The 57,671-nt window shown below is 49.6% G+C and carries 42 protein-coding genes and 1 pseudogene (1 of these 43 running past the window's edge); 11 read left to right on the top strand and 32 right to left on the bottom strand.

Features of this window, described 5'->3' with window-relative positions; genetic code table 11:
- The 3 genes from GmarT_RS09800 to GmarT_RS09790 form a co-directional block, all read right to left on the bottom strand.
- A protein-coding gene (locus tag GmarT_RS09800) for an alkaline phosphatase (protein ID WP_002648759.1) crosses the window boundary here: on the bottom strand, positions 1-964 show its 5' portion. It extends 713 nt beyond the left edge of the window; the window shows 964 of its 1,677 coding nt (coding positions 1-964); its start codon is at positions 962-964; its stop codon lies off the left edge, out of view.
- Between the two features lie 829 nt (positions 965-1,793).
- Positions 1,794-3,212, bottom strand: a complete 1,419-nt coding sequence (locus GmarT_RS09795; protein WP_002648760.1) for an ATP-binding protein — start codon at positions 3,210-3,212, stop codon at positions 1,794-1,796.
- Positions 3,209-3,904, bottom strand: a complete 696-nt coding sequence (locus GmarT_RS09790) for a response regulator transcription factor (protein WP_002648761.1) — start codon at positions 3,902-3,904, stop codon at positions 3,209-3,211. The genes GmarT_RS09795 and GmarT_RS09790 overlap by 4 nt, the downstream gene beginning before the upstream one ends.
- A gap of 475 nt (positions 3,905-4,379) precedes the next feature.
- Here GmarT_RS09790 and GmarT_RS09785 point away from each other — a divergent pair, with 475 nt between their 5' ends.
- From GmarT_RS09785 to GmarT_RS09770, 4 genes are all read left to right on the top strand, one after another.
- Entirely contained in the window at positions 4,380-4,934 is a 555-nt protein-coding gene (locus GmarT_RS09785) for a hypothetical protein (RefSeq protein ID WP_002648763.1), read from the top strand.
- 568 nt (positions 4,935-5,502) lie between these two features.
- Positions 5,503-5,955: a PepSY domain-containing protein gene (locus GmarT_RS09780; RefSeq protein WP_002648764.1), complete on the top strand. Its 453-nt coding sequence runs from the start codon at positions 5,503-5,505 to the stop codon at positions 5,953-5,955.
- A gap of 369 nt (positions 5,956-6,324) precedes the next feature.
- Positions 6,325-7,956, top strand: coding sequence for a calcineurin-like phosphoesterase C-terminal domain-containing protein (locus GmarT_RS09775; RefSeq protein WP_002648765.1), 1,632 nt, complete (start codon positions 6,325-6,327; stop codon positions 7,954-7,956).
- Between the two features lie 566 nt (positions 7,957-8,522).
- On the top strand, positions 8,523-8,879 hold the full coding sequence (locus tag GmarT_RS09770; protein WP_002648767.1) for a hypothetical protein: 357 nt from the start codon (positions 8,523-8,525) through the stop codon (positions 8,877-8,879).
- Between the two features lie 136 nt (positions 8,880-9,015).
- Here the strand turns inward: GmarT_RS09770 and GmarT_RS09765 are convergent, their stop codons facing one another.
- The 26 genes and pseudogenes from GmarT_RS09765 to GmarT_RS09645 form a co-directional block, all read right to left on the bottom strand.
- Positions 9,016-9,585, bottom strand: coding sequence for a thioredoxin family protein (locus GmarT_RS09765; protein ID WP_157158992.1), 570 nt, complete (start codon positions 9,583-9,585; stop codon positions 9,016-9,018).
- Positions 9,554-9,961, bottom strand: coding sequence for a hypothetical protein (locus GmarT_RS29465; RefSeq protein ID WP_044239903.1), 408 nt, complete (start codon positions 9,959-9,961; stop codon positions 9,554-9,556). Before GmarT_RS29465 ends, GmarT_RS09765 begins: the two co-directional genes overlap by 32 nt.
- 34 nt (positions 9,962-9,995) lie before the next feature.
- Entirely contained in the window at positions 9,996-13,190 is a 3,195-nt protein-coding gene (locus GmarT_RS09760) for an efflux RND transporter permease subunit (RefSeq protein WP_002648770.1), read from the bottom strand.
- A 17-nt stretch (positions 13,191-13,207) separates the two neighbouring features.
- Complete coding sequence (locus GmarT_RS09755) at positions 13,208-14,851, bottom strand: efflux RND transporter periplasmic adaptor subunit (protein WP_002648771.1); 1,644 nt, start codon at positions 14,849-14,851, stop codon at positions 13,208-13,210.
- Between the two features lie 845 nt (positions 14,852-15,696).
- Entirely contained in the window at positions 15,697-17,370 is a 1,674-nt protein-coding gene (locus tag GmarT_RS09750; RefSeq protein WP_044239889.1) for a TolC family protein, read from the bottom strand.
- A gap of 140 nt (positions 17,371-17,510) precedes the next feature.
- Positions 17,511-18,203: an ABC transporter ATP-binding protein gene (locus tag GmarT_RS09745; RefSeq protein ID WP_002648774.1), complete on the bottom strand. Its 693-nt coding sequence runs from the start codon at positions 18,201-18,203 to the stop codon at positions 17,511-17,513.
- A gap of 4 nt (positions 18,204-18,207) precedes the next feature.
- A complete protein-coding gene (locus tag GmarT_RS09740; RefSeq protein ID WP_230682342.1) occupies positions 18,208-19,422 on the bottom strand; it encodes an ABC transporter permease in 1,215 nt (404 codons plus the stop codon).
- 39 nt (positions 19,423-19,461) lie between these two features.
- Complete coding sequence (locus tag GmarT_RS09735) at positions 19,462-20,247, bottom strand: hypothetical protein (protein WP_002648776.1); 786 nt, start codon at positions 20,245-20,247, stop codon at positions 19,462-19,464.
- Between the two features lie 238 nt (positions 20,248-20,485).
- The gene (locus tag GmarT_RS09730; protein ID WP_002648777.1) at positions 20,486-20,878 is read right to left on the bottom strand and encodes a hypothetical protein; all 393 of its coding nucleotides are present in this window, start codon (positions 20,876-20,878) and stop codon (positions 20,486-20,488) included.
- 583 nt (positions 20,879-21,461) lie between these two features.
- Positions 21,462-22,241 (bottom strand): annotated as a pseudogene (locus GmarT_RS09725) (Hint domain-containing protein); the annotation flags it as partial.
- 298 nt (positions 22,242-22,539) lie between these two features.
- Positions 22,540-22,995 carry an SMI1/KNR4 family protein gene (locus tag GmarT_RS09720; RefSeq protein ID WP_002648779.1) on the bottom strand — a complete coding sequence of 152 codons (456 nt, stop codon included), beginning with the start codon at positions 22,993-22,995 and terminating at the stop codon, positions 22,540-22,542.
- A gap of 5 nt (positions 22,996-23,000) precedes the next feature.
- A complete protein-coding gene (locus tag GmarT_RS29920) occupies positions 23,001-24,056 on the bottom strand; it encodes an HNH/ENDO VII family nuclease (protein ID WP_230682557.1) in 1,056 nt (351 codons plus the stop codon).
- A gap of 650 nt (positions 24,057-24,706) precedes the next feature.
- The gene (locus tag GmarT_RS09710; RefSeq protein ID WP_230682343.1) at positions 24,707-25,861 is read right to left on the bottom strand and encodes a polymorphic toxin-type HINT domain-containing protein; all 1,155 of its coding nucleotides are present in this window, start codon (positions 25,859-25,861) and stop codon (positions 24,707-24,709) included.
- A gap of 699 nt (positions 25,862-26,560) precedes the next feature.
- Complete coding sequence (locus GmarT_RS29915; RefSeq protein WP_002648357.1) at positions 26,561-27,790, bottom strand: Hint domain-containing protein; 1,230 nt, start codon at positions 27,788-27,790, stop codon at positions 26,561-26,563.
- 159 nt (positions 27,791-27,949) lie between these two features.
- A complete protein-coding gene (locus GmarT_RS09700; RefSeq protein ID WP_002648358.1) occupies positions 27,950-28,447 on the bottom strand; it encodes a hypothetical protein in 498 nt (165 codons plus the stop codon).
- On the bottom strand, positions 28,447-29,592 hold the full coding sequence (locus tag GmarT_RS09695; RefSeq protein ID WP_230682344.1) for a polymorphic toxin-type HINT domain-containing protein: 1,146 nt from the start codon (positions 29,590-29,592) through the stop codon (positions 28,447-28,449). The genes GmarT_RS09700 and GmarT_RS09695 overlap by 1 nt, the downstream gene beginning before the upstream one ends.
- 786 nt (positions 29,593-30,378) lie before the next feature.
- On the bottom strand, positions 30,379-30,870 hold the full coding sequence (locus tag GmarT_RS09690) for an ankyrin repeat domain-containing protein (protein ID WP_369010748.1): 492 nt from the start codon (positions 30,868-30,870) through the stop codon (positions 30,379-30,381).
- Positions 30,871-30,899: 29 nt separating this feature from the next.
- The gene (locus tag GmarT_RS30340; RefSeq protein ID WP_002648362.1) at positions 30,900-31,139 is read right to left on the bottom strand and encodes a GH-E family nuclease; all 240 of its coding nucleotides are present in this window, start codon (positions 31,137-31,139) and stop codon (positions 30,900-30,902) included.
- A complete protein-coding gene (locus tag GmarT_RS09680) occupies positions 31,129-32,238 on the bottom strand; it encodes a polymorphic toxin-type HINT domain-containing protein (protein ID WP_002648363.1) in 1,110 nt (369 codons plus the stop codon). The genes GmarT_RS30340 and GmarT_RS09680 overlap by 11 nt, the downstream gene beginning before the upstream one ends.
- A 203-nt stretch (positions 32,239-32,441) precedes the next feature.
- Complete coding sequence (locus GmarT_RS09675) at positions 32,442-32,993, bottom strand: SMI1/KNR4 family protein (RefSeq protein ID WP_157158984.1); 552 nt, start codon at positions 32,991-32,993, stop codon at positions 32,442-32,444.
- Positions 32,959-34,287: an HNH endonuclease gene (locus tag GmarT_RS09670; RefSeq protein WP_002648365.1), complete on the bottom strand. Its 1,329-nt coding sequence runs from the start codon at positions 34,285-34,287 to the stop codon at positions 32,959-32,961. Before GmarT_RS09670 ends, GmarT_RS09675 begins: the two co-directional genes overlap by 35 nt.
- A gap of 43 nt (positions 34,288-34,330) precedes the next feature.
- The gene (locus GmarT_RS09665; protein ID WP_044239559.1) at positions 34,331-34,711 is read right to left on the bottom strand and encodes an ankyrin repeat domain-containing protein; all 381 of its coding nucleotides are present in this window, start codon (positions 34,709-34,711) and stop codon (positions 34,331-34,333) included.
- Between the two features lie 133 nt (positions 34,712-34,844).
- Entirely contained in the window at positions 34,845-35,978 is a 1,134-nt protein-coding gene (locus tag GmarT_RS09660) for a polymorphic toxin-type HINT domain-containing protein (RefSeq protein WP_230682345.1), read from the bottom strand.
- 182 nt (positions 35,979-36,160) lie between these two features.
- The gene (locus GmarT_RS09655; RefSeq protein WP_002648368.1) at positions 36,161-36,580 is read right to left on the bottom strand and encodes an SMI1/KNR4 family protein; all 420 of its coding nucleotides are present in this window, start codon (positions 36,578-36,580) and stop codon (positions 36,161-36,163) included.
- Positions 36,564-37,754 carry a polymorphic toxin-type HINT domain-containing protein gene (locus GmarT_RS09650; RefSeq protein WP_002648369.1) on the bottom strand — a complete coding sequence of 397 codons (1,191 nt, stop codon included), beginning with the start codon at positions 37,752-37,754 and terminating at the stop codon, positions 36,564-36,566. The genes GmarT_RS09655 and GmarT_RS09650 overlap by 17 nt, the downstream gene beginning before the upstream one ends.
- 798 nt (positions 37,755-38,552) lie before the next feature.
- Positions 38,553-38,765: a hypothetical protein gene (locus GmarT_RS09645; protein ID WP_002648372.1), complete on the bottom strand. Its 213-nt coding sequence runs from the start codon at positions 38,763-38,765 to the stop codon at positions 38,553-38,555.
- A gap of 221 nt (positions 38,766-38,986) precedes the next feature.
- Between GmarT_RS09645 and GmarT_RS09640 the strand changes: the two genes are divergently transcribed.
- A complete protein-coding gene (locus tag GmarT_RS09640; RefSeq protein WP_002648373.1) occupies positions 38,987-39,214 on the top strand; it encodes a hypothetical protein in 228 nt (75 codons plus the stop codon).
- A gap of 639 nt (positions 39,215-39,853) precedes the next feature.
- On the opposite strand, the gene GmarT_RS09635 is transcribed toward GmarT_RS09640, so the two are convergent.
- Positions 39,854-41,041 carry an AraC family transcriptional regulator gene (locus tag GmarT_RS09635; protein WP_002648374.1) on the bottom strand — a complete coding sequence of 396 codons (1,188 nt, stop codon included), beginning with the start codon at positions 41,039-41,041 and terminating at the stop codon, positions 39,854-39,856.
- A gap of 245 nt (positions 41,042-41,286) precedes the next feature.
- Here GmarT_RS09635 and GmarT_RS09630 point away from each other — a divergent pair, with 245 nt between their 5' ends.
- The 6 genes from GmarT_RS09630 (at position 41,287) to GmarT_RS09605 (ending at position 52,319) form a co-directional block, all read left to right on the top strand.
- Positions 41,287-42,453, top strand: coding sequence for a TIGR03364 family FAD-dependent oxidoreductase (locus tag GmarT_RS09630; protein WP_002648375.1), 1,167 nt, complete (start codon positions 41,287-41,289; stop codon positions 42,451-42,453).
- A 159-nt stretch (positions 42,454-42,612) separates the two neighbouring features.
- A complete protein-coding gene (locus GmarT_RS09625; protein WP_002648376.1) occupies positions 42,613-45,597 on the top strand; it encodes a LamG-like jellyroll fold domain-containing protein in 2,985 nt (994 codons plus the stop codon).
- A 19-nt stretch (positions 45,598-45,616) separates the two neighbouring features.
- Entirely contained in the window at positions 45,617-47,101 is a 1,485-nt protein-coding gene (locus GmarT_RS09620) for an outer membrane protein assembly factor BamB family protein (RefSeq protein WP_002648377.1), read from the top strand.
- A 175-nt stretch (positions 47,102-47,276) separates the two neighbouring features.
- Positions 47,277-48,434, top strand: a complete 1,158-nt coding sequence (locus GmarT_RS09615; protein ID WP_315851992.1) for a DUF1559 domain-containing protein — start codon at positions 47,277-47,279, stop codon at positions 48,432-48,434.
- A gap of 75 nt (positions 48,435-48,509) precedes the next feature.
- A complete protein-coding gene (locus GmarT_RS09610) occupies positions 48,510-48,974 on the top strand; it encodes a DUF4198 domain-containing protein (RefSeq protein WP_149302592.1) in 465 nt (154 codons plus the stop codon).
- 807 nt (positions 48,975-49,781) lie between these two features.
- A complete protein-coding gene (locus tag GmarT_RS09605) occupies positions 49,782-52,319 on the top strand; it encodes a hypothetical protein (protein ID WP_002648381.1) in 2,538 nt (845 codons plus the stop codon).
- Positions 52,320-52,731: 412 nt separating this feature from the next.
- Here GmarT_RS09605 and GmarT_RS09600 read toward each other — a convergent pair whose 3' ends face one another.
- Positions 52,732-54,129, bottom strand: a complete 1,398-nt coding sequence (locus GmarT_RS09600) for a sulfatase family protein (RefSeq protein ID WP_044239566.1) — start codon at positions 54,127-54,129, stop codon at positions 52,732-52,734.
- Between the two features lie 90 nt (positions 54,130-54,219).
- On the bottom strand, positions 54,220-57,141 hold the full coding sequence (locus tag GmarT_RS09595; RefSeq protein WP_002648383.1) for a tripartite tricarboxylate transporter substrate-binding protein: 2,922 nt from the start codon (positions 57,139-57,141) through the stop codon (positions 54,220-54,222).
- Between the last annotated feature and the right edge of the window lie 530 nt (positions 57,142-57,671).

The following is a 57,671-nucleotide window of genomic DNA, read 5'->3' as shown; positions in this document are numbered from 1 at the left end:
GATCCTGATAGTCATTGCGGCTGACATTATGTGCGTAAGCGGCGGCAGGTGTGGCATGTGTGATCGGAACGCTGGTGACGACACCAACAGAGTATCCTTTATCCTGTGCCTCGTGTGCAATCGTCGCGACAGGAGCGCCGTTTGGATCCACATTGATCGCGTTGTTGTATGATTTGATACCGGTCGTCATGGAAGAAGCTGTATTAGCAGAATCGGGGTAAGCGTGTTCGCCATATTTATTACTGGAACTGCCAATCAGGTATTTTTTATCTTCGCCTGCTTTCCAGGGTGTGGGCCCTCCTTTTTTCGCATTGTATCCGCCACGCATTTTCCCACCTGGATTTAGTACTTTCTGAGTGTTGACGTCCACATTGGAGCCATCGTTGTGAGGCGCTGTCACCATGAAACCAAACTGGGAAGTTCCATCAGCCGTGTAATCCTGAAAATGCAAACCGGTTCCGCGTCCACTTTTGTATTTGTCAGCCCCATTGTAATACAGGGCCGCGGCTCGGGTCGTATCCCAATCCATGCCATCGAACACAACCAGGATGATATTCTTTTTACCTGCTTTGAGGGCTGCCTTCTGGATATCGTAGAGATTGGTTTGATCCAGATATTTGGCTTTTAGATTCAGCGTATTCTCAGGCAGAAAACCATAAATAGCTTCGAGTTTTTTCTCATCGCGATACGGGCTGTTCTTGCCGATATAAGAATCCAAATTGCAACCGTGAACGCCGTTTTGGGTTCCGAAAGTGTAAACCGGAATCAGTCGCAGAGAATGGCTGGACCACTGGGTATAGTTATTCGGATCAAAGCCCCAGTGTGCGGCCGGGCTCTTTTTATTCTTAATGGCTGTGGTCTGAAGTTCTCGAATATGATCGGCCTGTGGTTTTTTCGCAGCGAGTGGAGAGTTACTGACCAGTAGTATCAGTACCAGCAGTATGGAAGAAACAGCGAGTTTCATGAGGACCTCTATGATTGAAATCGTTATTGGTTTTCTGGTGAGTTTTAGGAAGGTCAATTCAACATTATAGTTTAGGGCTATCAGGGTTTGTAAAGTGTGATACTATGAAGCCTGTATGAGTTTTGAGAATTAGTAGACCCCTTTGCCTTGAGTAGTGTCACTACCAGACATTTCCTAGACGGTTTGAACTTGGAAGCGATCCAAGCTTGAAATGAATTCCTATTTTACATTTTATAGCATGAATTTCTGCCATATATATATATATATCACTACGATTCCCTATTGCACAGATTGTTCCTGTGTCCCACATACCGCAGAACCGTCGTCGTTCTACGTCACACTACATGGAAATATTTGCATTCGAAGAGCTTTATGACGACTGCGAATTAATAATGTCACGACACAGCTTTGTGGTCGAACGGCTATCAGCAGATGGTCGAAATGAGCCCCCCGCCAAAGTTTTCTTTTGTTCGGACCTGTACCTTACAGCTCCAACGATGCACGTTGACATTAGTAAGAAAGCGGTAACGACTGCCGTTAATTGAACAAGTAATACAATTTTTGTCATTTTATTATCTCCAGCGAATCCCAATGGAATGTAAGTCTTTATCAGCAGTATCGCAGCGCAGCGTAAACGCACCCTGAAGGGAAGATAAAATTTTCTTCATCTCAACAAAAACATGAAGTGGTGCGATGGGGAGCAAGAAGAAAATCGTACTTCTCACGAGAGAAGACCCTGAAGCAAAAGGTGGCAGGGGCAAGCCTTACTTCAGGCAACGCGCTCGCTGCCGTGATTTAATTAGATACTGTAAGCTGTGATAAAAAGTCTTCAGCTTGTGGAAAGGATACCCTCAGCGGGTAGTGAAAGTTGAAACCGCGTTTCCATTCCCGGACCATCGACACAAACCAGACGCCCCTCCAGCGCCGTCGCAATGTGCCGGGCCAAAGCCAGTCCCAGCCCCGTACCCGGCGATGCCTGCTGCCGCGCCTGGCGGGTGCGAAAGAATGGTTCAAAAATCGCTTCCCGGTCTTCCGCTGCAATTCCCATTCCCTGGTCTCTGGCTTCCAGAACAATCAAAGCAGCTTCCCGTCGCACCAGAATTTCTACAGCCGTTCCCGACTCACTGTATTTCAACGCATTGGAAATCAGTATCTCCATGATCTGCGCCAACAGTGTCGGTGAGGTTTCACACACCAGACTCGCTGCCGTTTTCAGATGGATATCATTCCACCGCGGTGAGTTCTTCCAGCGTTCCAGATACTCCGGCAACCAGAGGCTGAGATCGGTCCGTTGATAATCGGGAATCGGCTGATCCTCCGCCGGACGTGCCAGGAAGAGTAAAGCTTCCACTGTCTGGCTTAACGAAGTAGTCGCCTGGCTGACCGTCGTCAGTGTCTCCTGGTATTCTTCTGCGCTCCTTGGCCGTCTGAGTGCCACATCAACCTGTCCCTGCATCACAGTTAAGGGAGTTCTCAACTGATGCGCTGTGTTTCCCGCAAATCGCCGTTGATGTTCGTATTCCTGAAACAGCTGATCGAGCAGTTCGTTGAACGTCACACCCAGCTCTTCCAATTCATCCCGGGTAGGCTGCACGTCCAGTCGCGCGCGAGTGTCGTGGACGTCAATTATGCGGACTTCATCTGCCATCTGCCGGATCGGTTTCAGTGCCCGCTCGCAGAACCGGCGTCCCAGCAGCGCCGCAATTAACCAGCAGATTAAGGGGAGCACAATCAACGCCACCGCCAGCCAGAACAGGGCTCGACGCAACGGTTCCAGGTTCCGCGCTACCACAATGGTTAACGCGGCGTGTTCCAAATCCGAACGTTCAGATGCTGGCTTAGGTTCGGGCGCGGCCAGATGATGTCGAACTAATCGCCAGCCCAGTTTTGTGATTTCACTCGCATTCACCAGAGAGCTGACATTCTCTGTTACAGTTTTTCCCGAAGCAGTGTGGTAATTATCCGAGTGCGCGACAACCTGACCCTCTTCGGAGAGAACCAGCCAGAAAATATCATCCGGATCTCCATAGGCATCCTGAATCACAAAATGATCCGTGGATTCGAATTTGACGTCGTCGATCTCCACTTCCGCAGCGGCCACCAGTATATGCAGCAGCGAATCGAGCTGTTCATCGAAGTGATGTTTCAGATATGACCGCGCCACCCCGTATAGCAACAGAGAATTACCGATCAGAATCACCGCGAGTGCAGACAGGAAAAACGCTGAAACACGCGTCGTCAGTTTCATAAGGCTCCCTCATCATCCGAGGTCGTTTCCAGCACATAACCGCGTCCTCTTAATGTCTGAATCACGCGGGGGCCGCAGGCTTCCAGTTTATGACGCAGTTCCTTGACATGTACTTCCAGCGTATTGGAAAGCCCGTCGTACGAATCGTCCCAGACAGTATCGTAGATCCGCGTCCGTGAGAGTACCTTGCCCGGATTCCTCAGAAAAAACAGCAGCAGGGAAAACTCTTTCGCCGTCAGATCTAGCGGCGTTCCGCCGCGCGTGACCCGCTGTGTTTCCAGATCCGCGCGGATGTCGGCATATTCCAGCACCACGCCGCTCGCCTGGCCGGGTCGTCGTAACAGCGCCCGCACCCGGGCCAGCAGTTCATCAAACGCGAATGGCTTGGTCAGGTAATCGTCAGCTCCCGCATCCAGTCCAGTTACTCGTTCGGTAACCGCATCGCGCGCGGTCAAAAACAAAACCGGAGTCGTGCGGTTCTTTTGTCGAAACCGACGGAGTAACTGGATGCCGTCTTCAACCGGTAGCCACCAGTCCAGAATCACCAGGTCCCATGTCTCCGAATTCAACAGCAGCCAGCCGATTCGACCATCTTCCGCGTGTTCGACTCCATATCCCTCTTCTGATAACCCCCGCACCAGAAAATCGGCAATGCGGGCTTCATCTTCCACAACCAAAATCCGACTGCTCATCGTGGATGCTTTCTCAACTTAAAACTGTAGTAATTCGTTCGGTCTTTTCATCTCGCATCAACATTATACGCCACCAAAGTGTATCGCCATAAAAGATGAAGCGGATTTTATCTTCACTTCAGCGTGGCTTTAAATCTACTCTCTATAGTGCTTTGGATTCGAATAACTCCCACCGGCAAATTTCATAGTCTACTGATCAAAGGAAATCTAGATGATCCCTTACCTTCAACGCTTCAGAATAATCAGGCCCGAGTATCACACCTGTCTGACAATTCAAGACGCCATTCCGTATCTGGTGCAGCGAATTGAACAGAAAACAAACAATAAAAAGGGTTTCGTGGAACAGCAGCAAACTAAGTCTTGTGACCGAATCACAGCATCCTCTTCATCGTGACGAGTTCCAGACTCCACTTACCAGATTAATCACTCATTTAATCAATAATATGAATAGCCATCCAGAAAAAGGAAATTTATCATGGTAACTCTTACCAGTTTTATCAATGATCTGATCTCGATCACAAAGCGATCCGATATAAGAGACACTCGAACCCGATTTAAAAAACAGCATAGCGGCTCATCCGCCAATATGCAGGACCTGAATGATACGATCAAGCAATGGTCATCTTGGGGTGCCTCACATGTGGAAATTCATCGCTATGCCTCTACGGCCGAACTGGGAGTAGTGTTGTCTCGTTTCGATAAGCCAAACGGGCAGGGGATTTCCGATGTTGTTCTGCTGCTTGACGAATCCTTGCCACTCCAGTTCGATCAATTACTCCGCCGCGAGAACCTGGGCCGCCGACTGACACTGATCTCTCGCCAAAAATCCACAATCGATGTCTGTAATTCACTGGGAATAACCGACTCCATCTTTCGCATGGATTGGGAAGCGGTCGAGGTCAGTTACTATCTGAAAGATATACTGACCAGTAGCGTGATTCGCCTTAACAGAAGTGAGAAGCTCGCCGTCCTTTTACCGGAAACCGAAGACTTTAACGAACTCAAACGCAACGATGACCGGCTGATGTAATCAGTCGTGTTTCACCGTTCTGACGGATAGTCATCATGGTAAGCCCGCGTGTCAACCTGTTCCAGGCCGGGAATGAGCTTTGGTTCTGATTAATTCTGTGTCAGAAAATAGAGTGATCTTCCCACCCCGTTTCTTGATCCATGTGAAATGTGAGAGGTTTTGTTAGCTTATATTTTGAGAAAGGAGCGGGAAATGAAACGAACACGATACACTGAAGAACAATTCGACTTCACCTTACATCAGATAGAATCAAGGACTCCGGTGGCTGATGTCACCGGGAAGATAAGAATCAATCGGACACAAAGTCGTGTGACTGGTGTCATAGTTGACTTCACATCCAGACATACGATATGTGACATATTATGGCTGTCAAATATTTTTTCCGTTTCCCGGTCTATTTCATATTAGGTGGCAGCTTTGATAAAGCCCGGTAATGCAAGCTGATTTATTTTTCAAACATGAAGTGGATTTTATCTTTGGTTCATCCTGATTTCAGGCACGCTTGATAGTATCTGACTGTAAGAACGGAAATCCTTTTCCAAAATATTTACTGACTAAGGAGTCAATCATGCGTACCGTATTATTATTGGGAAGTCTTGTGAGCGTAGTAGTAACCGTAGCAGAAGCTGATGTCCCGCCGAGCCAGGCCAGTCCGCTTTCACAGGTTTTATCAAAGCTGGAACAACAGGGGCTGACACCTATTGTGGAAGCTGCGTTTGACGACGGTGTCTGGGAAATCGAAACCTTTCGCAAGAACAAGCCGATTGAGGTCCACGTCAACCCGCAGACGCTGGCGATTATTAGCGAGCATCCGGATTTCCATCATCAGAAACTGAGTATCAAAGACCTGGCCGCTTCCCAAATCGCCCGCCAGATAGAGCAGGCGGGTTATCAGCCTATCCTGGAAATGGATTATGAGCATGGTCAATGGGAAGTAGAGACGCTGCATGCCGGTTCTGAGCGGGAGCTGACTATTGAGGCGTCGACGGGGAAAATCCTGTCAGATCGTGCGGACGACTGAAGCCGACAGAATTTACAGCTGGTGATCCTCGCACCCGAATTTCTTGCGCTGTCTTGCATTTGGTTCACTTTTAGCGTGGCGAGTGGCCACATTATTCCATCCGTCGTTTTCGAGATTTCTCTGCTCGTATTGCGGACGCGGCTTGTCGCTTTTGATAGGCTCCTATATTCCCCTGAAACCCCCTCTGCTTTTTGTATGATGTTATTGTAACAATACTCAAAATGAGGAAATTAGTAAGGATTCCCACTTACGGTTTGAATAGTATTGCCGGAAACCTCACATAAAGAATGGTCTATGGGTTTTACCCCGATGCTACGGAACATAACATGATTAAAGCAAATTTATCTGGTTTACTGATAAGGGAAAAAAATGGGTCGATCATCACTGACAAAATTGCTTGTGGTCTTACTGCTGGTATCGAGTGGTCAGACCTACGGACGGGCGGAATCAATAACAGCAAAGGAGTCGCAGACAGCCACCGGTTATGTGTTTTATGATGCGAACAACAATCGCCAGCGGGACGCCGGGGAACAGGGCCTGGCTTGTGTTCGCGTTTCCAATGGTCGCGAGGTTGTCTGCACGGACGAAAATGGTTTGTATCAACTGCCGGTTACGGGTGATACGATTCTGTTTGTGATCAAACCACAGGGATGGCGGACGCCGCTGAGCAAGAATCTGACGCCGGAATTCTATTATATTCACAAGCCGAACGGCTCACCAAAATCAAAGTACGCGGGGGTCAAGCCGACCGGTCCGCTGCCTGCGTCGGTCGATTTTCCGCTGTATCCTCAGAAAGAACCTGCGGAATTCCGGGCGATCTTTTTTGGTGATCCGCAGCCCCGCGATCAAAAGGAAATCGATTATATCGCCCATGATGTCATCGAAGATCTGATTGGAACCGACGCTTCGTTTGGCGTGACTCTGGGCGATATTCTGTTTAACGATCTTTCTCTGTTCCAATCGCAGGCGCGCGGCATCGCGCTGCTGGGCATTCCCTGGTATAACGTGATCGGCAACCATGACATCAACTTTGACGCTCCCAATGACAAACTGAGTGATGAAACGTTTGAACGCGAGTATGGGCCGGCGTATTACTCATTCGATTATGGGACCGTGCATTTTATTACCCTCGATGATGTCGAATGGACAGTTTCAGAAAAAGATAAGAAAGGAAAATATCAAGGCGGGCTTGGTATAGAACAGATGGAATTTATCAGGAACGACCTGAAACAGATTCCCGAAGATCAGCTGGTTGTGCTGATGATGCATATCCCGCTGGTGAACGTCAACGATCGACAGGAGTTGTACCGGTTGATTGAAAAACGTCCGTTTTGCATGTCGATTTCCGGTCACACGCATCATCACGAGCACCGTTTCATCACCAAAGCAGATGGCTGGCGTGGCCCGAAACCGCATCATCACATCATCAACGTAACGGTTTGTGGCAGCTGGTGGTCTGGCACTCCTGACGAACGGGGCATTCCGCATACCGTGATGGCCGACGGGGCGCCGAATGGTTATTCCATCATTCGTTTTGATGGCAAGGAATACAATCTGGACTTTCGGGCGGCAGGCCGCTCTGAGAAGTATCAGATGAATATCATGGTTCCGGAAGAAGTCGCTGCCAACCAGTTGGTCGAGACAGATGTGATTGTCAACGTGTTCAATGGTTCGGAACGTTCCAAAGTTGCAATGCTGATCGGAGCGGTTGGAACCTGGGTTCCGATGGAATTTCGGCCAGGCATTGATCCGGGCTTCAAGAAACTGTCTGAGACTGAGAATAGTGTGAAAGATAAGAAGTACCGTAGTATGCCGAATGCCAAAAAGTCCACACATCTCTGGCATGCGAAACTGCCCGCCGGTTTGAAGCCGGGCACGCATCTGCTGCGAGTTCGCACGGTGGAAATGGATGGCGACAAGCACCAGAGCGGTCGCGTGATTCGCGTTGTTCCCGCCAGACCGGACGAGAAAACTACTGCTACGGGAGTGACTGAAAAGTAATCTCGGCATCTGGTTCAAAATCGAACAGGAAATTCGAGGATGGAGTAGCAGGTAATGAGGGGGCCCGACTGAGCCTTGATTTTGAAAATGGCCTATACCGACACTTGAGGAAGCAGGTGTCACAGGAGGTAAATATATCGCCAAAGTCGATGGTTTCGAGTATGGCCAAGCCATCGAAAATCACGAACCGGAGGCAATTCGATTGTTTCCCATTCAACAATTAGAAGTAGAGCTCCCCGTCCCGTACAAAACCCTCTTCGTAACGACTATTGCGCGGGCTGATTCCGGAAGTCATGAGATCAAAGGAGCTTACAAAAGGGCGAGCCCTCTACGGTGATTTAGAGGTAACTCACCGCTTTCGAATTTTTCTGGAGTAGCTTAATAGCAGCCGCGACACCATTATATAAGGTGAACTGCGTCAACTCTGTGGCCCTGCAGTCGGTGAAGGTTCCGCAAAGCCCTGAAAGAGACTGTCCATCGAATGTGAACTGTGTCTCAGCGGGGTACAAATTAAGTGACATCTCCTTATTTTACAGCATGTTACCACCGAGACTGATTTTACCACGATGATCCAACTTTTTCATCCTCTGCTGACACTGATTGCGACTGCTTCCGACAGCCTGTTGGCCAAATACGTCCTCTATTTGAAAAATGAGAACCGGATTCTGCGGGATCGTATACCAGGTGAAATTCATACAAAGCTTCACGAACGTACGCAGCCTTTCGGCAAAGTGCATCTCGATTATCTTGTTTCGGAATTCGTTGATTATTACAACAAACATCGAGCGCACAGCTCACGAGAATATCTGCCGCCCTGTTGTGCTGAGCCACCGCCGGAATTCGAGACAATCAGGCTCGATGAGATCCACTGCGAGGAACATCTCGGAGGACTGATCAAGTCGTACGAGCGGATTGCGGCGTAGATCACATCGAAAAGCAAGTCATTTCTTCACGCCCAGGGTACGCGCGTTCGCTCCTAAAATATCACAACCAATAGTCATTCACGGCAGATGTGACCCGACCCACGTCAGCTCTTTCACCAGATTTTGTTTTCAATGATCAATTGGCTACGAGACTTAACGGGCGACAGTCTATTTGTACCCGACGAGTCGAGGCAGTTTCTGCGCAGACATTCTCTATGAGGCTCGTCAGTTGTGCTTGTGTTTGTTTCCCGAGTCGGCGCTTGAAGACCTTCCCCTCGTTAAAGAGAAGGAACGCGGGGGGCGCGTCGATTTCATATTTGGCAGCAGTAGCCGGGTTCTCGTCGATGCGCATTCTGAGAATCTTCACGCGTCCCGCAAATTGTTCTGACGCCTCTTCCAGGAGGGGGATCATCTCGATACAGGGGCGGCACCAGGGAGCCCAGAATTCCACCAGCACTGGCTGGTCCGCCTCCAGGACCGACTTTTGAAAATTCGAATCTGTAACCTCAGGCAAACTGGAATGAGATGAATCTGAAGCGGCACTCTGGCAGCCAGGAATCAATGCGCAGATCAGCAGTGCGACAGCGTAAAACAGAACAGGCAACCCGCTTGAATTCGGGCGGGTTACCTGGCTGCTAATCGACTGTGTTTCCGCTTTTGTCTGCTCGCGGATCTTATTTATCCTTACGTGCGGGCGGTTTTTCACCGAACTTGGCCTCGTACTGGGCAATGAATTTTTCTTCCAGTTCGGGATGATGGATGAAGCACTGCGAATCAGGACGTTTATGCTCTTCACACCAGTCTCCCTTCTTCTGGAAATCAGCGGCGAGTTTGGTACTACACTGGGCGCAGATTTCCTCCGGAACGCCATGCTCAGCACACCAGAAACCGTGCAGGTTATGCCCCTCTTCTCCGTGTTCGTGTTCATGATCGTGCCCTTCTTCGCCATGCTCATGATGGTCTTCTTCAGCTTTGGCCACGGGGGCTACGTCATTTCCACTCTCCGCACAGCCCGTGATCACCAGAAGTCCACACACAATCGCAGGGATTGTCAGACACCGGGTCCATGATTGTTTAGTCATTTTTTCTCCTTTTTTGGTACATTGACCAGTCATATTAAACCGAAGCCGTTTCAGGCACATGCCTGGAATCCGGATTGTTCGGTTGTGTTGGTTTAGTGGTATCGTCATCGTCTTCCTCATCGTCGTTGCGACTTGCGGGTAAATTAAAGACCACGTACAGCACACGTAAAACGAGCAGGCTCATGATCGTGGCACTGCAGACGCCACCAATCACGACTGTGGCCAGGGGGCGTTGCACTTCTGCTCCCATACCGGTATTGAAGGCCATTGGAAAGAAGCCGAGGCTGGCCACCAGCGTAGTCATCAGAATCGGACGCAAACGGGTCATAGCTGCCTCTTCGACAGCTTCGTTTAGCGAACTGCCTCTGCGGCGCAATCGACGGATGGTTGAGACCAGAAGCATATCATCCAGTACCGCGACACCGGAGAGGGCGATAAAACCCACGGCCGCTGAAATCGAAAACGGCATTTCCCGTATCCAGAGTGCGAAAATTCCCCCGACCCAGGCGAAAGGGACGCCAGTAAAGACGCGAATTGAATCGATCAGGTTATTATAAGTCATATACAGCAAGCCGAAAATCAGTAGCATCGCGACCGGCACCACAATCATCAGGCGGGCCTGGGCACGCTGCAGGTTCTCGAACTGTCCACCCCATTCGATGTGGTAACGTCCGGCTGGCAGGGTTATCTGCTTGTCGACTTTACGCTGCGCTTCAGCGACAAAGCTCCCCATATCGCGACCCCGGACATTTGCTTCGATGGTAATCCGCCTCTGATACCATTCCCGCTTGATGGTATTCGGGCCTTCCACGATCTCAATGTCAGCGAGTCGCGACAGGGGAATCTGCTCTCCCTGAGGAGTGGCTACCAGGATCGAGCCGATCGCCTCGGGATCCGTGCGTGCCTGCTCGGGTAGCCGGATAATCAGGGGAAATCGCAGCTGTCCTTCATAGACCTCTCCGACATGTTTGCTGCCCAATGATTCCACCAGGTCGAGCACGGTCCGTGCCGGAATGCCGTAACGGGCGATTTCATCCTGGTCGATGTTGATTTCCAGCACCGGCTGACCGGTGACCTGCTCCACTTTCACGTCGGCAGCCCCTTCAATTGATTTGAGCACCTGCTCAATTTCAGAGGCTTTGGAGACCATCAGATCGAGATCGTCTCCGTAGAGAATCGCAGCTACATCTGAGCGGACCCCGGAGATCATTTCATTCATCCGCATTTCGATGGGTTGAGTCATCGCCAGACGCGGGCCAGGCAGATCGCGAAGTTCTTCCTGAATCTGAACTGTCAGTTCTTCCTGCGTGTCAGCACGCGTCCACTCGTTTCGGGGACGCAGAGTGACAAACAGGTCGGTCAGTTCCGTCCCCATGGGGTCCGTGGCAACCTCCGCCATCCCGACGCGACTCCAGACATGCACGATCTCGTCTGGAAACTTCTCCAGCAGAACTTTCTCCATCTGCGTGTTATAGCGGATTGTTTCTTCCAGATCGGTTCCCGCCAGACGGACCACGTTGATCACGACAGCCCCTTCCGAGAGACGCGGCACAAATTCCGTTCCCAGGTTGGGGGCAATCAGACCAAAGGCCACAAACAGAATTGAGAGCGCAAAACCGATCACTGCTGCTTTGTGGTGCATGGTGAACCGCAGCACCGGCGCATACAGCCATTTTAGTACGCGGATCAGCAGCGGTTCTTTGTCCTTGAGATTTTTCGGGAGGAACAGGCTGGCGAGCACAGGCATCAGTGTCAGTGAGAGCACCATAGAACCAGCAAGGGCCATAATGACTGTCAGTGCCATGGGGCGAAACAGTTTGCCCTCGACGCCTTCCAGTGTCAGGATCGGCAGGTAGACGATCATGATAATCAGCTCGCCGAACATGGTCGGTTTGCGGACTTCGATGGCAGCATCGCGGATGATCTCCAGTCGACTGCGACCGTCGGTGCCGTGTGACAGGCAGCGAACACAGTTTTCAATCATCACCACGGAACTGTCTACCACCAGACCGAAGTCAATCGCCCCCAGGCTGAGCAGGCTCGCTGCGATGCCGAACTTCAACATGCCCGAAAAGGCAAACAGCATCGAAAGAGGAATTGCCAGAGCCACAATCAGACCGGCGCGCAGGTTCCCCAGAAATATAAATAGCACCGCAACCACGAGCAAACCGCCTTCGAACAGGTTCTTCTGCACGGTTTCAATCACGTGGTCCACCAGTTCAGTACGATCATAAACCGTCTGGATTTCCACACCTGCAGGCAGAGTCTCCCGGATTTCCTGCAGTCGAGTTTTCAGAGCATGTGTCACCTCGTGGCTGTTTTCTCCCATCAACATGAAGCCCAGTCCCAGTACGGCTTCTCCGCGACCGTTGGCGGTCACCGTGCCGCGACGTATTTCATGCCCGATCTGCACATCCGCCACATCTTTGATCCGAATTGGAACTCCGTCACGAGACGTGATGACGACATTATCGATCTGTTCCAGATTGACGGTCCGCCCCACTCCATGGACCAGCAGCATCTGGCTACGATCGGTAATCGTTCCACCACCAACATTCTGGTTGTTTTCGCGGAGGGCCTGGGCCACCTGGTCGAATGTCAGTTCGTGTTTAATGATCTGATCTGGATCGAGGCGTACCTGGTACTGCTTCTCATAGCCCCCCCAGCTGTTGATCTCGGCCACTCCCGGCACGGAACGCAATTGAGGTTTGATTACCCAGTCATGAAGCGTTCGCAGTTCGGTCAGCCGTTTGACCCGTTCTTCGTTCGGTAAACGGGAAAAATCGACTCCCTCGTAAGTCAGAACATAGTGAAAGACTTCTCCCAGACCGGTCGAAACCGGTCCCATCTGCGGTCGCTGGATTCCCTCTGGAAGCTGAACCGTACTCAGCCGTTCACTGATCAGCTGCCGCGCAAAATAGATGTCCACTCCGTCTTCAAAAATCACGACCAATTGTGATAAGCCGAATTTCGAAATGGACCGCAAATCCTGTAAACCAGGCAAACCACTGATCGCCTGCTCGACCGGAAAAGTAATCTGTCGTTCAACCTCATCGGGTGAAAGCGCCGGCGCCACCGTATTGATCTGAATCAGTACCGGCGTCGTGTCGGGAAACGCATCGATGTCAAGGTGTCTCAGCGAGATCACCCCAACGCCTGCAAATACCACGGTACACAATATTACCAAGGCACGATGGCGCAGTGAAAAATCAATCAGCCAGTTGAGCATAATTCTTTGATTCCCTTCTATTCAGCGCAACAGCCTTCTCCGAGGCTGTTCTTGAGAAGTTGTGCCCGCAATACGTCGCTCCCCTGAGTCACGACGACTTCTCCTGGAAGCAAACCAGCTATGATTTCCACACGATCATCTTCTACGAACCCCGTACGAACATTTCGTAACTGAAAGACTTTGGGACTCTCGGTGCTGTCGAAGTAATGCTTATTACGAACAAAGACCACCTGGCAGCATCCCTCCCAGTGCACTGCACTCTGGGGAATCACGACCGCCTGTTTTTCCTGTCTCAGAATGATTCGGCCCGCGCCAAAAGTCTCATCACGAAGCTGACCTTCCGCATTATCGATTTCCGCCCTGACCTTTACCATCCGTGTCTGTTTATCAGCGGCAGTGCTGATCCAGCTCAAGTTCCCGGTAACTTCTTTACGGCTTCCATTGGGATGAAATCGGACCTGCTGTCCTACCTGGATCAAAGATGCTTCTTCCAGGGGAACATTGAGTATCAGCCACATCCAGCTGGGGTCTGCCACTTCAAACAAGGTCCGCTCCGGGGTGACGACCTCACTGGAAACGACGTTCCGCTCCGTAATCACTCCGTTCATTGAGCTGCGAACCGGGATCAGGTTGGCTGATGCGGTCTGTGAGCGAAACTGTTCTGCAAGTTCGCTGGGAAAACCCAGGAAACGTAAGCGATCAATCATGGACTGCTTGCTTCGATTCGCAATCGAAGCGATATCGACGGATAGGCCCAGATTTGCGAGTGCCTGTTCGACGCTCAGAACTTCGGCCTCTTCCTTTGCCAGAATGGATTCTGCTTCCAGAATGTCTTTACCTGCGATGGCTCCTTTGAGTCCATTCAGGCGTTCAAAGTTTTTGCGTGCCAGTTTCTCGGCGACAATCGCTTTAACCAGATCAGTTTTGAGAAGTCCTACTTCCGCCGCATCAACGACCGCCAGAATTTCTCCTTCCTGTACCTGGTCTCCCACATTTTTAAATACCCGCCAGGCAGTTCCCGGCACGCGTGAAGAAAGATTTGCCAGACGTGTGGGGTCATAGCGGATTTCTCCTGTTCCCGAGACCCACTCTGTCACAGGGGCCTGATCGACCAGTTCTACATCAACACCAGCCTGCTGAACCGCGTCGTTGGAAGCGAACTGGATTCGCTTCTGATATACCTTGCAGGCAGCGTTATTGTTCGGTCGCTCCCGCAGAGCGAGAGCACGATCGGCCTGCTGCATTGCGGCGGCAGAGATTACCGGGGTTTTCTTCAGTTCAGCAACATCGGGATGGTGCAACGGGCAGTTGTTGACCCCATGCTCGGTGCACCAGCCATAATCGGGTCCGGCAGTAATCAGGTCAGGGTTACAGATCACACACTTGGATTCAGGAACCCCGTGCTCCTCACACCAGTCCTTGACTACAGGCTTCGCCTGCCCCGTGAATTCTGCAAACGTCGGGATTTTCCAATGGTGGGTATGCCCGTAATAACCAATGGCGACTAATACGGACATGACGATGAAGGTGGGTAACCCATCCAGGAACCAGCGGCCAAGCTTCCAGACCAGTCCCTGGGGACGTTGATCAGTTGGGGCTGGAGAGTCGGGAGCAGACGTATCTGGATTAACGGAGGGTCGACCTATGACAGATTGACTCATGAGATGTCCTTTCTTGCTCAATATTTTGAGAAGCAGGAGCCTGGTAAAATGGTTTTAAGCAGTTGGAAACAGACCCGGAAGTCAAGAAATGACCGCAAATTCATCCGGAAGGACGGATAATCTACGATGCTCGTGTCGAACGCTTTAGAGCAGATAGGAGGCTGAAAAATGACAGATTTCCCGCCCGGAAGAGTACGGCGGGAAGTGGCAGCCTCGATGGGGATTGTCCCTCAGACAGACGGACCTGGTTGACATGTGCGCGACGTCGTTGAGGTCGACAAGGAGAAATTCAGCCAGAGAATCAGCCTCGATCAGGCTGGGACAGTCGACCATAGTCGCGATTACAGCCCCCCCACAAAAACAATTTGGCAGTTTGCCATCCTGGGGGCACTGGGGTTGGACTGGTCTCTGTTCCTGATTCTCAGAATGCTGTTTCTGATCTTCACAATCTCTGTGATGGCAACAGGTTGCACTTGCAGATTTCTGAGCGGGTGCCGACTCAGACTGCGCAGCGGCACACGATCCCAGACACGTATCCCTACATGGAAGATAGGGGCATACGATCACCAGGACGGTCATTACGACATTGATCATGTGCTGCATGTACATATTAAACCCTGTTTGCCTAACTTATTCTAAGTATAGATCGGGTTGAACAGGAGATCAATGCCATAACTGATGAATCGCATTGAGGCAAGAATCCCCCCTGTTCCACCGCTCACGTTGAATATTCCTCTGATTTGCGTTTCCAGTTGACTGATCGGAACTTACTCTGTGCCTGAATCTCACCGGAGATTTCAGGAGCTGCTGAACTACAATGATGACTTCGACGAATTCGAGTGGTCCTAGAGTGCTGCGGGAGCAAAGTTACTCAGATTCGCGTTGCTTTGTTTCTGCAACTGCTGCTGGACTGCACGCAATCTACCGCCGCCCCCCGCTTCCTGAATTGCCGTTCCAATGGTTGCCGGGTTCAGGCCTCCGGTCATCTGCAGACCTGATATTTCAACCGACAATCGATGTGCCCGGTTCAATGCATCAATGTACTCCAGGTTTGACTGGAAGTTGTTCTGCTGTGCATTGAGCACGGCCAGAAAACTGAATTCTCCCTTCTCATAACCTTTAATCATCAGTTCCAGTGCTTCCCTGAGATCGGGTAGCACTTCCTTACGCATCTGTTCGGACTGGTTCCGCGCCAGCATGTAATCACGATATGAGGAGATCAACTGATCGCGCAATACCAGACGCACCCGTTCCAGTTCGCGTTCGGATCGGTTTACTTCGGAAGCGGCATTATAGATGCCCCCCTGATTGCGATTGAACAGCGGAAATGGAAGTGCCACCAGGGTATTAAATGTCGCGTAGTCTCCGACCGAATTGTAATCTGTAACAAATTGTAAAGTCACATCGGGAACTGGGGCGGCCTCTGCACTGGCCAGTTGTCCGCGAGCGATGCCGATCTGGCTTTCCGCTGTGAGTAACTGGGGGCTTTCAGACAATAGACGCTGCCATTCCGCTTCCAGATCAAATTGAGGTAAATCATCTTTCGGTTTCATCAGCTGACTGGGTGGTAATTCTGGACAGCCCACAATCACAGCGAGTTTTTGCCAGGCAGTTTCGTAATCTGTATGCGCGTTCGTCAGTGCGGTCCTCACAGTGGCATTTTGCGCTTTGGCCTGCAACATATCTGTCCGCGGAACCTGTTCAGCTTTATAGAGCCTCTCTGCCGCATCCAGGGTCTGCTGCGAGAGTTGGGCAATTTCCTTCACCAACCGTAATTGTTCCTGCGCTCCCAGCACATCGTAGTAACGCAGCCTGACGCCATTAATGACGCGCATCTGCTGGGCATCGAGTTGCAGTTCCGAAGTCTGGATGCCATAGGTTTCAGTTGCTCGGGCCTTGTCCAGTTTCCCTGCAGTAATAAATGTCTGCTGCACGAGGATACCATTCGATTGCGTGTCACCATTACTGCTCGTAGTGGAGTTGACATAACCTACGGTTGGGTTGGGGTAGAGGCCGACCTGCGTCCAGTTCCCCCGCTCTTTCTCGACCTCCGCCCGTTGCAAAGCCAGGGTGGGATTATTAGATAGTGCGATCTGTTCCAGTTCGCCCAAGGTCAACAACTGGCTGGTTGGTGTCAAAGCATTTTCCGAAGGATCTGCTTCTGGTACGTCCGAGCTTCCTACCGGTGGGACAGGTGGTGGTATTTTTCCTTCAAAAGATTCGTGATAAGACGTTAAAGTCAACTTTTTTCTCGATTCGGCAGGTGTCGTCGCTACAGAATTATTGAGATCGATTTCAGATGCAGCCACAGCTACATGTGCAGCCTGTGACTTTCTGTCCTCGCTGTCAACCAACTGCCTGCCTGCCTTTATTGAGCCTGCCTGGTGGGCAGTCATCTGGCCACGATCTGAGGCACAGGAAGTCAAAAGCAGAACGGGAATCAGGATCACTCGAAACGTTCTGACCAAATGCGATCTGAAGGTATTGAAGTTCATTAACTTTTCTGGCAATCCATGCATCACAGTTCTCCTGAGCCTGATATATAAGTTCCTGCACCCGCTTAATCGACGGTCAGGGTTAATAATATTTCATATCCAGTGCTCAAGCCCTCTCCCGAATAGAGAGGACTCAAGACTGGAGACCAAAGAACAATTATTCCTTAAGCCGATCTCAAAAGATCCTGGTCTGAACCTGCCTGGATGCGACCTTCAGAAAGACGTAAGGTCCTGCGGGCACACTCCGCAGCAGACAAATCATGTGTTACCATGATGATCGTGCGACCTTCCTCGTTGAATTGCCGCAGGAAAGTGAGGACCTGATCACGGGTCTCAGGGTCAAGATTCCCAGTCGGTTCATCAGCGAGAATGATCAACGGGTCGTTGGCCAGCATGCGTGCCAGCGCGACACGCTGCTGCTGTCCGATACTGAGTTCACTCGGCTTATGGTGCAGGCGATCCTGCAGTCCAACCTTACCCAGCAATTCTTCTGCCCGCTCTTGTCGCTCTGTTTTAAACTTTTGCGACAACATCATCGGGACCTGGACATTTTCAGTCGCCGTCAGATAAGGAATCAGATTGAATGTCTGGAAGACAAAACCAATTTTATTCTGTCTGACTTCGGCGCGTTGCTCGACAGGCAAATCATAAATTGATACATCGTCGAGCAGAATGCGTCCCTCAGAGGGGGCCGACATTGCCCCCAGCATCGAGAGCAACGTCGTTTTTCCGCTACCGCTGGGGCCAATAATCGCAGCAAACTCGCCCCGTGCGATTTCGATATCGGTCGTGTCCAGCGCAATCACTTCGTCCTGTTGCTTGCAGTATACTTTTTTAACAGATTCTAACTTTAACATTTAGTTATACTTCCTTGAAACAGAGACAGGGATCGAGGCGGGAAGCCTGGCGTGCCGGAAAATAACTGGCAGCCAGAGTGACCAGCACCGCGACCGTAGAGGCAACGATTGCCAGACTCGGGACTGGAAAGACGGCTACACTCGCAAATACAGGTCCCAGAAAAACTGCTATCAGACTTCCCAGAACATAACCGCTGATTCCCCCGGCCAGGCCCAGTAGGGCCGCTTTTGCCAGGAACAACTGTGTGACGAATCTCGGCGTGGCCCCCAGGGCCATCAGCGTGCCGATTTCGCGACGACGTTCTATGACATTCGCAAAACTTGCACTCGCCATACTCGCACCACCGACTGCCACCAGAATTGCCAGGAACAGGTATGATAGATTGGTCATCATCCGGTTAATAGAAACCTGGGTTTCAACAACATTAGCGATCGTCACCACCTTGGTTCCAGGCAGTAATGACTGCAATTCCCCTACTAAACCATTGGCAACATCTTCACAGCAGCCCATGACCTCAATGATATTCACAACCGGTCCCGCTCCCGATAACCGCTGCACGGTGTGCAGATGCGCGAACACCCGACTGTCATCGACGGTCCCCGTCGACGGCAGCACACTGAGTACCTTAAATGTTTCCCCCAGAAGTTGGAGCTGGTCTCCTTCTTTTAGTCCCTGCCTGGCGGCAAAGTCAGAACCAAGCAAAACTTCAGATTGATTCAGATGCTGTAGAGCCCTGCGTTCTGCCAGGGAGTCTGGAGCGTCCAGATTCTCATCGGCTACGTTAATCTTAGCTTTGCAGCCTTCATGCTTCTTGAAAAGCATCCCTCCCCCCGACCAGGCATTCATCTTCTGAATTTCAGATTGTGGCAGGATACCTGTCAGAATCACGTTACGATCATCCAGCATGGTGGGAACACAGAGTTTGGGGGTAATGGCTTCCACTCCGGTCAGTCCCGCCAGTGCCAGTTCAGCCACGTGTTCTTCCGGGATGGTTTCCTTGTGCATGTCTGCAGCATAATAGTCCTGCAATGTGACGCCTTCGGGGAGAATCAGTACGTTCGCTCCCAGTTCGTCAAGCTTACCAGCAACCTCCTGTTCTGAGAAAATTGTGACGTTGCGGATCGCTACCAGCGCTGTCACACTCAAAATGATCGCCAGCAGGCTGGCAATCAATGCCGTGGGACGCTCTTTCATTTCTTTCCAAATGATTGTTCTCATTGTCATGAGAGACCTCCTTAAAGTATGTGATGTGATGGTTTATTTACAGTGTTTGCAGCCGTCAACACCGCAGCTCTTACCTGCCTTTTTCAGCTCGGCAATCAGCTGCTGACTGGTCACACTGCTGTTGTACTTACCGACCATCACTCCAGGAGGTGCCATGAAAACAACGGCAGAGTTTTGTGAGGCGGGTACTCTCAGTTCATTCAGAAAATCACGTTCGGCCGGTTCAGACTGTGAGACGGTGATCACTTCCACCGCGTTCTTGTAACAGGGAATTGATTTGAAATTCTGAACCCCCTTGGGGACGCCAGCCTGACCGGAGGGACTTACACACAACAGCACCATTCTCCGGCTCTGCAGATTCAGCATGCACTGTGATTTGGCGGGGGACACGAATGCCTGCTGAATATAGTCAGCGTTGATCTGTTTCACATAGGAACCGGTGACCGCCCCATTGGGAGCAACTGCCAGCGTGAGCGGCATAGGGGCGCGTGAGACTCCATACTGTTCAATAATCTTGCGTTCCTGGGGATCGCCTGTGTTAACCGCCACAACGGACGCTGTGTTTTTGTCGGACAGATTCTGCTGCAGTGTGCTCCACATGCTTTTGGTGGTTGTATCCTGGTCTTTCCAGAACATGATAAACGTGTATTTATTCTGTTCCGCTGCGGAAGCACGTGATGCTTCCGCCTTGCTCAAAGATGCCCCCCGGGGCGCATTTTGAGCCGGGGAAATGTTCGACAGAGAAACCAGCAGAGTGCCTGCGGCCAGCAGACGGATACCATTGTTTTTAAACAGTCCTACAAGAGTGTGAGTCTTCATATTATAAATTTCCTTACCTGTTTTTGATTATGAATACGATTTTGATCTGCAAAAGAGGTAATGGACTCGACCTGAAATGCGCGCAAAGACAGTGGAGTGCGGCTTAATCTAAACAGATACAGGCGCAGCAGGTATCATTTGAATCAGCATTGAATTCAAAGAGACGGCCAGGCAGATAATAACGCCTTGGACAATCAGTGACCGTCACTGCCAGCAGGCAAGCGAGCCCGAGAGAAATTTATAAGCGCAGCGGGAGTATCACAGCGGCCTGTGAAGTATCATTTGCTACGTTATTCAGATGAGTTACGAAGTGGCAGGACTGATCCAGACTAACGACCAGCGTCACAGGATGAGTGCAACTTTCGAGATGTACCGCTGGTCCGGTAAAGGCGAATACTTCGTCTGAAACATGACACGTGCAGGGACAATCATGTTCGTCATCCTGTGGTAACTGTTGCTGAACTCCCTGTTTTTGTTTCCACTGAGCACAACAGGGACAGCTTGAAGAAACCGCTTTGCAGTCGCCGGAGTCGTGTTGAGATGCTTCTCCGTGTGCGGTCAATCCATGCCCCCAGCAGACCGGGCAAGGTTGCAGCAGCAGAACGATCACGAACAAGCGAAGCAGTTTCATCACAACTCTAAACGTAAAAAGGGATTTCCAGAATTCTACCGGGGCCGTGCCTGTCACTCAGATTTCAAGGGGCACTGGATAAGATTCCCGTCCCACTCGAAAAATCACGGCAAACACTTCTGACATCGACATGCAGAGTTCCGCCACTTGATTCCATCTGGACAGTGATGATGATTCTGTTGATTAGCCTGAGAGCTTTCAACAAAGATTTTGAGGGCTGTGCAGCCAAGGCATCCCCCCCAGACTACCGCGGCAGAATTCAAGGGACCGAATCCTAGAGGATTTACTGCGATCTGCCAAGATCAAAACCAACTGGGAAAATGGTGGCGATCCCTAGCGCTTGAATTTATCGAAAAGCCCCGCCTTATCTTTTACTCTTTGCCAGGTTTCTGATTGCTACACAATTCTCTGCAACTTTATGTTTTAGCTTAGCGAGTAAAAACAGTTACAAACCGCTATCTATACTGCATGTGCAACTGCTTGGCAGCACGTCAGACGTTCCGAAGGTGGCTCGGAGCGTATCTGAGAACTCATCAGCGGAGCCATTGACGATGCCGATATAACCCGAATCGTAATAGCCGCGGGGGACGAGGTCACAGGGGCTTGAGTTATGGACCAGCAGGCCGGAGTCGGTAACGATGTAGACGTGTTCGCCGGTAATTTCCAGGTTGTAAACCGGTTCCGGTCCGGCGCGGATTTCGATCGAGGTGATGCGGACTGTCTTACCCACCGCAGAACGCAAACGTTCGCCGGGCTGTAACTGGTCCGTATGCACAAACGCCTGGCGGTCTTCGCTCCAGATCGGATGTCCGGCGGTCACGCCGATCGGCTCGGTTTCCCCTTCCACATAAAGATTCAGGACGTTGTGCGAAACGTTTTTAAATGTGGAGATGACCACCGGCCCGTCACCCGGATCGATGGGCGGACAGTCCGATATCGAGAGCACTTCCGCCGCCCCCACCACATGCAGTTCCGGCATGTTGAGCATGATAACCGCTCCCGGCTGTGCGCGGTGGCGATAAATCCAGCTTAAGGGCCGCAGCAGTTCGGCTTCAAAATAAGTGCCGTCCGGTTTCCGCATCCGCACCGAGACCAGTCGCCAACCCTCCGGCGTGGGATTAATGGTCGCTTCCGTTTGAATCCGAAGCGGATTCCGCCCCACCACCCGCATGCCAGGCCGCATCTGTTGAATTGGTGTTGTCACCACCCGCGGCGGCGAGAAAGACGGACTCATTGCCGCCTGGGCCGAGGGCAGCATCGCCGCATCGGCCCCTCCGACCAATCCCGGATCCGCTTTCCAGAAACAGAAACTGGTAAAGAGCAGGCAACTGAAGATGGCTAGTTTTCGAGTAATTTCAGACATCAACACGATTCTTTTAATTCATGAAGAGTTTTAGTTCTGCGAATTTGACATACCCCCATCTCTACATCATGGAACTTTTCCTCATTTATTCGAGCTGACAGGCCAAGATCAGAAACAAGCATTCCTAAGGTATGAAATCATGGCTAGGGTCTGTGAGTTTGGGTATTGTTGTATTCGATTAATTCAGAGCCATAGTATCGCCTTTCATTTTAGTAGGAAGGGAAGAGTTGGGGAGTCCTACATTGTACTGAGTTAAGAAGGTGAGGAGGGAGGTGGTTAGGATGGGTTCGCTGTCGGACTAGAATTCAAGTCGGTCGTTCGCCAGCCTAATGACGAACTCTTCAAAGCTATTTGCCATGACTTTGCCGTCAACGCCAGGTCCAAATGCCACAATCGAGCAAGCTGTCTCATCTGACCGTTGAGCTGAATCGATGTAGAACGTTGTCCCACATCCGTCGTCCGAAATTGGCACTAGAGTTGGTGGAAGATGCCCTTGGTTTACCCTCCCCAATTGCACACTCGTTTTCACAACATGCCGCCACATCGGTGGAGCACTATCGTCAGATGAATCGAACAGTCCAGCGATTTCAAACCCAACTCCCATAGTAGCACCATATTGCTTCAAAAAGTGCCTATAGGACGCCGGGAAACGCACGGACAACTGCTCTTCTGCCTCAGTTATCATTTCGTCAGTTGCGGGGCCAGCATTCGTCCCCTTTTTGAGAATCGATTCGTATTCGTTTGTGATTGTCATTGTCCTTACCCCCCTAGCTCCCTCAATAATTCTGGTGAAACGAGCCCAGCATCAATCATGTCTTCGAGTCGCTGCTGCCAGTACGTGATCGAAAGTCTCGATTGCCGCACTGGACCACCTGGTCCAGAAATGTGCAACACGCCACCAGTTGTGGGATTGTAAGCATTGTGACTCGAAATAATTTCGATCATCATGCCATCTTGTCTGCCAACGTGGTGCAAGTTCAATTTTTCCCACTCTCCCGCAGCATTCCTAGCAAATGGCGTGTTACCACCTTGCATTAGCCTCAAGTTTTCAATGCTTGTATCAATATCGTTTCGCTGAATCACGATATTCCCTCTGTGTCGAGTCGCTCCCGTGAATACTGAGTCGTCCCCAAAGGTTCGTTGGACGTTTCGAAGGAAGCTCGCTTCTTCCGCCGTTTGGGCAACTACATTCCCAACCCTTGGGGCATTTAAGTCAATGTAGCTACCATCAGGTAACCCAATTTTTGTGACTAGATTACAGTCACTTACATTGTGCACCAGCAGGCCGGAATTGGTAACGCTGTAGACGTGTTCGCCGGCGACTTCCAGGTTGTAAACCGGTTCGGGTCCGGCGCGGATTTCGATCGAGGTGATGCGGACTGTTTTGCCGACAGCAGAACGCAGGCGTTCGCCTGGTTGCAGTTGGTCGGAATGGATGAATGCCTGGCGGTCTTCGCTCCAGATCGGATGTCCGGCGGTCACGCCGATCGGCTCGGTTTCCCCTTCCACATAGATATTCAGGACGTTGTGCGAAACGTTTTTAAATGTGGAGATGACCACCGGACCGTCACCCGGATCGATGGGCGGACAGTCCGATATCGAGAGCACTTCCGCCGCCCCCACCACATACATTTCCGGCATGTTGAGCTGGATGACTGCCCGCGGCGGCGTGACAGCCGGGCTCAAAACCGCCTGCGCTGAAGGCAGCATCGCCGCATCGGCCCCTCCGACCAATCCCGGATCCGCTTTCCAGAAACAGAACCCGGTGAAAAGGAAACAACTGAAGATTAGTAGTTTGCGGGTGAAGTTAGAAATGAAAACGATTCTTTATTATTAGGAGATTTTATCCTGCTGGATGTTGTCTTATTTGAAAATAAATTGTCTATTTGCAGTTCCATAAGTGCTTGGTTAGTCTTAGAGAATTAAAAGCGATATTTGCCACAATATCAGCCTATCAATGGAAAATACTTTACCAGTAATCCTTGCGAATTATCACAAACAAATATTTATGTTCCTGACACTTTTTACTCTCCTACTTTCGTTCGTGTAGAATTTCACACGTTCTAGAATTGCGTTGGTATCTTCAACGTTACATGGTGCCCATGATGGTCGAAATTTTCATGACTTTGTCTCACATTCTGAGTAATCATCGCATAAATGGCAAATTTCAACTCCGATCTGATGAAGGCCACAAACTCCTCGCTGCCCTCTGCCCATGTCACGGGCCATGCCAGACATCTGAAAGTGCTGACATGTCAAACAGGCTTTGAGTGTCACATCGTCATGAAGTATCTGCCGACCAAGTGTGCGAATAAACTTACCGACCTTGGTTGCCAAATCGTAATCACTTTCAATGCAATGTGTCTTCCCGTTAACTTCCCATTCCAACGTCTCACCAACTAACCGCCAGCGGGCAGCATAAGACTTATTATTGCCATGAATCGAAAGGGGATGGAATTCAGTCATCAACGTGGTCCTATTGGTGAAACAAACTCGCTTGGCCGAATGTAGTTCGGAACTAAGAATTCCAATTCAGGAATTAAACTACCATCGGGACCTGCAGGTACGTGCAAATTGTTAAAGCGATTAGGCTTTGCACGACTGATCGGAATTCTAAATTCATTAATGACGCCATCCGGCCCCGCAAAGAACTCTGCAACTCGTCGATCCGTTGTCACCGAGATGAATGGGCTTGCAGGGCTTCTACTGTCTGCAGCATGAGCACGAAACAAGTCGTCCAGATCCCCTTCATCAATCAATCGTTGCGAACCAGCATAGCCTTGCTCACGGGCAGCATGCGATTTGATAACCCTAGTGCCTGGTCTACCTCCTCGAAATACAGTTATGAAATCACAGTTACTTACATTATGGACCAGGAGTCCGGAGTCGGTGACGCTGTAGACATGTTCGCCGACGACTTCCAGGTTGTAAACTGGTTCGGGTCCGGCGCGGATTTCGATCGAGGTGATGCGGACTGTCTTACCCACCGCCGAACGCAAATGTTCGCCGGGTTGTAACTGGTCCGTATGCACAAACGCCTGGCGGTCTTCGCTCCAGATCGGATGTCCGGCGGTCACGCCGATCGGTTCGGTTTCCCCTTCCACATAGATATTGAGGACGTTATGCGAAACGTTTTTAAATGTGGAGATGACCACCGGACCGTCACCCGGATCGATGGGCGGACAGTCCGATATCGAGAGCACTTCCGCCGTCCCCACCACATACATTTCCGGCATGTTGAGCTGAATGACCGCCCCTGGCTGCGCGTGGTGTCGATAAATCCAGCTTAAGGGACGCAGCAGTTCTGCTTCGAAGTAAGTCCCATCCTCTTTCAGCATCCGCACCGAGACCAGTCGCCAACCCTCCGGCGTGGGATTAATGGCCGCTTCCGTTTGAATCCGAAGCGGATTCCGCCCCACCACCCGCATTCCAGGCCGCATCTGTTGAATTGGTATAGTGACTGCCCGCTTGGATGTAGCTGCCGGACTCAAACTCGCCTGCGCAGAAGGCAGCATCGACGCATCGGCACCGCCAATCAGCCCCGTTCCCGCCTTCCAGAAACAAAAACTTGTTAATAGCAGGCAGCCAAAGATCGCTATTTTTCGAATGATGTCAGTCATGAGTTCGATTCAAATAACAAAACATTTTGTCAAGTTAAGTATAATTTGCATTTTACCTGTATTGATTTTTTTTTACACCAAGTGTGGCAGTATTTCAACTGTGAAATACTGTGCAACCGGCCAAGATGCAACCGTTCAAACCGGCACAGCCTGCGAAGATCGTGATGCAGAAGCCGAAGAATGGACTTAATTCAATCACGAGTTGATGTGAATGAGATAGGTGGAGCATCTGCAAAGTCAAATGGAAAAATGGAACATCGTACATTACCCCGAATCATTGCGATCAAAAAGTTGACACATCCAGACGGATACCTGTTGTCACCACGAGCATTAACTTTGCCATCATGCGAGTGGCGAAGATAATGGTACTCTATTGCCCTGGGGGGGCTACGAGTTTCGTTTGTCCATCTTGATAAATATCGGAATGTGGCAGATCCGAACCGTACTCTTTCCAATCAAACGAAAGCTCCGAGTATCCATCGATTACGAGTTCATCACCGTTGTCTTTGACAGAAACATCTCCGTTAAACGTTAGCGTCAACTGATCGTCCAATACGATCCGAAGCAAGCCCGAACTTTGAGACACATCGGTAAGACGATGGATGTTGTCAAACGGCCTCCCGAACCAACCGTCTGGAAGCACCAACCCGCCACCCCAAGTTCGGGTAAACCAATTCTGAATTAGTGTAGTTGTGCTGCTCATCGCATAACCCAATCTGGATTGACACGTGGAATGTACACTTGATTTCCGCCGCCAATAATTGTCTCAAACGGCTTAGCCTTGCCAACTTGTGGTGCAGCGAACCCCTCAAAGACTGTTGTTCCCCTCGGAACTTGAATCGTCGTGACGTTTCGAGCCGTGTTGCCCCATTCAGAAAGCAAGGCTGAATCCAAGCGGGATTGGAGGGGTCCCGTTGGTTTGGTTCTTGTCCAATAAGGGCCAAGTTTACCCGCCTTCCCGCCGTAAACACGGTAGAGCGTGACCGGCTCGGATAGTTTGGTTTCAACGTATGAGCCACCACGAAAAGTCTTTGTGACATCCTCGCCTAACGGTCCAGCACCATGAGCGGGACCCCATTGTTTACTCCTTGGGGCATTTATTGTATCAAACTGACTAACAAGGTGATTGCTCGAATAAACGTCGATTGTGGTGGAAAGATCTTCGCAGCCGATATTATGCACCAGCAGGCCGGAATTGGTTACGCTGTAAACGTGTTCGCCGACGACTTCCAGGTTGTAAACTGGTTCCGGTCCGGCGCGGATTTCGATTGAAGTGATTCGGACTGCCTTACCCACCGCAGAACGCAGGCGTTCTCCGGGCTGCAGCTGGTCGGAATGGATGAACGCCTGGCGATCTTCACTCCAGATCGGATGACCGGCAGTCACGCCGATCGGTTCGGTTTCTCCTTCCACATAAATGTTGAGGATATTGTCCGCGGTGTTCTTGAACGTGGAGATGACCACCGGCCCGTCACCCGGATCAATGGGCGGACAGGCAGAGATCGAAAGCACTTCCGCTGCTCCCACCACATGCAGTTCCGGCATGTTGAGCATGATGACCGCGCCCGGCTGCGCCTGATGCAGTCGAAGCCAGCTTAAGGGACGCAGCAGTTCGGCTTCAAAGTAAGTGCCGTCTTCTTTGCGCATCCGCACCGAAACCAGCCGCCACCCTTCCGGCGTCGGATCGATCGTCGCTTCCGTTTGAAGGCGAAGTGGATTCCGCCCGACCACCCGCATGCCAGGCCGCATCTGTTGAATCGGCGTCGTCACCACACGCGACGGTGAGAGAGACGGACTCATTGCTGCCTGGGCGGAAGGCAGCATCGACGCATCGGCTCCGCCAACCAATCCCGGAGCCGCTTTCCAGAAACAGAAGCTGGTGAAGAGGAAACAGCTGAAAATCGCTAGTTTTCGGATGATGTCAGACATGACACAATTCTTTGTGTTATGAGGAGTTTAGTCCTGCCGTTTTTTTGCCTGTTCAATCAACTTTTGGCTGAAAAAAGGATATTTTGAATATGCAGTCCGAATAAATGGCTGCTTCAATATGTCACTTTATACTTATTGATAATTCTAAAATGAGAATAGTCAATGTTTTAAAAGTTTTGAAATTGCGAGTTGCTTTACCTCGTCTCTAGTATCATGATTAGCGATGAATTCAATTTTATTTCTTGATTCTTCTGTATCTATTCCTGATAACGCCCACACACATTTAACTGCTAAGGCAGTACTATCGTCATAGAATAAGTAGTCATAACGTGTATTTACTGCTGTAAACAAAGCATCCACACTCTCTGGTGATTTTAGAGTTTGTAATATACTTGCTACATCTTCGTGGCTTCTGTGCCATCCTTGATTCAGAAGCAAACATAACAACTTTATATGTTGTGAAGTAAATAGAGAAAACTTAAATCCGAGAAAAAACAAATCTTCGACAACGTCTGAATCATGATTCATCAATGCTGCTTCAAGCTCATTGGTTAAATATTTAGAATCTATCTTCGAAGGGAAACGTGCAAAAAATTCATCAGAAGTCAATACTCCACTACGTAAGTCTACTATCAGCTCAGTTTCTATCGACTTCATTATGGACCTCTAATAACATCATGTTTTATTATGTTATTGTTGAAAATTTCTAAAGCCTTTCCCTGCCCTAGCCCTATATTAACCTGCCCACCTTCTCCCTTAAAAAATGCATTCTTAGCAGCCCAACCAGAAGATACCTCTTCGAGATAGTCTAAACCAGCATCTCGGACAGCACGCGATGAATCTCGAACACCGATATTTTTTAGAGAATCTGTAGTGCCTGAAACCACCTTGAATTCTAATAATACACCATCATATGCTTCGGAAAATGATTTTGTTGGAGATGTAAATGTCTCTGAAGTTGCTGGAATTTTACCAGTCTGTAAAAACTCATCATAATGCTCTTTACTCAATGTTCGATAAAATATTTCTAGGTCGCAATCACTCGTATTGTGAACGAGCAGGCCGGAACTGGTGACGCTGTATACGTGTTCGCCGGCGACTTCCAGGTTATAGACCGGTTCCGGTCCGGCGCGGATTTCAATCGAGGTGATACGGACTGTTTTACCAAGCGCCGAACGCAGGCGTTCTCCGGGCTGCAGCTGGTCGGAATGGATGAATGCCTGGCGGTCTTCGCTCCAGATCGGATGACCGGCGGTTACGCCGATCGGTTCGGCTTCCCTTTCCACATAGATGTTGAGCACATTGCTCGAGGTGTTCCTGAACGTAGAAATCACCACCGGTCCATCACCCGGATCGATGGGGGGACAGGCGGAGATCGACAGCACTTCCGCCGCTCCGACCACATGCAGCTCCGGCATGGTGAGCTGGATGACCGCGCCCGGTTTTGCACGGTGCCGCGAAATCCAGCTTAACGGGCGCAGCAGTTCGGCTTCAAAGTAAGTGCCATCCTCTTTGTCCATCTGCACCGATACCAGCCGCCAGCCTGCCGGCGTCGGATCGATTGTCGATTCTGTTTGAATGCGAAGCGGATTCCGACCGACAATCCGCATCCCCGGTCGCATCTGCTGAATCGGCGTTGTCACCACCCGCGGCGGCGAGAAAGACGGACTCATTGCCGCCTGCGCCGAGGGCAGAATCTCAGTATCCGCACCACCAATCAGACCCATTCCCGCTTTCCAGAAACAGAAACCAGTGAACAGGAAACAACTGAAGATAGCTAGTTTTCGAGTGAGGTCAGACATGAATACGATTAAAATAACATAATAAATTGTCCAGCAGAGTTTAATCTGCAGTTAAGCTGGTATTTAAGTTTTCAGTACGGAACAGCCTGAGATGATCATGATTCAAAAGCCAAAGCAATTAATAATCAGACTCACATTTGCACGAAGGCAAACTGAGAAAAGAAATTCTGAATTTCGTCAATACTTAGGCCAAGTCGTTTAGCAAGAGACTCTGAGTTGTAAGTTATTGCACTGACTTCTTCATCAAGAAACTCAATCGAATCGACGACATCTGCAATTCGAACATGCTTTGGACGACCTTGCATTTCGGCAAAGTGACTATGCAGATTCAGAACAACAACATTTGGCCACTTGGGGAACATGTGAGACTCACAGGATTTACCGAAAAAGTTACAGTCTTCCAAATTAGCATCACTAAAAACGCCCTAAAAAGTACAGCGATTCAAGTTTGCATCCTGCCAAGAGAAACCAATAAGATCACTCTCAGCAATCACTAGAGAACCGACCTACTTTCCACGAATTGACATACTTTTGGCTGGCACGCTACACCTAATAGTGCAATTTTCCAGTACAACGTCACTTCCGATTGCATTGAATGTTTTGCTGTCATCAATGACGATTTCTTCGCCCTGTATTACGATGTCTTGCAAGTTCGTGTTCTTCTATCTTGTCAGAATTCTATGTACCGGAACAAGACTTCTGGTATTCGAATGGCGTGCCTATGAATGTAGCTGCCTGAACCAAGCAAGGCATCATAATGTAAATCCATCATTTGAGTTCATGCAATTATTTCTTTGTATACTTGTCAAGCAATTTCAGCAATGCGCCACTGTCAGGACTTGCCACGACGTTGATGTAGTTTCGCACAGTTCCTCCACCTCGGTCGTGATCAGGGTCGGCTCCCGCAGCCAACAACATCTCGACAACTTCCAGGTCACATTTCTGTACAAGTAGACACTGATGGAGCGGACTGATACCTTCGTCGTTCACTGGATCAACATCTGCCCCCGCATCGATTAACATTTTGACGACTTGACGGTTCTTGGTGCGCACTGCGTAATGCAACGGAGTCCACAAGCACCTGTCCCGCGCATTGACATCAACACCAATGTCGATCAGATGCCGGATTACATCGGGATCAGGAGGAATTGTAATGGATACCAATGCCATGTGTAAAAAATTCCATTCGTCACCCTGAACTCTAGTGTCCACACTTAGACCAGCACTAACTAAGGTGTCAATTTTCGTACAATCACCATCGTAGATTGCGTCATACATTTCATCTATTTTAGAGTTCGCCATTGATTTCACCGATTAATTCCAAAGTAATTCCTCATATCTCTAAGTATCGAGCCAAGTTGATCCTTCCCCGGCAATTCGTCTGCATGGCTAAGGTTTCGTGCCTTTTCTTCGATCTTGAAAAACTGAGGACGAGCATTCACGTAATCATTTAGCTGGCTTTGTGAAAGCTCTAACTCCTCAGCAGCGGCTATGATTCTTCGATTTTCATGACCTTGAATATGTCCGTAGTGCCACTCAGTAATCACCTCGCCTTTTGAGTTGATAAACTGACCAGCCGCATTCTTTTGAGCCCCCCTCAATGGCTGCTCTCGTACCTGCTCGCAACGACGGCCTCTGCAAGCCTCCTCCCAGAGTTCCTCCCTCAAGAGCAAACGTGCCATCAGCTTTTCGCAAACGCCCCCCCGGGTCTCTAAACAATCCTGGGGCATTTATTGTATCAAATTGACTAACAAGCCGACTGTTTGGCAGCACGTCATACGTTCCGAAGGTGGCGCGGAGCGTATCTGAGAAGTCATCAGCGGAGCCATTGACGATGCCGATATAACCCGAATCGTAATACCCGCGAGGGACGAGGTCACAGGGGCCTGAGTTATGGACCAGCAGGCCGGAGTCGGTGACGCTATAGACGTGTTCGCCGGCAATTTCCAGGTTGTAAACCGGTTCCGGTCCGGCGCGGATTTCGATTGACGTGATGCGGACTGTCTTACCCACCGCAGAACGCAGTCGTTCGCCGGGCTGCAACTGGTCGGAATGGATGAATGCCTGGCGGTCTTCGCTCCAGATCGGATGTCCGGCGGTCACGCCGATCGGTTCGGTTTCCCCTTCCACATAGATATTGAGGACGTTATGCGAAACGTTTTTAAATGTGGAGATGACCACCGGACCGTCACCCGGATCGATGGGCGGACAGTCTGATATCGAGAGCACTTCCGACGCCCCCACCACATGCAGTTCCGGCATGTTGAGCATGATAACCGCTCCCGGCTGTGCGCGGTGGCGATAAATCCAGCTTAAGGGCCGCAGCAGTTCGGCTTCAAAGTAAGTGCCGTCCTCTTTGCGCATCCGCACCGACACCAGCCGCCAGCCTGCCGGCGTCGGATCGATTGTCGATTCTGTTTGAATGCGAAGCGGATTCCGACCGACAATCCGCATCCCCGGTCGCATCTGCTGAATCGGCGTTGTCACCACCCGCGGCGGCGAGAAAGACGGACTCATTGCCGCCTGCGCCGAGGGCAGAATCTCAGTATCCGCACCACCAATCAGACCCATTCCCGCTTTCCAGAAGCAGAAACCGGTGAACAGCAGGCAGCTGAAAATAGCTAGTTTTCGAGTGAGGTCAGACATGAATAATTTTTTTGTTTTATGGAGCAGTCATGATTGTGGGAATTTTCCTGTTTTCAAAAAACTAATGAGTGATTGTGATAGAAAGAATGTCTTTATTCATCAAAGATTACCCCCCCTCATCAGCTAACTCTTTTTAATTATCCTTGTGAATTATTTTCTAATATTTTAAGCTTCTTGTCTTGAATAGTACGTTTTTTATCTATCTATTCTTCCTCTAGATTTGCTAACTCGGTATCCAAGTCTTCGTCTTCGTCTTCATCATCATTATCTTGCTGAAGCACTTCTATAAACTCCTGAAATGTATCAGCTAATTGACACTCGTCATATCCAGATCTATTTCCATGCAGCCAGATGAAGACACATTCGCTATTTTTTTTTAAACAGATCAAGTTACCGTTTCCGACCGCTGCAAATGGCGCTAATTCACTAGACATTCCTTCGGAAGGTCGGCTGAGATAATCTAAGATGTTGTTTTCATCCTCTGAATTGAAACTGATCAACGCTCCCAGACAAGAACGGATCTCTTGATAGGTTTCGGGATCTTTATAAGAAAAAATGTCATGAGACGGACTTCCACCATTTACTGTATCTAGGAGTACCTTAAGAGTTTCAGGCAATTCGCGACCTATCACAACTTCGAATTGTTTTATCGCATCCACCGTAGGTTTGCCTCTGCATTCGCTCCATTCAATTTCTTTTATACTAACCATTTTTTGCCTATTAGTATCCAAACCACATCTTGAAACCACCAACATGCCCAGTTTCCGCATGAATCACGCGGTCTACAAGTTGCATTCTCCCAATATCTTGATGGTGGTGCCAAGTTAAACCATCAATATTTTTCTTTCCCCCCATAATTTGACGAAGCTGTACAGGATTGAAACCTTGAAAGTTAACTTTATTCTTAATCGCTCCGAGCGCAGCGACTCTATTAGCTTGACCCTGTCCGATGCCCAAACTAGATCGGAGTTCACGGGTTGCTGCTCGCATATGTGCTGCCTCGTCTGCCACACTGCTGTATTGTCGTGTAATATATGTGTCGAATAATGAATGACGATCAAAGATAGGAACCCCCTTTGAATCATAAACAACTCCCGTGACAGAGTGTTGACGACCTGACATTTGGACCATTTTTCCAGAGGTGGGTGGCACTGTTGTAGATGTGACTGCCTCTGCTCCATATCGAGCTTCAAGCTGCGACCTAATTGTGCGCGAATCATATGGTCCGTCTGCAACCTTTAGAGCATTTAAATCAACGTTTTGTCCGCGGGGGACCAGATAACAGGGACCTGCATTATGGACCAGCAGGCCGGAATCGGTGACGCTGTAGACGTGTTCGCCGGCAATTTCCAGGTTGTAAACCGGTTCCGGTCCGGCGCGGATTTCGATTGAAGTGATGCGGACTGTCTTACCCACCGCCGAACGCAAACGTTCGCCGGGTTGTAACTGGTCCGTATGCACAAACGCCTGGCGGTCTTCGCTCCAGATCGGATGTCCGGCGGTCACGCCGATCGGCTCGGTTTCCCCTTCCACATAAAGATTCAGGACGTTGTGCGAAACGTTTTTAAATGTGGAGATGACCACCGGCCCGTCACCCGGATCGATGGGCGGACAGTCTGATATCGAGAGCACTTCCGCCGCCCCCACCACATACATTTCCGGCATGTTGAGCTGGATGACCGCCCCCGGCTGCGCGTGGTGTCGATAAATCCAGCTTAAGGGACGCAGCAGTTCGGCTTCGAAGTAAGTGCCATCCTCTTTCAGCATCCGCACCGAAACCAGCCGCCACCCTTCCGGCGTCGGATCGATTGTCGGTTCTGTTTGAATGCGAAGCGGATTCCGACCGACAATCCGCATCCCCGGTCGCATCTGCTGAATCGGCGGCGTCACCACCCGCGGCGGTATGTAGGATGGGTGAACTGCCGCCTGCGCGGAGGGCAACACAGTCGCATCGGCACCGCCAATCAGTCCCGTTCCCGCTTTCCAGAAACAGAACCCGGTGAAAAGGAAACAACTGAGAATCAGTAGTTTGCGGGTGAAATTATACATGACACAAAAAACAGTTTTAAGATTCCTGACAAATTTCACGGTCCTAATCGTCGAGCAGACATATGATCTCTTCTACAGATTTCATCTGTTCTTCATCCCAATACTCTACGGCAGAATATCCAAATTCATCTTTCCATTTTGGATCAATTAATTGCGCTGCATAGTCCTTTGCCTTATTACCAAATGAGTCAACCATACTTATATCTGCACCATAACTTAATAAAACCAGAACCATTCGTAATATGGCTCTTGGGTCATTGTGGTCTCCATAGTCATTCGGCATAACTGCAAACATTAAAGGTGTAAGTCCTTTTGCATTGATTGTATTAATGTTTATTCCTGATCCAAGAATTTCTTTTGTTTTATTTAAGTCATATAAATCACTAACTGCCGAGATCAGGTCATTCAAAGAATAATCAACCATTTAAAACTATAGTCCGTAATTATATTCGAGGAGAAAAATGTACTAAATGTAAACTGCCGTCATTCAATTTCTCCACTACTACGGATATTCTTTCGAAGGAGACCTGATGAGGGACACCGCCATATGCGGAATTTTATCCCTGTCGAATTGTAGAAGTTTTTGTATTCAACCGAAGTACTTGACCTGGTAAGAGTGTACTTACCTCGTCTGAATATCCATTTAGTGCATCCCGTAAATCTTGAACAGCATGTTTTCTATTCCTATAAACTGTAGTATTTGCCTTATTAGGACGACTCCTGCTATGAGCTACTACTACAGCTTTATTGGCTCCTTGGGCAGGTATATGGTCTCCTGCATGTCCGAGGTATTGAACACCTTTGGAATTAAGAAGCCCTAATCGGCCTTCTGATGTTTTCAGTAATCTTTCTGTACTGTTTAGAGTATGATTTGCAGGTAAAGCAGAACCTGAAGATAAGTTTGCTTGAGTCAAACCAGCCCCACAGAGTACCGTATTATGCACCAGCAGGCCGGAGTCGGTAACGCTGTAGACGTGTTCGCCGGCGACTTCCAGGTTATAGACCGGTTCGGGTCCGGCGCGTATTTCGATCGAGGTGATGCGGACCGTTCTGCCAACTGCCGAACGCAGGCGTTCTCCGGGCTGCAACTGGTCTGAATGGATGAATGCCTGGCGGTCTTCGCTCCAGATCGGATGACCGGCGGTTACGCCGATCGGTTCGGCTTCTCCTTCCACATAGATATTGAGCACATTGTCCGCGGTGTTCTTGAACGTGGAGATCACAACCGGTCCGTCACCCGCATCGATGGGCGGACAGGCGGAAATCGAAATCACTTCCGCTGCCCCCACCACATGCAGTTCCGGCATGTTCAGCATGTTGACCGCGCCCGGCTGTGCGCGGTGGCGATAAATCCAGCTTAAGGGACGCAGCAGTTCTGCTTCAAAGTAAGTGCCGTCCTCTTTGCGCATCTGCACCGACACCAGCCGCCAGCTCTCCGGCGTCGGATCAATTGTCGCTTCCGTTTCCCGCCGAAGCGGATTCCGCCCGACCACCCGCATCCCCGGTCGCATCTGTTGAATCGGCGTCGTCACCACTCGCGGCGGTGATATGGAAGGGCTCATCGCAGCATGAGCAGAAGGCAGAATCTCAGCGTCCGCATCCCCAATCAGACCCGCTCCCGCTTTCCAGAAACAGAAACCAGTGAACAGGAAACAACTGAAGATAGCTAGTTTTCGAGTGAGGTCAGACATGAATACGATTACAATAACATAATAAATTGTCCAGCAGAGTTTAATCTGCAATTAAACTGGTATTGAATTTATCAGACATCAAACATGCCGGTGTTCAAGCCGTGGAAGCCTGCTCAACCTGCAAAGTTTCGCTCCTTAAACGGAGTACAGCTTAGGAAATTGTTGATGCAGAAATCATGAAACTAGAAGTAGTCTTGAAGGAAGTCGCTGAAAGTATCCCAACGAGGTTCTAATTCACCTTTTACTAACAAATCTTCGCCACCCTCAAAATCGACGACGAATACCTCGTCCGACTCAGTGTCCAGAACATGTACGGTCCCACCAGGAGAAAGCTGCGTCAGCACAAGCATTCGTTCGGGAAATCTATACTGTGACCGACATTGTACTGTAAGAGCCTCGATATTGCATTCATCGTCAATAATGTCAGCAAGCTCAATTCCCAGAGAATCACTCCAGAACGGACCAATGTATTTTCTGTAAAATTCCGTGAACTCACTAGATGGTGTAACGTCCAGTTGCCCCAACACGACCTCAATATCGTCAACCTGACGATGATACGCTGGGTCACTCAAGGCATTCACAACTTTATCTGGCAGACTCATGTTTATAATTCCTGTTGACCACGCCACTTCCATCTGGAAAGATAGGTCCTATCCCATGTCGAGCCGCTGCCTCAGCATTCGTAAGTCCACGACCTTTTCTCGCACCAGTCGTCCGAATCATCGACCAATCAATGTCGCTCCGTTGAAATACTTCGTAACGGAAACCTGTACCACCAGTTAGAGATGACGTGTCGAACTCAACCCTCGTGCGGAAGACACCTTGCGTTCTTGTTGAGGCACTTAATCCTACCCCACCAACTGTATCGGCCTGAGAGACAAGCCGACTGATTGGCAGCACGTCATACGTTCCGAAGGTGGCGTGGAGCGTATCTGAGAACTCATCAGCGGAACCATTGACGATGCCGATATAGCCCGAATCGTAATAGCCTCTTGCAGTCAGGTTACAGGGGCCTGAGTTATGGACCAGCAAACCGGAACCAGTAACGCTGTAGACGTGTTCGCCGGCGACTTCCAGACCGTAGACTGTTTCCGGTCCGGCGCGGATTTCGATGGAGGTCACGCGGGTGGAGGTGCCCAGCGCCGTTTTTAATTCTTCGCCGATTCGTAACTCGCCTGCGGGAACAAAGGCATTCCGGTCTCTGCTCCAGAACGGATGCTGCGACGTGGTGCCGATCGGCTCCGGTTCCCCTTCCACAAAGACGCTGATCACTTCATCCGAGACATGCTGGAACGTTCCAGTGACGACTGAGCCCGGCCCCCGGCGGATCGGCGGACAGTCTGCAATCGACAGCACTTCCGCGTCTCCCGCGACATGCATCTCGGGGATTTCCAACTGGATCACCGCGCCGGGAAGAGCATCATTCTGTCGGATCCAGCTTAAAGGACGCAGCAGTTGCCCCAGGACGAACTGCCCTGGCTGCTGCTGTTCCATCCGCACCGAGACCAGCCGCCAGGATTCCAGATCCGGTTCTACTACAGACTGCGTATCCCACCGATCCGGATTCCGCCCCAGCACCCGCATCCCGGGCCGCATCTGCTGAATCGGCGTCGTCTGCAAGCGCTGCTGGGTGATGCGAGCAGGTACAGCCGCTTCCACCTCGGTCAGACTGAGATCACTATTGTCAGAAACCAGCCCCGCTCCCGCTTTCAGAAAACAAAACCCGGTAAACAGCAGGCAGCAAAAAGTGAGCAGTTTACAGAAGAGGTTAGTCATGAAAAAACCCAAGAAGCTATCTACAATACGTGATCTTCATTAAAACATAGTCAACAGCGTGAACCACCTAATCCTGCTATGAATATCTAATCACAGAAAGTGATTATCCCCTTACCTTGAATTAGTGCCTTACATATCATTTCCTTAAAAATTCTTACGGACTGGGTCAACATTCTTTTGTCTATCATATTCTTCTATTAGTTTGATAGCGACAGTTACTTGTTTTGAGTCAATTCTTGTGTCCTGAAAGTAAGAGAGTAGAATCCCATTATTCTCAAAAGCAGTCAGGAGATTAGAAAGTGATTTCCATTCTTCCAAAGAAAAGGCTCCTATTCGAAAAGCCTCTAGCGGTTCATCCCGCATTTCATCTTCATCACTTATTAAATAGAAATCCAGCATATAGTTATCGAATAGCTCCTTACTTAGTTAACCTTAGTCCAGAGGATGAAATGTCTGTACTGTTCCATCAGAATTTATGGTCGCACGAAATATTTGCGTTTCAGATCCCTTTTTGATGCGTTTTTCGAATACAGTTCGACCTGCATAGGTACTTTTTTGTCCGTGCCTGATTGTACTTTCCAATAAAGAATAAATATCATTTTCTGTTGAATTCAAATCAAATTTAGACTTTTTCGTAAATCTAGTCGGATCAACATGTCGGTTCCATATGTGTTTTCAGCCTGATTGGGCCGTCCCTTGCTCTAATGAGTAAACGTTACTGCCTCTACGAAAAGTACGTGTATCAGTAAGCGTTTCAACTGCTGATGGTCCTCGTGTAAACCGTCCTTTGGTATCGTGTCACCGACCATTTATGTCTCTGGAAGCCGGACGACGACTTAAGCCCCCCTTCCCACTCGCATTGTGTACCAGCAGTCCGGCGCTGGCCATCTGGTAGACGTGCTCGTCGGCGACTTCCAGGTTGTAAGCCGGCTCAGGCCCCGCGCGGATTTCGATGGACGTCACGCGGGTCGAGGTCCCCAGCGCTGTTTTTAATTCTTCGCCGATTCGCAATCCCCGCAGCCTACGTGGTCCTTGCCGATTTCGGGTTTGTGTCCAAGGTGACAAAGGAATCTGAGCACAAGCTGGAGGTTGCGCGCGAATGACGCGAGTTTTGTTTTTGATGCTTGACAGGTGCGGAGTGTGTTGTCACCGAAGCGATTCTTGTTAGATCAATGCGTATGGGGTAATAAGACTGAGGCAACCTTCGACTCGTCAGAAAAGACTAACGAATCATGACGTTTCACCCCCTGCTCGTCGAAAAGACGGGCGAAGCCGAAGTTTCCGCGACCGTTCAAGCGTTGACGGAAGGTCGACGGCCGATCGGCCACGTCACAGTCGCTGTTGAGTACTCGACCGTCAATTACAAAGATGGCCTCTGCTTGCAGCCGAACAATGGACTCGTGCGTGAATACCCGCATGTGCCGGGAATCAACTTCACCCGCATTCAGTTTAGAAGTTGAGCAGACTACCTGGCCAGAACTTTGGAGAAGCCTTCGAACCAGCGAACCTTCAGTCAGTCCGTTCGCTCACCCACTTATCCCCCTCTAATACACGTTATCTAAGCAAAAGCAAAGCGTGGTGAAAGCCACTACGATCTTCGAAACCGGGGGTTGGGGGTTCGAATTCCTCCGGGTGTACTTCTCTTTAAGTCGATAATTAAGCAGGCAAGGATCAAGACTGTATCATCATCATGACGAAACTGTTCTTGCCCCTCACTGCTCAAGAATTTATTGATTTGCTTTAACCGGACGATCTTCCTTGATAAATCTCAATCAAGTCTGCTGAGATGGCTGTTTAGCCCAGGTAAATTTATAGACTTCGTAGATTGGAGAACATGACAAGGGTATCACTTCTTGAAATACACGCAGAAGTCCCGGTTTGAAAAATAACTACTCATTTTCAATCTTGTCTGTAACTCTTTATCAGAATCCTGTCATCAAAGGCTTTGCACTTCCAGCTCCAGCTCAGATTTACTACCTGGCTCGAGGGATTATATTCACTGCATGCCTATGGCAATGTGGAAATAATTAACCCAGATGAAATTAGATTATCGCAGATGAGAATGAAAAACAGGATAATCCAATTCTGAGAAGCAGTTGCTAAATTTCAGTCCCATCATTGAGCGATGCGACTAACGGTTTTTTATCGCGATATAATGAAGGGGGCTTTCCAGTTTCGCGTTTAAAAAAACGAGCGAATGTCTCGACATGAAAAAAACCAGTCCGTTCTGCAATCTCCTGAATCGTCAAATTTGTTTCCATTAATAAATTCATGGCGCGAGATAACTTAGATTCGCGAATCATTTGAGCTGGACTTTTTCCGAGTGTCTTCTGAAAGCGATTTTCCAGTGATCGGCGAGAAAGTGAAACAGCATTCGCGACATCCTCAACCTGCATAGGTAAGGCAATTTTTTTTCGAATAAATTCAATTGCGTTACGCACATGTTCGTCTTCCCCCAAAAGTGTATCAACGGATTGTCTGGCAACAATTCCACTTGGAGGAATTAGCACAGATTTTTCAGGAGCCGGTTCCCCCTGAATCATCTTTTGCAACAGTTTTGCTGCTTCCATTCCAACGCGATGAGGAGATTGATCGATATAGGCTATCGGAACGGGAGACAGAGACGAGATTAGAGGATCGAGTTCAACCGCTAATATTGCGACGTCATTCGGAACTGATAAACCGAGATGGCGACAAAAGAGCATAATTTCTTGTCCCATCGTAGTCGTCCAAACAAATAAGGCGATGGGCTTGGGTAGCGATAGTAACCATTTTTCCATTTCCGGACGCTGGTCCTCAAAAGAAAGCTTACCATAACCAAGAGAATGCTCGAATTGATATGTGTGATATCCACCTGCAGCCAGTAATTGAGAATACGATTTTTGTGTTACGTCAGTATATTTCTGATTGGGAGGGGGGCCAACAAAACCAAAATTAGTCCATCCATTCTGGATAAAATAATCGGCAGCCAATCGACCACATGCCGCCTCATCAGAAATCACATTGGGGATATCGTTGGAATTTAATCCTTTCCAACTCACATTGACAGCGGGAATATTTCTTGAATGCAGCTCCTCGATCAACTCCGGATCTGTTAATCGGCAGATGACCCCGTCCCCTTCCCAAGTTAAAGGCAATCTCAGTTTTTCATAAAAACCGCGCGGCTCAATTCGAAAATCCCAGCCGCCGTTTGAAGCCGCATACTCTGCCACGCCTTCCAGAACTTGCCGGCTCCATTCGCTGGAAGTCTGAACAAGCAACGCAACTCGCCAACGAAAAATATTCATAATCGTTCAGTGTAGGGAAAAGTATCAGGTAAATATTCGCATAACGTCATGGCAAACAACTTGCATTCAATTCAGAATCACAACGTATTTTATTTTACATGCCTGACGTTGGAATACTTATGAATTCGATGTTAATTTTCTGCAAGTTGTCTGATTTTGTGGTGATTGAATCCCTTCAATTCGTTTTTCATTGAAAATCATTTGAGAAAGGTCTTGAAAGGAATATACAACAATAAGGAATTCTGATGAAGTATGACTTAATCGTAATCGGCAGTGGAATTGTTGGCTTGGGGCATGCCTGGGCAGCTGCCTTACAAGGACTGAAGGTGGCGGTGTTTGAAACGAACTCCCGCGCCGAGGGAGCCAGCATTCGAAACTTTGGGATGATCTGGCCTGTCGGTCAACCCGCAGGAGCAGCGCGTGAACTGGCTCTGCGAAATCGAGAGTTATGGCTACAACTTGGTAAAGCGGCTGGCTTTGCTGTTGAAGAATGCGGATCGCTTTTTCTAGCACATCATCCCGATGAACTGGCGGTTCTGCAGGAATTCATTGATACTGAAGCATCTCATGGTCTTAATGCTGAGTTATGTCTACCGCATATCGTTAAGCAAATGATGCCAGCGGTGAATACAAACAACCTGCAAGGGGGAATGTTCAGCCCGGGTGAATTGCGCGTCACTCCCCAAACGGCAATCAGCATGGCCACCGCTTATCTTGCCGATACGCTGAATGTGGAATTCTATTTCAATAGTACCGTCGTCAAGGTCGCATCAGGTGAGATCTTAACTTCGGCAAACAAGGTCTGGCATGCGAGCAAAATTGTCATCGCCAGTGGGGCTTATTACGAAAGTCTGTTTCCCGCGGCTTACAGCCAGGAATGTTTACATATTTGTAAATTGCAAATGCTTTTAACCGCCCCCCAGCCAATCGGTTGGAAGCTTGGTCCCCACATGGCCAGTGGGCCGTCATTACGACATTACCCTGCATTCGAGAATTGTCCCTCGATGACCGAACTCCGTAATCGTATTTCTAAAAACATGCCAGAATTTGATCGTTTTGGAATTCATATCATGGCATCCCAAAATGAGAATGGAGAACTGATTCTAGGTGATTCTCATGAATACAACGATGACATTGAACCGTTTGATAAGAGTGAAATCAACAACCTGATTATCCGCGAGATTCAGAAGATTCTCAACATTCCTGATTTTTCGATTTCTCGAACGTGGAATGGACTATACGCCAAGCTTCCGAAAAACATGTTCTTCGTTCGGGAAATTCGACCTGATGTCTTGATTGTCAATGGATTTGGTGGGAATGGCATGTCACTGGCCCTGGCGGCAGCAGAAACGATTATGCAAAACTGGAATTCTGCGACAACCTGCGAGATTAATTATGAACCCAGTTTCTGAAGGGAACGAAGTTGATAATCTTCCGGTCTGTTTCACTTTTCATCCAGGCCCCCTGGCCTGGTATGCAAGATTATCCAGAACTCAATCTACTGAAATCCCCAAAATTGATCGCAGTCGATTTAGTAAGTCCTCTCAGAGGTAATGTGAAAGCGGGAGATTATGACTTTGAACTATTCCAACAAGCTGCTTTTGATTCTATTCGTCTGGCTGATCTCAACCTATCCTGCGCAAGTCGTTTCTGCAGAAGATGCTTTCTCGAAGCATCACTGGATATTTGCAAAAGAACACCTGGATCAATCATCAATCCAGGCAGTGAAGGGTCCAGCTGGAGAAATACTGGGAGAGACTTTCTTTGCTCCAGGTAAACAGTTCAGTGCAATTGTACTGGATGGCGAGTCGAACTCCATCATGATCTCAGAACAGAGCACGCAAGTTAACTTGCCGACAAAACAGATCACTGCGGAAGCCTGGGTTTTTATTAACCAGGATCTGGAATGGGGAGGCATTATTGGTGCAGTCAGCGATAACGGCAAGGACGAATCAGGCTGGATTCTTGGTTATCGAAATCAGCATTTTTACTTCGGTCTCGCCACACAGGACAAGCAGCAACTGACGTATCTCACTGCGAAATCTGAATTTGAACTCGAAAAATGGTATCACGTTGTTGGTGCCTATGATGGAAACGTGCATCAGTTATTCGTGAACGGACAACTGGCAGCAAGCGATTCATCACGTTCAGGCGCGATCTTCTACCCTTCGACCGATACATTTTACGAAATAGGTGCTTTTCACGACTCCAATGAATATTTCCGTTTATCAGGAATGTTACATGAAGTCTCTGTTTCCTCTCATATTATGAATCAAAAACAAATTGCAGCGCGCTATCGTGCAAAACTGAACAAACTTCCCGGCAAAGCCATTAAGCCGAAAAAGTATCATCTGGCACACAGCCCGTACGCATGCTATGAACCGAATGGCGATGTCACGCTCTGCTGGCAGACAGAAATTGCATCGCCATCAATCATCAGATACGGAAAACCAGGTCAAATTGATCAGGTGGTGAACCAGTCAAGACCTCAACACAAGCATCGTGTGACGTTGACTGGTTTAACACCGAATCAAATATACGAATATCAAATTTCCGTCCGCAGAAACGGACAAGAGTTGCAGAGCCATAAGCATCTTTTCGACACCACATTCAACCATCGACCACGTCCCGTTCCTGATGAACTCTCTCCTTTCGGAACTAATAGCACTGCAAAATACTATGCCGATGCTGCAAAGAATATTCTGTCGAAGACAGGGATCACCAAAGGCTATTGTATCGTGTATGGCATTGGGGAGGGACAGTTAGCTTACGAATTGGCAAAGCAAAGTGAATTGATAATTGTGGGTGTTGATACCGACGCTGATAAGGTCGCGTCGGTGCGGCAAAAAATGTACGCCGCCAAAGTTTATGGTACAAGAATTACGGTGCGACATGTCAAGTCACTCGAAGCACTTCCTTTTACAAGAGACTTTGCCAATCTGATCGTCTCCGATGATTACATTACCCATGGAAAACTGGTTGGATCTCCCAGGGAGACCTTCCGTTTGCTGCGACCGGAGGGGGGGACTCTTTTCCTGGGACAGCCCGCGGCTAATTCGAAACCCATCAAGAAAATGGATCTCCACCAGTGGTTTAAGCAAACCGGATTAACATTCTCACTCAACGAAGACAAGACAGGATTATGGGGAACCGGAAAACGCGATGTCGTTGCTGGTGCTGGTGAATGGTCGCATCAATACGGAGATCCGGGCAACGCTTCCTTTGGAGGGGAGACGCTGGGTGGTATCTCGCGCGCGTCCGATCTTGAAGTGCAATGGATTGGTCTTCCTGGAGCAGATTTCGGCATTGATCGACAGGTTCGACTCTCCGCCCCTCTCGCTGTCAACGGTAGACTTTTTCACCAGGGAATGAATCGAATCATCGCTCTGGATTCCTACAATGGTGCGTTTCTCTGGTTATTGGAAATTGCCGATTTACGACGCACCAATATCCCGCGCGATGCAGCCAACTGGTGTGCCGATCAACAGAACCTGTTCGTGGCAGTCAATGGGGAATGTTGGGTTCTGAACGCTTACACTGGCGAACGAATGCGCGTTCTTCAATTACCTGATCACAGCAGACATCAAAGCCATGACTGGGGGTATATCGCAAATGCAGGCAACATGATCTTTGGCAGCAGCGTAAAACGGGGAAGTATTTACACTGATTACTGGGGACGCGAACGTTGGTTTGATGGCACCGGATCTCCAGGTGATGGAACAGACAAGGTGTGCAGTGATGATCTCTTTGCTTACGACAAACAGACCGGCCAGAAAGCATGGAATTATCAGAATGGGATCATCCTGAATACATCGATCGCAGTTGGTGACGGGCGGGTTTATTTCGTGGAATCGCGTCATCCCAAAGTAAAAACGCTGGTCCATGGTGATGCACGTTTTCTTTCTGCCAAAGATCGGCGGCGAGGCAAAACCAATGGTGTTGCCAAAGAAAAGCTCTGGCTCGATCAGTATATGGTGGCGTTAGATGCCCGCACGGGTAAAAAGTTGTGGGAACGCCCCATTGACACAACAGACGGGCTGGTGACCTTTTATCTGGTTTATTCAGATCACAAAATCGTCATTTCAGCATCAGGAGGCGGAGAATACCACGTTTACGCATTTGATGCAAAAAATGGAGAACAACAATGGCATTCGATCGCACCATGGTCGCGAAACAATCATGGTGCGCACGCGCAACACCCGGCTGTGGTTGCAGGGAAAGTCTATCAAGTCCCGCATGTCTATGATTTAGAGTCAGGATCGATGGTGAGTAATAACATGATGGGAGGCAATATTTCACGCAGATGCGGCAGCTATGTTGCGACTGAGAAATCGTTAATCTATCGCGGAAATAATCTCTTATCGATGTGGGACATGAAAAATGAACAAGTAAGCGATTGGTATCGCCTCCGCTCCAGTTGTTGGTTGAGTACGATCCCCGCTGCCGGGATGCTGCTTTCTCCGGAAGGAGGCGGAGGCTGCTCCTGTGGTGCCTGGATGGAAACCTCATTGGGATTCGCACCACGTGTACCGATCGCAAAACAAAATAAAAACTAAACCAGAGGTGTTATCGCCAATGAGCAATCATAAATACTATCAGGCCTTTCAATCTGCACTACCTTCTGGAACACTGATACGTCATTCATTGAAACTGTTGCCACAGAGTTTTTACATTCTCTTGATTGTCTTGAATGGCAATTTGGTAAGCCATGCCACAGATTGGCCCACCTACCAGCATGATAATCGACGAAGCGCCGTCACGCCTGATAAATTGACTTTTCCATTACAGCAGATTTGGATACGTCAATCAGAATCACAGCCACGACCAGCGTGGGCGCGCCCAGCGAAATGGGATGCATACGCAGAAGTCAAAGGTTTACAGGCAATGCGGAATTACGACCACGCGTTTTACACCATCGCCGTGGGGGATGCAATTTGGTTTGGATCCTCGGTGGATGATGCAGTTCATTGTATTGACGCCATTACGGGTCAAGAGCGCTGGGTGTTCTTTACTGATGGTGCCGTGCGAATCGCACCCACGTGGCATGCAGGTAAGGTCTATTTTGGTTCTGATGATGGCTTTGTGTATTGCCTGGAAGCAAAAACCGGAGCACTGATCTGGAAATATCAAGCTGCCGAGAATGATCGACTTATTCCGAACAATGGTAAACTCATTTCATCATGGCCTTGTCGCACGGGTGTTCTGGTTCAAAATAACAAAGCATATTTTGGGGCATCACTGCTGCCATGGCAGCCGTCCTGGTTATGTGCCATCAATGCCGAATCCGGCGAAGTTGAAGGCAGTGGTACGTATAAGATCCCCCTTCCGAAAATGACGCTGGAAGCCTCGATGCTGGCATCGGACACCGATCTTTATGTGTTGCAAGGCCGTAGTTTTCCAGCCCTGTTTCAGTTGGCTGATGGAAAATTCAAAGGGGTCAGTGGTGAAGGTCGTCAAGGGGGAGGCGCGTATGGCTACCTGACAGAAGATTCAGATTTTGTTTCGGGATTAGGAAGCCTGCGTGGTGCGTTAGTTTTACACAAGGATGCAGAGAATCCTCAAACGGTGATACTTGAAGGTGCTGATCGCATTCTTGTATCCGATCAGTATGCATTTCTCCATTCGGGAAAGGAGATTTCTGCTTTTGGTCATCCACAATATCTCGCCTTAAACCGCCGCAGTGCAACATTACACGCTCTACAGGCCAGCCTGCAGAGCGAATTGGCGAAGCAGTTGAAGGTCAGAGAAAAATCAAAATCGGAAATTGAGGATTTACAAAACAAGATCCAGGCCACTCAAAAAGACATCCTGAAAGTGACAACACTGCTCAAGAAATGCTTGCGTTGGCGCGTCCCGTTTCCAGAAGTCCATTCTTTTGTTCTCGCAGACGACACACTCTTAGCTGGCAGCGATCACAAAGTTGTGGCGATTGATGTAGCCAGCGGTGAAATCTTAGGGGACTTAAAAGTCGAAGGCAAAGCTCTGGGATTAACGGTCGCCAACGGACGCCTGTTCGTCAGCACCAGCACGGGAGCTATTTACTGTTTTGCAACCAATTAGAACGTAGCGGTCTACACTCCTTGATGCTTGAAGTCCCACCATTTCACATTCGATGAATGACATATCACTTCAACTGATTTCCTGCTCGGAATTAATCGATCAACCTCCAAGAACCCGTACCATGAAATGAAAGTCAAGGTGGGTACCTGCTTCTCATATGCGATGGAAGTATTTTGTGTTAACTCAATATAAAGACGCCATGAATGCCGTGGGAATTGTGTTGGGCAAGATGACGCAAAACGTCATTGTGAATGACTCCTGGGTAATGCATCATGATGACGATCTGAGAGCTCGCCAATTGGGAGCAGCCCTCTGGTACATTAAAATCGTTTTTGCTCAGGAGTCCAATATGAAGCGTACAGCAGGTTTTCGAAAAATGTCCGGTTTTACCTTAATTGAACTATTAGTGGTGATCGCAATCATCGCTATCCTGATTGCATTGCTATTGCCGGCAGTACAGCAGGCACGGGAGGCAGCTCGCCGTTCCTCATGTAAAAATAACATGAAACAGATCGGAATTGCTTTGCACAATTATCATGACACATTTTCCACATTACCCCCTGGAATTGTAGAGTTCTATGATAGTGCTGATCGGGGAAACTGGGGTTGGGCTGCTTATATCCTACCCAGTATGGAGCAAAGCACTATTTACAACACCCTCGAAATATCTGATATTTCTTTAGCGGAAGCGCTGGATAACCCCACGATGGTCTCCGTTATGAAAAAACCTCTCGCTGCCTTTCAATGTCCCTCATCTCCAGTACCGGCAGAGACTGACCGTGATATCAACTCCCTCAGTGGAGGTCCCGATGTTTTCTTAACGATCAGTACCTACGCAGGTAATGGTGGAAGCTGGCGGTTATATAAAAACAAAGCGTCTGCTGCTGCTGCCGGTCGAAATGAGGGGTGTGTTAATGGTGTGTTCTGGTCGAACAGCAGCGTGCAATTTCGCGATATCACTGACGGAACAACGAACACAATTTTGGTCGGTGAAAGAACCTGGGAGTTAACAAAACTTGGAACTCCATTGTCTTTTAAAGGTCGAACTCATCCTCATGCGGCTCATGTTTATGGTACCGCCACTGCTGCTTCCAATACTTATTATGGCATGGCCGACGTCTTAGGAGTTGGTGAATCCCGTATAAATGGTTCAGGATATCCACGCAACAGCTTCTCAAGTTCCCATACCGGGGGAGCGCATTTTGTCCTGTGCGATGGCTCTGTACGATTCATCAGTGAGAATGTCGATCATTTAAAATCGACATCAGCAATTGATAGTACATTTGAAAGACTGCTGGACCGAGCTGACGGTGATCCAATTGGGGAATATTAAGACCCTGATCGAAAGTCTGATTTCTCATTGGTTTCTGTTCATTACTATAATCGTTTATCCAGAGGAGTGTTTAAGGTGGATTACTTTCCTGCCAACCGAAGTTCCTTTTATCCTTTAATAACAGGACTAGTTTGCCTAATGACGAGTACTGGTTGTAATTCACAACCAAGCACAGTAAAAGCAACTGGCAAAGTCATATTGGATTCAAAGCCTGTCTCTAATGCAGAGGTGCTGTTTGAATCTCTGGAAAAAAACGGCTTTTCAGCAATGGGAATAACGGATTCAAATGGAATATTTAATTTAAAGCTCGCCGATGGAGTACTGGGAATTGTACCGGGAAATTACCATGTCTCTATCACCACATTCAAACGAGGGGATCCCAAGGAAGGGATTCCTGATACGCCAGAAATCATACCAGTCGAGTATAATGAACGTTCAAATGTGGAAGTGACGGTGACTTCAGAGGACAATAATCAGTTTAACTTTGAAATTGAAAAACAGAAACAGAATTCAAAAACAAACTCTAAATGGCGGAAATGATTCAAGGGCAGTCAATGACTTTTGAATCAGGAAGAGGGAGAATTTCTCCCCTGTGCTCCCCTATCACTGCGCGTACGGCTCTGTATATGGCGGTTCCCTTTAACGTTCTCATTTTCCTTACCTTAGCGATAACGATATCAAGACCAGAGAGACTCCGTTCGAGCTTCGGGGCCGACTGGTTCATTTGGATCGCATCCGCTTCCATTGCTTCTCCCGAATTTTGACCCGTTGACAGTGATACCACGGAATGGCACGCCATTTACGACGGAGCCACTGATCCAGATCCGCGAAGATCCCGCGTACTGCTGCTTTCCAGAAATCTACATCCTGTCTGAATGTAGATTTTCACAGCCCAGTGGAACTTCAAACGCACTCGTTAATTCGTTTTTAAGCAATCGAGTTGGGTACACTCCCTGACCTGCCCCACGAATGACACCAGTCACACGACTCGGTGTTCTATTGTATCAATGGCTGTTCTGCTCGCCTGTGGGAGCGGAACGGAAGCAGGCGAAGAACACTCAGGCTTGTGAATGCTGCCATGCCTGGAGACGTGTCACGTTGAGTTTCGGTGTCGCACTGAATTAAACTGATAATTAGAATAAACGAACGAGTCGCATCCAAAAACTCAGCTGGAGTACTAACAGGCTGGTTCCCGTGCCACTACACCAACGTGTACGATTAATTTACCCTGAAATGAGCCTTCATATGACTAGATTTGCAAGTGCCATTATACTGTTCTTTGCATGGAGTGCATGCCTCGGGGCTGATTCTGTAAGGCTGCCCGTGATCCAGGATAACTCAATCGTCATGGTAGACAAAGAGTGGTCGGTAAATGCAGGATCGAGTGGCCGCATTCGGATCAAAGGGAACCAGCACATTGTGGCACTGAGCTTCGATCTGTCAGCAATTCAAGGAAAGACGATCACGCGGGCCGAGCTGGTTTGCCATCAAGCGGCAGAAACGATTTTCGCAGTAACGCTCTCCACGATCGCGGCTCCCTGGGAGGAGATGACTTCTACGGGATTGACAGCGGGAATCAAAGGCGTCAACGGGTGGGGCTATCCCGGAGCACGCTTTCCAGCGGTTGCTGGCGGAAATGGGTTTACCCTGGTCCATCAGTCTGCGTTCGAACTTCGAGACGGAAAGTACCACTGTGACGTTCCGGTCGATCTGGTTCATGCCATGACCTCAGGCATCGCCTTCGGACTGGCAATTCACGAACACGAAACGGACTATGGACGGAATCCCACAATCTTCTCACGCGAACAGTCCGCCAAACAGCCGTACCTCGTAGTGGAAACGGATCACCGTACCGACGAGGTTCCGCTTCCACCAACAGACTTGAAGCTGGCTCCGGTTGACGGAAAATCAGCCCGACTCACTCTCCAGGCACCGCGGCTCGGCTTTGCTTATAAAGTTCTGGTGGATGGATACCAACTGGGGCGTCACAACATCCCGTTGGTTCATCCCGGCAGCAGGCAATCGATTACTCTGCGCGACCTCCCTGAGAATCTGACAAAGCCGGGACTGCATACAGTGGAAGTGATCACCGTCAACCGCACAGGGCAGCAGTCGCAACCTGCCCAGGTAAAGGGTGAACTCTTCAGTGTCGCACCAATCAGTTTTCCGAAACTGCGTCCGCTGCCCGCTGCCACGCCACCCATTTCTAATGTGGCAGTGATTCCCGTTACTGACAAATATGACCGGAATGGTCGCGCCGTGGGGGACTTGCCTCCAGGTTATCGGACACATAATTCCCTGTACGATGGACAGCGTATTCACTTAAAGGCCGCCGCCGGTGAAGTGATCGGCTTTCAGGTGCTCCTGCGCGGTGACGATGAAGTTTCAGTCAACTGCCATCTCAATTCTCTTGACTGGCGTGTAGACCTGTTTCAGGCAAAGTACGTCCCAACCAGGGGGCGTCATATTCCTGATCCTCTGGTGCCACTACCGGAAACAATTCCATTGAGTCGCGAGAGGGATCAGGCTGTCTTCGTAGACTGTTATATTCCGTTCGAGACAACACCGGGTGTATATAATGGGATATTCGCAGTTTCAGATGGTCGCGAAGTTCCGCTCAAATTGACTGTCCTGCCGATCCAACTTCCGAGGAAGGCGTCATTCCTTTGTGAGATGAACAGCTATGGTCTTCCAGATCATGTTGACGATTACTACGCCCTGCAGCAGGTGGCGTACGACCATCGCGTGCATGTAAACATTCTACATTACTCTCATCATACCGCTGCACCCGGTGCCCGGAAGAGCAACCTCGACATGCGTCTCCGCTCTGGTCGCCGGATGAACAATAAACGGTACGATGCCATTGAGCCGGGCGCGAAACAGGCCTACTGGGATGACTTCGAAGCAGCGTTTGGCCCCTATCTCGATGGTTCATACTTTGAAGAGGGTCACCGCGGCCGCATTCAGGCCCCGGGATTCTACCTGACATTTCATGAAAGCTGGCCGTTGAACTGCCGGGCTTATTTCAACGGCGATCCTGATGCGTATCGGTCCTTTGCAGACAGTCCGGCCTATGCTCAAACGTATGTAAATGTACTAAGCGACTTTGTCCGCCTTGCGAAATCAAGAGGTTGGACCGAGACCGGATTCCAGGTGTACTTCAACAATAAAGGATCTCTGAATGAGCAGACGAAGGCGCCGTGGATTCTCGATGAACCATCGTCATACTGGGACTATCGAGCGCTCCAGTATTATGGAGAACTGACGGACCGCGGGCGGCGGCGAGCCAGTGATGTTCAGATTGACTATCGAATCGATATCTCCCGTCCAGAGTTTTGCCGCGGTGAACTCGCCGGGCGAGGAGACCTGTGGGTCGTTTCTTCATCCGCATTTCAGAACTATCGCAGGCTCATCACCGACCGTATGCAGCGAGATGGATTGCAGGTCTGGGTCTATGGCACTTCCAACCCGGTTCACGAGAGCAATCGGCAACTTCAGGCCTGGGCACTCGATGCCTGGCGATATGCTGCTACCGGGCTGGTCCCGTGGCAGACTGTCGACAAATCGGGACAGGCATTAAGACAGGCCGACCAGTTAGGACTGTTCATCTTCGACAAGACGCCGGAGGGAAAAACAGTGATCCGGCATTCGATGCGACTGAAGGCCTTTCGGGAAGCGGAGCAACTCATTGAATACCTGACGATGGTTCAACAGCGGCATGATTGGTCATCCAGTCAGATGCAAGCCTTTATTGACCACTATGCCACCCTGACCGGGTCAGTCCGCAAGCTAAATGCTGATGACGCGGGAACTGCGGAATACAACAGACGGGCACTCCTGAATATCGAGATGCTCAGACAGGCAGCGGTTGAGCTGTTGCGCTAGGACTGTAGAGCGATCTACTGCAGGAACAGCACGACGTCGGCTGTGAGCGTGATCTTGCAGGTTTTTGTGTTGCCATAGATACATCCATTTATGGTTGCCGTGCGAAGTAAATCCTCTCAACTGGTGACATCATCCTGAAAGCGATACCCTATCTTTGAAGAGCCAGTTCTACCTGCTGAAGCACAGGCAACAGGGCGAAACCTGGTACCATTTGTCGGAATCATTTGGGTGTAGACAGATCAATCCACGAACGTTGCTGCTTCTGAGCCGTAGATGAAGAAACTCATCGTCATAGATATCAGCAATTCTCTGTGAGTCCATACCCCCCTGAGAGCAACTGTTACTCCGATGAATACAAAATAATTCGACCTTCCCCCAAATCCTGAATACCCACCGTCTTCCCATAGAGAGATCACATCGGAGCAATCCGTTTGGAGCCGACATCGGTTGTTAAGACGACATGGCTGTTAAAGCTCGCTAATATTAATTCGTGTTTGGCAGCCTGATGATTCGGGTCGTTCCACAGGTTGTTGTGTTCCCAGGGATCCGTTTGCAAATCGTAAAGCTCTCCCAGATTCTTGTCGTGATACAAAGATAGTTTATACCGGTCGTCGCGATACATGGTCGCAAAACTGCCCTCCCCGCCTGTGAAAAACGGATCAAGTGCGTCAAAGTATTCACAGCGAACACTATCACGAATTCGTTCGTCTGTCTGTTCGCCTGTAAGTACCGGCAGCAGACTCTGCCCCTGATGATAGCCAGGGATGGGAATGCCCGTTAAATCGAGTAATGTGGCAGAAAGATCGAGTAATTCCACCAGTCCGGTGGCACGCTGGTTGGTCACAAAATGTCCGGGCCAGGAGAAAATCAATGGTACCCGGATCAAGCCTTCATAAAATCGACATCCCTTTTGTACCAGTCCATGATCTCCCAGCGTCTCACCATGGTCTGAAGTGAAAATGATAACCGTATTGTCTCTCTGTCCTGTTGAATCCAATACGCTCAGGATCCGCGCAAACTGATCGTCAATTTGAGCAATCATGGCGTAATAAAGTGCCTGAACTTTTTTCAGCTCACTGATTTCCGTTGACATCGTGACAGGCTGAAAATCAACCCGGGAAAGCAGTTCCTGGGTCGCCTTGTCAGACTCCTCGAAATGGGGGCCGGGCATGGCTGCCGGGTCGAACATCTTCGCATATTTTTCAGGAGGCGTAAACGGAGGGTGTGGGTCATAGACATTGATATTCAGCAACCAGGGTTGTTGATGATCCTGTTCGATAAATTCGATCGCCCGATCAGAGGCCCACTTCGTCTGATGATATTCGGGATCAACATTCTCTTTGCTGTTGCGCATGTCATCCAGGCTTTTCCCTTGATCACGCACCCAGTCGGCGTAATCGTGTGTGCCTGCAGGCCAGTCATCGCGCGGAGCATGGCTGTGCTGCCAGACTGAGAATCCATCATCCAGCCGAGGCTCGGCACGATGACCGGCACTCACTAAATGAAACTTTCCTATCAACCCGCACAGGTAACCACTCTCGGCGATTAACTTACTGATCAGTGGTGGCCAGTCAGGAAAGGTGTCGTTGCCATTTCTGGTATTGTGCAGGCGCGAGGGATACAAGCCGCTCATAAAACTTGCCCTGCTGGGCGTACAGATGGGGCTCTGGCAATACGCATGAGTAAAGGCCACCCCCTCTGCCACGAGCGCATCAACCACAGGTGTTTTCACATACGCGTTCCCCAGTGCACCAATCGTGTCAAACCGTTGCTGATCGGTGCAATACCATAAAATATTAGGGCGCGTCATGAAAGAACCTTCGTGGGTTAGTGACTTCGTGGTGGAAAAAACTCGGTAACCTCGGCCTGAGGTCTATATTTCTGTGCTGGGATGAACCAGTCAGGGCAGTACAACAGAAAAGACTGATGTGAACACAATTTCTGTCCCCAGACCAGTCAACAAAGCAAGTTCGATGAGAACCGGCAAATAGCGTGGTTTCCATTTTGCCATAGTTCCTCCCGTGACTGCAATCATCAATGCCGTCGCCAGCCAGTAATTAAGCCAGCTCTGCTCTAATACCAGAACATAGCAGCACAGCAGTACAAAACAACAAACGGCCAGCCAGATCCGTGGCTTGCTGCTTGGGGAACTGTTGGCGGGCGGTATTTGACTGAAAAAGATTCTCTGTCCGACGATCATACTCAGCAATAAGAGCGTCGCCATAATGATATAGAAAGGAAAATCAGGCAGCTGAACTGTTGAGCCGGAAACCAGTTCGCTGAATTTCTGCTCACTCTGGCTGATGTGCTCATTTAGTTTCTCGCCCCGATAAAACACAGGTGCAATCGACAACGCCTGCAAACTGTTCCGTACCGCATCAGATTGCATCGTCTGTTCCAGTACATCTGCCAGCAGCTCAATTCGCTCTGGCGGCGTCCCCTTGGGAGCCCACCAGTAAAACGAGTTCCCTACTACGGCATCGATCTGCTGTTCGCGTGCCGTCGCAACGTCCGGCAGGACGGACTGTCTCTCTTCAGACAAAACTGCCAAAGCGCGAATCTGCCCGTCTCCCTGATAGGACAGAAATTCGGCCAGCGAAAAAATGGTGGCATCGATGTGACCACCAATCAGCATCGTATACCGCTTTTGCCCGTCTCCCGCCTGCACATAATTAAAATATTCACCCCCCGCAGCCTGTTCGATCTTTTTGGCAGCAAAATGGGCAAGGGCTCCGAAATTGGTGCCGAATTGAATTTCCCCCGGATGTTCCTCAGCAGCATGCAACAGCGCAGCCAGATTTTTATACGGGGCGTTTTTCTGCACCGCAACCACCAGGTTGATCTCTCCCGTCTGGGCAATCGGCTCAAAAGCCTCCGGACCAAAGTTCACTTTGCCGGAGTATTTCGAAGTAATAATTCCTTCATGATTACAGAGGATTTTGTAACCGTCGGCCCGCGCCTGTTTGACATAACGGCTCCCAATCGTACTACTCCCCCCCGGCTGATTGATGATGACGACTGGTTGTTTCAGCAGCTGGTCCTCGGTGATTGACTTTTGAATGATTCTGGCAAACAGGTCCGTGCCGCCTCCTGCAGAAAACGGCACGACAGCCTGAATGGGACGTTGTGGATATTGCGTCTGCTGATGTTGATTCGTAAAGAAACCGGAATACTGAAATACGAGCATGCCGACAATAGCCAGTACCGCGATTGTATGCCAGACTGGTAAACCAAAGCGGCTCCAGAATGAGTGCGCATTCTGTTCCCCGTGCTCTCTCCCTGTTTCAGACGGAGAGCTGCGATTCACTTCTTCAGGAGCATGGTCTTTCAAGGTCTCTGATTGACTGTCCCGCTTTTTGCGGAACTGACGTACGAGTGGCACAACCAGCAATAAGGCAGAGATGACAACAAACAGTAAAGAAATGGGACGGGCGATGATCGGCAACCAGTTCCCCTGCGATGACATCAGCCCGGCAGACAGATTTTCTTCCGCAATCGGACCCAGGACAAACCCAATGACAAAGGGAGCCAATGGGATGCGGTTTCGCTCTAACACCAGTCCCAGCAGCCCGAAAGCGAGCATCACCCAGACATCGAACATGCGGTTCGACAACGCAAAGGCCCCGGCAATGCAGAAGGTGAGAATAAGGGGCAACAGATAAGGGCGTGGAAACCGCACCAGTTTTGCCAGAAAACCGACGGAGGCCATCATCACCACAAACATGACCAGGTTTGCCAGAAAATAGGTTCCCATGATGGTATGCACGAGCTCGGGATGTTCGCTGAACAGCCGCGGCCCCGGTTGCAATCCATGCAGAACCAAGGCACCGAGCAGAATGGCATCGATCACACTGCCGGGGATGCCCATCGCCACGAGTGGAATCAAAGCGCCGCCGACCGTCGCATTGTTGGCGGCTTCGGAAGCAATAATTCCTTCCGCAGAACCGGAACCGAATTTCTCTGGCGTTTTCGAACTGTTTCTGGCGGCGGAATAAGCGGCGATCGAACCGATGTTGGCACCAATGCCGGGTAGTATTCCAATAAAGGTTCCGATCAGGGACGACCGCAATAGATTCACCCATTGATTTTTCCAGTCTGCGAACGTCAGCCACAACCCTTTGCGTGTTACCGAGACACGCGGAACACTCTGGTCAATATTCGCAATATCGCGCAGCACCTGATTGATGGCAAACAATCCAATTAAGACGGGCAACAACTTGAAACCTGCATTCAGAGAAGTGACCCCGAAGGTGAGTCGTACTTCGCCTGTGGCTGCGGAAATTCCCGGCATGGCTGCCAATATCCCCAATGTTCCCGATAAGAGTGAGCGGGGCAGCGATGCGCCATCAATGGTCGCGATCAACACCAAAGCCATCAATACCAGCGAGAAATATTCGAAAGGCCCCAGCTGTGTTGACCAGCTGGCAATCGGCGCAGACAGGGTGACTAAAAACAGACAGGAAATCAAACCACCCACCAGGGAAGCATAAATCCCCAGCCCCAGCGCACGGCCGGGCTGCCCCTGTTGCGTCATGGGGTAACCATCAAGGGTGGTCATCACGGAGGCGGGCGTGCCGGGCATTCGCAGGAGTGTGCCGGTAATCAGGCCACCACTGATTGAGCCCACATACATGCTCACTAACAAGGTCATCGCCAGCTGCGGATCAAGCGTAAACGTCAACGGCAGCGTGAGTGCAATCAACATCGCACCGGTCAATCCGGGAATCGCCCCCACGAAAATCCCCAGCGATGTCCCCAGAATAATCAGCGCCAGACTGAGAGGCGTCGCTAATTGAACAATAGTATTTTGAAGTGCATCCATATTGTGTTCTGGTGCAGATGACTGACTGTCCGCTTACTAACCGAATCCTTTAGCTTGTGAATGATTGAAGATTTATTTTCACTACCAGGACTTCAGATCACGAATGAAAGCCAAGTGAATTCAGCGCTGGCTGATATTCACCAAGGTTCTCTCATCATTTGTTCGTGCCTCCCGGCCCGTGTGGTGACAGATCATGCCCCCGGTACAGTGTATTGCAAAACAGAGAATGAACATGCCTGATGTGATTTATCTCAATATATCCAGAATATCCGATGTGATAAAGGCTCGTACTTGAAATTCATTCGCCAGAGTTCAGCGGTGCCCTACCCCCTGACTAATACCAGGCACAAGATTTATCCCTGTGTTGACTCCCCCCCAGTGGTCAAGTTGATGGCACTTATTGTGATATAGATCAGCTCATAAAACGGCCTCAAGAGTGACACCCGCCTCCGCTTACAGGCTGCTTATCATTCATGGTCAGCAGCCTGTTTACGTTTCCCGTTCCCACTTTTCACTCATCACCTGTCCCC

Origin of the sequence: Gimesia maris (assembly GCF_008298035.1) — a bacterium.
In the GTDB taxonomy this organism is placed as follows: Bacteria; Planctomycetota; Planctomycetia; order Planctomycetales; family Planctomycetaceae; genus Gimesia; species Gimesia maris.
The sequence above is the reverse complement of the archived record's forward strand: the minus strand, read 5'-3'. Positions and strand labels throughout refer to the sequence as shown.

Excerpts from the sequence above, each read along its gene's own strand:
- GmarT_RS09770 (WP_002648767.1), top strand. The coding sequence starts at position 8,523 with ATGATCCAACTTTTTCATCCTCTGCTGACACTGATTGCGACTGCTTCC.
- GmarT_RS09755 (WP_002648771.1), bottom strand. The coding sequence starts at position 14,851 with ATGAGTCAATCTGTCATAGGTCGACCCTCCGTTAATCCAGATACGTCT.
- GmarT_RS29465 (WP_044239903.1), bottom strand. The coding sequence starts at position 9,961 with ATGACTAAACAATCATGGACCCGGTGTCTGACAATCCCTGCGATTGTG.
- GmarT_RS09775 (WP_002648765.1), top strand. The coding sequence starts at position 6,325 with ATGGGTCGATCATCACTGACAAAATTGCTTGTGGTCTTACTGCTGGTA.
- GmarT_RS29915 (WP_002648357.1), bottom strand. The coding sequence starts at position 27,790 with ATGTCTGACATCATCCGAAAACTAGCGATTTTCAGCTGTTTCCTCTTC.
- GmarT_RS09660 (WP_230682345.1), bottom strand. The coding sequence starts at position 35,978 with ATGTCTGACCTCACTCGAAAACTAGCTATCTTCAGTTGTTTCCTGTTC.
- GmarT_RS09695 (WP_230682344.1), bottom strand. The coding sequence starts at position 29,592 with ATGTCTGACCTCACTCGAAAACTAGCTATCTTCAGTTGTTTCCTGTTC.
- GmarT_RS09675 (WP_157158984.1), bottom strand. The coding sequence starts at position 32,993 with ATGTTGGTGGTTTCAAGATGTGGTTTGGATACTAATAGGCAAAAAATG.
- GmarT_RS09750 (WP_044239889.1), bottom strand. The coding sequence starts at position 17,370 with ATGCATGGATTGCCAGAAAAGTTAATGAACTTCAATACCTTCAGATCG.
- GmarT_RS09730 (WP_002648777.1), bottom strand. The coding sequence starts at position 20,878 with ATGAAACTGCTTCGCTTGTTCGTGATCGTTCTGCTGCTGCAACCTTGC.
- GmarT_RS09690 (WP_369010748.1), bottom strand. The coding sequence starts at position 30,870 with ATGTATGACGCAATCTACGATGGTGATTGTACGAAAATTGACACCTTA.
- GmarT_RS09790 (WP_002648761.1), bottom strand. The coding sequence starts at position 3,904 with ATGAGCAGTCGGATTTTGGTTGTGGAAGATGAAGCCCGCATTGCCGAT.
- GmarT_RS09670 (WP_002648365.1), bottom strand. The coding sequence starts at position 34,287 with ATGTATAATTTCACCCGCAAACTACTGATTCTCAGTTGTTTCCTTTTC.
- GmarT_RS09620 (WP_002648377.1), top strand. The coding sequence starts at position 45,617 with ATGAGCAATCATAAATACTATCAGGCCTTTCAATCTGCACTACCTTCT.
- GmarT_RS09740 (WP_230682342.1), bottom strand. The coding sequence starts at position 19,422 with ATGAGAACAATCATTTGGAAAGAAATGAAAGAGCGTCCCACGGCATTG.
- GmarT_RS09650 (WP_002648369.1), bottom strand. The coding sequence starts at position 37,754 with ATGACTAACCTCTTCTGTAAACTGCTCACTTTTTGCTGCCTGCTGTTT.
- GmarT_RS09600 (WP_044239566.1), bottom strand. The coding sequence starts at position 54,129 with ATGACGCGCCCTAATATTTTATGGTATTGCACCGATCAGCAACGGTTT.
- GmarT_RS09745 (WP_002648774.1), bottom strand. The coding sequence starts at position 18,203 with ATGTTAAAGTTAGAATCTGTTAAAAAAGTATACTGCAAGCAACAGGAC.
- GmarT_RS09655 (WP_002648368.1), bottom strand. The coding sequence starts at position 36,580 with ATGAGTCTGCCAGATAAAGTTGTGAATGCCTTGAGTGACCCAGCGTAT.
- GmarT_RS09665 (WP_044239559.1), bottom strand. The coding sequence starts at position 34,711 with ATGGTTGATTATTCTTTGAATGACCTGATCTCGGCAGTTAGTGATTTA.
- GmarT_RS09595 (WP_002648383.1), bottom strand. The coding sequence starts at position 57,141 with ATGGATGCACTTCAAAATACTATTGTTCAATTAGCGACGCCTCTCAGT.
- GmarT_RS09720 (WP_002648779.1), bottom strand. The coding sequence starts at position 22,995 with ATGACAATCACAAACGAATACGAATCGATTCTCAAAAAGGGGACGAAT.
- GmarT_RS09785 (WP_002648763.1), top strand. The coding sequence starts at position 4,380 with ATGGTAACTCTTACCAGTTTTATCAATGATCTGATCTCGATCACAAAG.
- GmarT_RS09760 (WP_002648770.1), bottom strand. The coding sequence starts at position 13,190 with ATGCTCAACTGGCTGATTGATTTTTCACTGCGCCATCGTGCCTTGGTA.
- GmarT_RS09640 (WP_002648373.1), top strand. The coding sequence starts at position 38,987 with ATGACGTTTCACCCCCTGCTCGTCGAAAAGACGGGCGAAGCCGAAGTT.
- GmarT_RS09700 (WP_002648358.1), bottom strand. The coding sequence starts at position 28,447 with ATGAAGTCGATAGAAACTGAGCTGATAGTAGACTTACGTAGTGGAGTA.
- GmarT_RS09780 (WP_002648764.1), top strand. The coding sequence starts at position 5,503 with ATGCGTACCGTATTATTATTGGGAAGTCTTGTGAGCGTAGTAGTAACC.
- GmarT_RS09605 (WP_002648381.1), top strand. The coding sequence starts at position 49,782 with ATGGTAGACAAAGAGTGGTCGGTAAATGCAGGATCGAGTGGCCGCATT.
- GmarT_RS09710 (WP_230682343.1), bottom strand. The coding sequence starts at position 25,861 with ATGACTGACATCATTCGAAAAATAGCGATCTTTGGCTGCCTGCTATTA.
- GmarT_RS09735 (WP_002648776.1), bottom strand. The coding sequence starts at position 20,247 with ATGAAGACTCACACTCTTGTAGGACTGTTTAAAAACAATGGTATCCGT.
- GmarT_RS09680 (WP_002648363.1), bottom strand. The coding sequence starts at position 32,238 with ATGTCTGACCTCACTCGAAAACTAGCTATTTTCAGCTGCCTGCTGTTC.
- GmarT_RS09625 (WP_002648376.1), top strand. The coding sequence starts at position 42,613 with ATGACTTTGAACTATTCCAACAAGCTGCTTTTGATTCTATTCGTCTGG.
- GmarT_RS09630 (WP_002648375.1), top strand. The coding sequence starts at position 41,287 with ATGAAGTATGACTTAATCGTAATCGGCAGTGGAATTGTTGGCTTGGGG.
- GmarT_RS09795 (WP_002648760.1), bottom strand. The coding sequence starts at position 3,212 with ATGAAACTGACGACGCGTGTTTCAGCGTTTTTCCTGTCTGCACTCGCG.
- GmarT_RS09635 (WP_002648374.1), bottom strand. The coding sequence starts at position 41,041 with ATGAATATTTTTCGTTGGCGAGTTGCGTTGCTTGTTCAGACTTCCAGC.